This is a genomic window from Vogesella sp. EB (assembly GCF_001037925.1).
GTDB lineage: Bacteria > Pseudomonadota > Gammaproteobacteria > Burkholderiales > Chromobacteriaceae > Vogesella > Vogesella indigofera.
This window is the reverse complement of sequence record NZ_LFDT01000002.1, coordinates 224757-280863: the sequence shown is the minus strand read 5'-3', so window position 1 is coordinate 280863 and position 56107 is coordinate 224757. Positions and strand designations below refer to the sequence as shown.

Genomic DNA, 56107 nt, shown 5'->3' with positions numbered 1-56107 from the left:
CGCCACGATGGTGTAGCCGGCGCGCTCGACCTTGCCGATCAGGCGGCTGATCTGTTCCTGCTTCAGCAGCAGCTTGCGGTCGCGGATCGGATCGGGCTTGATGTGGGTCGACGCGGATTGCAGTGCGGTAATATGGCAGCCAACGAGGTAGAATGCGCCATTGCGGTAAATGACGTAGCTTTCTTTCAGCTGCACGCGACCGGCGCGGATGGCTTTGACTTCCCAGCCTTCCAGTACCAGGCCGGCCTCGATGTTTTCTTCGATGAAGTAATCGTGAAACGCTTTGCGGTTGTCGATGATGCTCATGGCGGCGTGGCGGAAAGACGAAGCAGTAAACCCGATATTCTACCAGAACAAAGCGCATCGCCAAAGTATCGAAAATTCATGGGCTTGCTGCGGCCAACCTTGGTGTTGCTGCCGCGCCGGCCTTTTACGGACTCCCACACAGTTTTCATCATGCAAGTTGTCGAGAAAAATGTCCTGGTCGCCCACACCCCGGAGCAGATGTTCCGCCTGGTGGACGACGTGGCGCACTACCCGCGCTTTTTACCGTGGTGCAGCAAGGGGGAAGAGCACTCCCGCGACGGCGACCAGCTGGTCGCCAGCCTGCACATCGACTACCTCAAGGTGCGGCAGCACTTCACCACCCGCAATATCAACGAGCCGTACAGCAGCATCCTGATGGAGCTGGTGGACGGGCCGTTCAAGCACCTGCAGGGGCGCTGGCACTTTCTGCCGCTGGGCGATGTCGGCTGCAAGGTGGAATTCCGCCTCAGCTACGAGTTCTCCAGCAAGATCCTGGAAAAGCTGATCGGACCGGTATTCGGCCACATCTCCGGCACGCTAGTCGATGCTTTCATCAAGGAAGCGGACAAGGTGTACGGCGATGACTGACAGGCTGCAGCTGGAGGTCGCCTATGCGCGGCCGGAGCGGCAACTGATCGTCAAACTGTCACTGCCGGCTGGCACCACTGCGCGCGAGGCGGTGCTGCAGTCCGGCATCGCCAGCGAATTTGCGGACATCGACCCCGCGCAGCTGAAGCTGGGCATCTTCGGCAAGGCGGTGCCGGCGGAGCACGTGCTGCGTGATCGTGACCGCGTGGAAATCTACCGCCCGCTGCAGGCCGATCCGAAGGAGGTACGCCGCCGTCGCGCCGAGGCCGGCAAGGCGGAGTAGCGATGCACCGCCGCCGGTGCTTGCGGCCAACCTTGATCACGCCAGCGGCTTGCCGCTGGCGTTGTCGTTCTGGGCTGCCCGGCATGGTGGCGTTCCCCGGTGCCTGTCGAAGTGGGGCTGGTGTTTGGCGGCGGAAAAGCAAACCGCCCGCAACGGGGTTGCAGGCGGTTTGGGTGCCCCGCGCACGAGCACTGCGTGCAGTGTCAGGCGGGGCTGTTTGACGCAGACGGCAGGGTCGAGGTGCCGTAATGTCGAACGCTTAGTGGAACTGTTCTTCTTCGGTGGAGCCGGTCAGCGCGGTCACCGAGGACTTGCCGCCCTGGATCACGGTGGTCACGTCGTCGAAGTAACCGGTGCCGACTTCCTGCTGGTGCGATACGAAGGTGTAGCCGCGGTCGCGGGCCGCGAATTCCGGCTCTTGCACCTTCTCCACGTAGGCGGACATGCCGCGTGCCACGTAGTCCTGCGCCAGATCGAACATGTTGTACCACATGGAGTGGATGCCGGCCAGGGTGATGAACTGGTACTTGTAGCCCATGGCGCCCAGTTCGCGCTGGAACTTGGCGATGGTGGCATCGTCCAGGTTTTTCTTCCAGTTGAACGATGGCGAGCAGTTGTAGGCCAGCAGTTTGCCTGGATGCTTGGCGTGCACGGCTTCGGCAAATCGGCGGGCAAACTCCAGATCAGGGGTGCCGGTTTCGCACCATACCAGGTCGGCGTACTCGGCGTAGGCCACGGCGCGGCTGATGGCTTGCTCCAGACCTTTCTTGGTCTTGTAGAAGCCTTCGGCGGTGCGCTCGCCGGTCAGGAACGGCTTGTCGTTCTCGTCGTAGTCGCTGGTCAGTAGGTCGGCTGCTTCGGCGTCGGTACGGGCGATCACCAGGGTTGGCACGCCGTAAACGTCGGCAGCCATACGGGCGGCGATCAGTTTCTGTACCGCTTCCTGGGTCGGAACCAGTACCTTGCCGCCCATGTGGCCGCATTTTTTTACGGAAGCCAGCTGGTCTTCGAAGTGCACGCCACCGGCGCCGGCGCGGATCATCGCCTTCATCAGCTCGTAGGCGTTCAGCACGCCGCCGAAACCGGCTTCGGCATCGGCCACGATCGGTGCGTAGTAGTCGACATAACCGGCATCGCCTTGTTCCACGCCCTTGGAGTGCTGGATTTCGTCGGCACGGGTGAAAGCGTTGTTGATGCGCTCGACCACCTTCGGCACCGAGTCAACCGGATACAGCGACTGGTCCGGGTACATGGCGGAGTATTCGTTGTTGTCGGCGGCAACCTGCCAGCCGGATAGGTAGATCGCCTTGATGCCGGCTTTCACCTGCTGCATCGCCTGACCGCCGGTCAGTGCGCCCAGACAGTTGATGTACGGCTCGTTGTTCACCAGATTCCACAGCTTCTCGGCACCGTTGCGGGCCAGGGTGTGCTCTACCTGCACGGAGCCGCGCAGGCGCTCAACGTCAGCAGCGGTGTAGCCACGTTTGATGCCTTTCCAGCGCGGGTTGGTGTCCCAGTCGTGCTGGATGGCGGCGATGCGTTGTTCGCGAGTAGTCATGGTAAACCCTTCACTTGATAGTTTCGTTTTGCCGGATAAACCGGCGCTCCCAGTTTCTCTTGCTGCAGGCCGGTGATGCCGGTCTTTGGTGCGTTGCTAACCCGCCTGTTCTGGTGGCGGGCCTGACTGCCGGAAACCGCCCCGGATCCAGTGCTGGCGGGCCGTGCAGTAGCGCTGTTGTGGAATCATTTAAGCATAAAAAAATTGCGTTGTGTGCACTGCAGCACAAAAAAATCCTTTGTTTTCAAAAGCTAACAAAGGTGCACAAAAATGAATCACCGGCGTGCGCCGATCCTGATCGTTAACGAAAATAAAAGTAACTAAATGACCATTTACTTATTGTGGAGAAGATCTTGAAAACGGCGGGCTTGGCCTTATTTACCTGAGGTCTTTGTGAATTCAGCCAAACGGAAGCGATCATGCAGGAAAATCAAAATCCCCAAGCGGAAGAAGTGCTTGAACAAGTTGCCAACCCGGCCGAAGGCGCCGTCGTCAGTGACGCGGAGCGTGTCGCCCAGCTGGAAGTTGAACTAGCAGAAATGAAAGAGCAGTTTTTGCGCGCCAAGGCCGAAACTGAAAACCAGCGTCGCCGTGGCGTGGAAGAAGTGGCCAAGGCACAAAAGTTTGCCATCGAAAAATTCGCCTCCGAACTCATCGCGGTCAAGGACAGCCTGGAAATGGCGCTTCAGGACCAGTCCGGTCAGTTCGAAAACCTCAAATTCGGCGTCGACCTGACGCTGAAGCAGCTGCTGGCCGCCTTCGAGAAGGGCCAGATCAGCGAAATCAACCCGCTGGGCGAGAAGCTGGACCCGCACCGCCACCAGGCTATCAGCACCGAAGAGTCCGACGCCGAGCCGAATTCGGTGGTGCGTGTGATGCAAAAAGGGTATCTGATCGCCGATCGCGTGCTGCGTCCGGCAATGGTGGTGGTCGCCAAGGCCAAGAGCTGAGATTGCGACGACTAACCCTCTTGAAAACGCGGAAATAGCCAATATCTGGCAAGACAACCCCCCGGCGCACCACCGGCTGCGACGGGCAAGCAAACAGATTAAATCGAGATCAAATCGAAAGGATTCAGCACTATGGGCAAAATTATCGGTATTGACCTGGGTACCACCAACTCCTGCGTGGCAGTCGTTGAAAACGGCAACCCACTGGTGATCGAGAACGCCGAAGGCGCACGCACCACCCCGTCCATCATCGCCTACATGGAAGACGGCGAGATCCTGGTCGGCGCCCCGGCCAAGCGCCAGGCGGTAACCAACCCGAAGAACACCCTGTACGCAGTGAAGCGCCTGATCGGCCGCCGTTTCGAAGACAAGGAAGTACAGAAAGACATCGACCTGATGCCTTTCCAGATCAAGAAGGCCGGTAACGGCGATGCGTGGGTTCAGGTGCGCGACAAGGAAATGGCGCCGCCGCAGATCTCCGCCGAAGTGCTGCGCAAGATGAAGAAGGCCGCCGAAGACTACCTGGGCGAAGAAGTGACCGAAGCGGTCATCACCGTACCGGCCTACTTCAACGACAGCCAGCGCCAGGCGACCAAGGATGCCGGCCGCATCGCCGGTCTGGACGTGAAGCGCATCATCAACGAACCGACCGCTGCTGCGCTGGCCTTTGGCCTGGCCAAGCAGGAAGGCGACCGCAAGATTGCCGTCTATGACCTCGGCGGCGGTACCTTCGACGTGTCGATCATCGAAATCGCCGACGTTGACGGCGAGCACCAGTTCGAAGTGCTGTCCACCAACGGCGACACCTTCCTCGGCGGCGAAGACTTCGACCAGCGCGTGATCGACTACATCGTGACCGAGTTCAAGAAGGACCAGGGCGTTGATCTGAAGAACGACGTGATGGCACTGCAGCGCCTGAAGGAAGCCGCGGAAAAGGCCAAGATCGAACTGTCGTCCGCCACCCAGACCGAAGTGAACCTGCCGTACATCACCATGGATGCGACCGGTCCGAAGCACCTGGCGATGAAGATCACCCGCGCCAAGTTCGAAAGCCTGGTCGACGACCTGGTACAGCGCTCCATCGAGCCGTGCAAGGTCGCGCTGAAAGACGCCGGCGTATCGCTGGCCGACATCACCGACGTGATCCTGGTCGGTGGTCAGACCCGCATGCCGAAAGTACAGGAAGCGGTGAAGGCCTTCTTCGGCAAGGAACCGCGCCGTGACGTGAACCCGGACGAAGCCGTGGCCGTGGGCGCCGCGATCCAGGGTTCGGTACTGTCCGGCGATCGCAAGGACGTGCTGCTGCTGGACGTGACCCCGCTGTCGCTGGGTATCGAGACCATGGGCGGCATCATGACCAAGCTGATCCAGAAGAACACCACCATCCCGACCAAGGCGTCGCAGGTGTTCTCCACCGCCGAAGACAACCAGACCGCGGTAACCATCCACGTGCTGCAGGGCGAGCGCGAGAAGGCTTCCGCCAACAAGTCGCTGGGCCAGTTCAACCTGGGTGACATTCCGGCTGCCGCCCGTGGCGTGCCGCAGATCGAGGTCGAGTTCAACATCGACGCCAACGGTATCCTGCACGTGTCCGCCAAGGATAAGGCCACCAGCAAGCAGGCCAACATCACCATCCAGGCCTCCAGCGGTCTGTCGGAAGACGAAATCCAGCAAATGGTGCGTGACGCCGAGCTGAACGCGGAAGAAGACAAGAAGCTGCACGAGCTGGTACAGGCCCGCAACCAGGGTGAAGGCCTGATCCACAGCGTGAAGAAATCGCTGGCCGAACACGGCGACAAGATCTCCGCCGAAGAAAAGACCACCATCGAAGCCGCGCTGAAGGATGCGGAAGAAGTGGTCAAGGGCGACGACAAGGAAGCCATTGACGCCAAGATCGAAGAGCTGATGAAGGCATCGCACAAACTGGCCGAGCAGATGTACGCGGCGCAGGGAGCGGAAGGTGCCGCCAACACCGAAGCGGATGCCGGCAAGCAGGACGACGGCAATGTCGTTGACGCCGAGTTCGAAGAAGTGAAGAAAGACAAGTAATCGGCTGACGGTCGACAAGGCACAGGGCTCGCGCGCGGGCGCTGTGCTTTTTCATTGGTAAAACTTGCGGCCAACCTTCGCGGTTGGACGCACTGGTGAGACAGCATGGCTAAAAAGGACTTTTACGAGGTACTGGGCGTCAATCGCGATGCGTCGGACGACGACATCAAGAAGGCCTATCGCAAGCTGGCGATGAAGTACCACCCGGACCGTAATCCGGACAGCAAGGACGCCGAAGAAAAGTTCAAGGAGGTCAAGGCCGCGTATGAAATCCTGTCCGATGGCCAGAAGCGTGCCGCCTACGACCAGTACGGCCACGCCGGGGTAGACCCGCAGGCCGGCATGGGCGGCGGCGGGGCCGGCTTTGGCGGCTTCGATTTCGGCGACATCTTCAGCGACATCTTCGGCGGCCAGCGCGGCGGTGGCGGTGGTGGTCGTTCCAATGTCTATCGCGGCTCCGACCTGCGCTACAACATGGAAATCACGCTGGAAGAAGCGGCACGCGGCTGCGAGAAGCAGATCCGCATCCCGTCGCACGAAAACTGCGACGTGTGCCACGGCTCCGGCGCCAAGCCGGGCACGCAGCCGAAGACCTGCACCACCTGCGGTGGTCATGGCCAGGTGCGCATGAGCCAGGGCTTCTTCTCCATCCAGCAGACCTGCCCGACCTGCCACGGCAGCGGCAAGCAGATCACCGATCCGTGCCACAAGTGCCACGGCGCCGGCCAGGTGAAGACGCACAAGACGCTGAACGTGAAGATCCCGGCTGGTGTCGACGAGGGCGACCGCATCCGCCTGTCCGGCGAGGGCGAACCGGGGCAGAACGGCGGCCCGGCCGGCGACCTGTTCGTGGTCACCCACATCAAGAAGCACAGCGTATTCGAGCGCGACGGCATGGATCTGCATTGCGAAATGCCGATCAGCTTCGCCACCGCGGCGCTGGGCGGCGAGGTGGAGATCCCGACCCTGGACGGCATGGTCAAGGTCAAGATCGCGTCGGAAACGCAGAGCGGCAAGGTATACCGCGTGCGCGGCAAGGGCGTGAAGTCGGTGCGGGGCCATGATGTCGGCGACCTGATGTGCCACGTCATCGTGGAAACCCCGGTCAGTCTCACCGAGCGGCAGAAGGAATTGCTGCGCGAATTCGAGGCCATCAGCCAGGGCGATGTTGCCACGCACAATCCGCGTGCCAACTCCTTCATGGACAAGCTGAAAGACTTTTTTGGCTGATTAGTGTTGTTTTCAGTTGTTTCAATGGCGCGCCGTCAAGCAAGTTTGACGGCGCGTTTTGTTTTTTGGTGCAACGATGTGCCGTTATTCTGCGGATTGTCGGACAAATAATGGCTAATGTATCCAGGCTACTATTCACGCGGAACTTGTTTCAGTAATGTTCTGCTCTCGCGAAACAGGCGCATGACCTGTGCGATAGCACGCTACAGCTTACTAGGCTGTGGCGGCCACAACACCGTCGGAGCGGGTACAGACCCTCCCTTGAAACTGAGGAGTAAACATGCAGGCAGCAGTTGATTTTCTGAATGGCTGGATCTGGAGCAAGGGATTGATCTTCCTTTGCCTGGGCGTTGGTTTGTTCTTTTCCATTCGCAGCCGTTTTGCCCAGGTGCGCCATTTCGGCGAAATGATCCGTTTGATGTTTGACGGCAAGTCCAGCGACAGCGGCGTGTCGTCGTTCCAGGCGCTGGCAATGACCCTGGCCGGTCGTGTCGGTACCGGCAACATCGCCGGTGTTGCTACCGCGATCACCTTCGGTGGCCCCGGTGCCGTGTTCTGGATGTGGATGGTTGCCTTCCTGGGCGCCAGCTCGGCCTTCGTCGAGTCCACCCTCGGCCAGATCTACAAGGAAAAGATCAACGGTGAATACCGTGGCGGTCCGGCCTTCTATATCGAGAAGGGCCTCGGCATGAAGCCGTTCGCGATCGTATTCGCCATCGCCACCATCTTCGCCTGCGGCGTGCTGCTGCCGGGTACCCAGTCCAACTCGATCGGTGCCGGCCTGCAGAACGCACTGGGCATTGACCCGAACGTGACGGCTGCCATTCTGGCGCTGATGCTGGGCTTCATCATCTTCGGTGGCGTGAAGCGTATCGCTTCCTTTGCCGAAATCGTGGTGCCGTTCATGGCGCTGGGTTACATCCTGGTGGCCTGCGTGATCGTGGCGCTGAACATTCACGAACTGCCGCACGTACTCAGCCTGATCTTCAAGAGCGCTTTCGGCTTCGATGCCGGCTTTGGTGCCATCCTGGGCATGGCGATCCAGTGGGGCGTGAAGCGTGGCGTGTACTCCAACGAAGCCGGTCAGGGTACCGGCCCGCACGCATCGTCCGCCGCTTCGGTATCGCATCCTGCCAAGCAGGGTCTGGTACAGGCGTTCTCGGTCTACATCGACACCCTGTTCGTGTGCTCCGCGACCGCCTTCATGCTGCTGATTACCGGCCAGTACAACGTACAGGGTCCGGATGGCAACGCGCTGCATACCGGTATCGCCGGTGTGGCTGCAGGCCCGGGCTATGTGCAGACCGCGATGGAAAACATCATGCCGGGCTTCGGTTCCATCTTCGTGGCCGTGGCACTGTTCTTCTTCGCTTTCACCACCATCATTGCCTACTACTACATCGCCGAAACCAACATCGCCTACCTGAGCCGCAAGGTAAACCGTCCTTGGCTGACGCTGGTGTTGAAGATCGGCATCATGGCGACCGTGGTATACGGCACCGTGAAGACCGCCGATCTGGCCTGGGGCCTGGGTGATATCGGTGTCGGCATGATGGCATGGATGAACATCGCCGCCATCCTGATGCTGCAGAAGCCGGCCTTTGTTGCGCTGCGCGACTACGAGGCGCAGCTGGCACAAGGTGTGGATCCGGTGTTCCACCCTGAAAAACTGGGTATCAAGGGCGCCGACTACTGGACCGGCCATCAGTCGGAAGACAATCTGGAAGAAGAGCGCAAGCACGGCGGTCAACCGGTCTACGACCGAGTTTGATAGACTTGCCGTCATCCGCATCATCATTGACGCCGGGGCAACCCGGCGTTTTTTCATTGGACCACCGACATGGATTTACTGCACAGCACCTGGTTCTGGATCGTGATCATCGGCGCACCGCTGGGCACCGTGCTCGGCACCCTGGCGCGGCTGTCGCAAAAACAGCCGCCGATCGAGCTGCCGCCGGGCGTGGCACCGGGCACCTACGCCCGCCGTGAACAGGCCGAGCAGGATGACGACGTCGCCTCGCGCTGACGCCGCGCGGCGTTGCGGCCAACCTTGCGCTGCCGCAAATGGCGCTGAACTTCTGCTGTGCCGGCTGTCCCAGTCTTGCTATCGTTAGCGCCTTCCTTCTGAACCGTTTGCCGCGAAAGACCCTCATGTTTGCCAACCGCTACTTCCCCGCGACCCGACTGCGTCGCATGCGCCGTGACGATTTCTCCCGCCGCCTGATGCGCGAGAACGTGCTGACCACCAACGACCTGATCTATCCGGTATTCGTGCTGGAAGGGCAGGGGCGCGAGCAGGCGGTGACGTCGATGCCGGGCGTGGTGCGCCAGAGCCTGGACAAGCTGCTGTTTACCGCCGAAGACGCGCTGCAGCTCGGCATTCCGATGCTGTCGATCTTCCCGGTGGTGGAAACCGGCAAGGACAATTCCGGCAAGGAAGCCTACAACCCGGACGGGCTGGTGCCGACCGTGGTGCGCGAGCTGAAGGCGCGTTTCCCCGAGCTTGGCATCATGACCGACCTCGCGCTTGATCCGTATACCATTCACGGTCAGGACGGCCTGCTCGACGACAGCGGCTACGTGCTGAACGACGAAACCACCGAAGTGCTGGTGCAGCAGGCGCTGTGCCACGCCGAAGCCGGCGCCGACGTACTCGGCCCGTCCGACATGATGGACGGCCGCATCGGCGCCATCCGCAGCGCGCTGGAAGAAGACGGCTACATCCACACCAGAATTCTGGCCTACAGCGCCAAGTACGCGTCCGCCTTCTACGGCCCGTTCCGCGACGCGGTCGGCTCTGCGGCCAACCTTGGCAAGGCTGACAAGTACACCTACCAGATGGACCCGGCCAACCTCGACGAGGCGATCCAGGAAGTGGCGATGGATCTGGAAGAGGGCGCCGACATGGTGATGATCAAGCCGGGCATGCCCTATCTGGACGTGATCCGCCGCATCAAGGACACCTTCAAGGTGCCGACCTACGCCTACCAGGTGTCCGGCGAATACGCGATGCTGAAAGCCGCCGCGCAGAACGGCTGGCTGGACGAAGAGAAGTGCATGATGGAAAGCCTGCTCGCCTTCAAGCGCGCCGGCGCCGACGGCATCCTCACCTACTTCGCGCTGGACGCGGCACGGCTGCTGCGTCGCTGATACACGCAGCACGCTCAGCAACAATGCGGCCAACGTTGGCCGCATTTTTCATGGGCGCAGCGTCAGGGCGCCAGCGTGCCGCTTTCCAGTTGCCGCCAGATTTGCGGCCACTGCGCCGCCCAGCAGCAGTGATGATCGAAGCCCGGAAACGAGACGATAAGCTGCTGTTGCGCCGGCGCCCGGCGGGCGAAGGACTGCGCGATGAGCGCGGGAATGACGCGATCCTGCTGGCCGAGCAGATGCCATTGCGGTATCTGCGCCAGCCGTTCGGCCGCATCCGCCGGGTTGAGCGAATGGCGCAGCGGGCTGATGCGGTGATGCTCGGTCCAGGCCTGGCTGTCCAGATTGCCGGCGACGCTGATCAGGCGGTCGACGTCCTGCCGTCTGGCGCCGACCAGCGCCGCCACCGCCGCACCGCCGGAGTAGCCGATCAGGCTTAGCTGCCTGGCGCCATAACGGTTTTTCAGCTGGCTGATCGCCTCGTCGGTGGCCTGGATCACGTCGGCGGAAAAACGGGCGTCCGTCCAGTAGCGTTGCGCGCAGCGCCGGTCTTGCGCCGCCAGATACTGACAGGGGCGGGCCAGGTACACCGCATTGCCATCGGGCTGGGCAAGGGCGAGGCGCAGCGCCAGCGGCTCGATGGGGGTCGGATCGCCGGACGCTTGCTCGCGGTTGAGCCAGGCAAAGCCGTCGCCTTCAATGTAGATGCTCAGCGGCTTGTCGGCCCGGATGTGTGCCGGGCCATAGCTGCGCAGCATGAAGGTGCTGCTGCTCAGGGTGCTCGCCTGCCAGTTGCCGGGCAGGGTCAGCGCCTGCACCGTGGTGGCGCGCTCGGCCGGCGTCGGCAGCGTGCTGCACGCGGCCAACCATAGCAGCGGCAGCAAGCGGTAGCGGAGGGCAAGGGGTCTGCTGTTGTCGGTTGTCGTCATCATGAAAAAGGCCACAACCCGGTGACGGGTTGTGGCCGGGTGAGCATGGGTTATTTAGAACGCCCAGCGTGCCTTGAGCGATGCGGTCTGGTTCAGGAAGGCTTCCCGGTGTTCGGCATCATAACGCAAGGTGATCTCGGTACCGTTGGCGGTGGTATGCGTCAGGCCGACGCCGGCTCGCGCCGACCATGGCTCCGCATCCAGGCCGTAGGTGGTAAAGGCGGCACCGGGAGCACCGGCAAAGGTGGCGGTGATGCTGGAGCGCTTAGCCATGGTGTCATAGCCGACACCCAGGTTGGCCGACAGGCTGGTGTTGTCACTCAGCTGGTGGCTGATCTTGCCGTCCAGACCCAGCACGAACTCTTCGCTGTCACGGCTGCCCACGTTCAGGTTCAGCAGGCCGGCGCCGCTTTCCTGGTAGGCCTTGTCCTTGATCCAGGTGTAGTCGGCGCGGATGGAGGGGGTGATGCTGGTGGCGGCGCTCAACTGGTAGGTGCGGCCAAGGCCGGCACCGGCGTGGGCGGTGTAGCTGGTGTACTCGGAAGTCGCGGTGCTGTTGGTAAAGGCGATGCTGCGACGGCCCTTGTTGCTGTTCTGGCCTACGTCCACCTGGAAGTTGACTTCGCTGTTGTTGCCCAGGCTGTAGCTGCCGTAGCCGACCAGCTGGAACACGTCCACATCGGCACTCTGCTTGGCCACGTTCGAGTTGCTGTCCACGTCGGCTTTGGCGTAGGCCATGGCCGTGCCAAGGCGCAGCTTGTCGTTCACGGCGCTGTCAACACCAAAGGCCACGCCGGTGGTGGTCGACTTGAAGCCGGACACGCCTTGCTGGTCATCCTGATCTGCCCACGAACCGAACGGCTTCACCCACACGTATTTGTCGCCGAAGAAACCGTCACCGGCAGACAGGCCGCGGTTGGATTCGATGCGGGCCTGGATCACCTTGTTGATGCCGGACAGCGCGTTGCCTGCTGCCGCCATGGAACCGCCGGTCAGCAGTGGCAGTGTCTGGCTGGCTGCCGCGGAGATTTCCTGGTCGGTACTCAGGTCATTGAACAGGGCTTGCAGGTTAGGGGTGGCATCAATGATGGTGGCGGCGTTCAGGGCCGGATTGTTGGACTGGTTGGTGGATGATTGCTGCACGTTGAGTGCCAAGCGACCCAGAGCATAATAAATGGCTACATCATCGGGGATTGGATCCTCGCCAGAATGGGTGTGGCTATTGTGCAGGAAGGTCCCCCACACGCTTCCTCCATCTTCCGTATAGGCGAAGACTGGCCCAGCATAGCTGCTCGTACAGCAGCCAATATCTGCAGAACCGGTATTGACGCCTGTTAGTTCTCCTGAAGCTGATGCAAGCGAGTCTGCCAAGGTGCTATTTCCCCACCAGGGTAGCGCACGCAGTTGTGTGGCGGAGGCACCAAATGAGGTTTGGGTATAGGTGATGACATAGCGCTTACCGTCCGACCCCGTGACAGTGACTTCCGTAATAGATGGCGTTGCGTAGACTGCATGACAGAGACCGGCCAACAGAAGGCTTGCTGTTATGTTTTTTACGGAAGATGTCGGGCGCATTTGTAATCCAATCTATAAAGTGTTGTTGGTATGACTGTGAGTATTGAGGGGGGTAATACAAAAAGTCAATATGACAGACACAATGTTTGATCTGGATGCAACGCCAATTGAATGGCTATGGCTTCGCGTTACTTTTAGAATGGTTGCAAGCTATTCGAGTGTGAGTGAGTCGGTGATTCTATTGGGGGCGAATAACGCGGCCAAGATTGCCAGAAGCCCTGGCTTGGAATAGCTGGCAGTCGCGCCCTGTCGCCTCGCGCACGTCCTGCAGCGGCAGGCGCTTGCTCTTGAAGTCCATGGCGCGGCAGCCGTAGGGGAAGCGGGCGTCGTGGGTGATGTAGTAGTGGACGCAAGCGCGGCAATGCGGCACGGGAGGGTTGGGGCGGTTCACGGTCGGTTCGGCGCGGGAATGGGAAACGGATTGTCGCACAGCCGAGGCTGCGGCTGCCGGGCGGGGGTAACACTCACCCGGTGAAAATCGTGCGCAACTGTCCCTGATAAAGTCGTTGGCGCGGGTCTAGAATGGTGACAGAACGATGCTTGCCGGCCCCGGCCAACGGCGCCGGCTTCCACGCTGAACAACAGGGACTCTCCCGCATGAACCACACCTATCTCGCTCATCTGCAAGCCACGCTGGCGCAAATCCGTGCCGACGGTTTCGAGAAACCGGAACGCGTGATCGCCACGCCGCAACGTGCCGGCATCACCCTGTCCGGCGGCCGCGAGGTGCTGAACTTCTGTGCCAACAACTACCTGGGCCTCGCCGACGACGCACGCCTGATCGCGGCGGCGAAACAGGGGCTGGACGACTACGGCTACGGCTGCGCCTCGGTGCGTTTCATCTGCGGCACGCAGCAGGTGCACAAGGACCTGGAGGCGGCGATCTCCGGCTTCCTCGGCACCGACGACACCATCCTCTATTCCAGCTGCTTCGATGCCAACGGCGGCGTGTTCGAGACCCTGCTCACCGAAGACGACGCGGTGATTTCCGACGAGCTGAACCACGCCTCCATCATCGACGGCGTGCGCCTGTGCAAGGCCAAGCGTTTCCGCTACAAAAACAATGACATGGCCGATCTGGAAACCCAGCTCAAGGCCGCCGAAGAGGCCGGCGCCCGCTTCAAGCTGATCGTTACCGACGGCGTGTTCTCGATGGACGGCATCATCGCCGACCTGAAAACGCTGTGCGACGTCGCCGAACGCTACGGCGCCATCGTGATGGTGGATGATTCGCACGCCGTCGGCTTCATGGGCGAGCACGGCGCCGGCACCCCGGAGCTGTGTGGCGTCAGCGACCGCGTCGACATCTACACCGGCACGCTGGGCAAGGCGCTCGGCGGCGCGTCCGGCGGTTATGTCTCCGGCCGCAAGCCGATCATCGACCTGCTGCGCCAGCGTTCGCGGCCGTACCTGTTCTCCAACACCCTGGCGCCGGCCATCGCCGCCGCCAGCCTGAAGGTGCTGCAGATCCTGGCCACGGAAGAGGGCGCTGAGCTGCGCGCCAACCTGAAGCGTAACGCCGACTACTTCCGCCAGGCGATGAGCGAGGCCGGTTTCAGCCTGGTGCCGGGCCAGCATCCGATCATTCCGGTGATGCTGGGCGACGCCAAGCTGGCCGGCGAGATGGCAGCGGCACTGCTGGCGGAAGGCGTGTTCGTCACCGGCTTCTCCTACCCGGTGGTGCCGAAAGGCAAGGCGCGCATCCGTACCCAGATGTCGGCCGGCCACAGCCTGGCGCAGGTGCAGCACACCGTGGCCGCCTTCATCAAGGTTGGCCGCGAGCTGGGCGTGATCTGATTCTTGCGGTGGCCACGGCGGCGCTGCCTGCCGCTTGGCCCGCGCGTTCCGTTTCACCGCGCCGCCGCCTGTCGCGGCGCACTACAGGATAAAACATGAAAGCTCTTGCCAAACTGCAGGCCGCTCCCGGCCTGTCGATGACCGATGTACCGCATCCGGAAGTCGGCCACAACGACCTGCTGATCAAGATCACCAAGACCGCGATCTGCGGCACCGACATCCACATCTGGAACTGGGACGACTGGGCGCAGAAGACCATTCCGGTGCCGATGCACGTCGGCCACGAGTATGTCGGCGTCGTTGCCGGCATGGGTTCGGAAGTACAGGGCTTCAAGATCGGTGACCGCGTCTCCGGCGAAGGCCACATCACCTGCGGTCACTGCCGCAACTGTCGCGCCGGCCGTCGCCACCTGTGCCGCAACACCACCGGTGTCGGCGTCAACCGCGAAGGCGCGTTTGCCGAATACCTGGTGATCCCGGCCTTCAACGCCTTCCCGATCCCGGACGACATCTCCGATGACCTGGCCTCCATCTTCGATCCGTTCGGCAACGCGGTGCACACCGCGCTGTCGTTCAACCTGGTCGGCGAGGACGTGCTGATTACCGGCGCCGGCCCGATCGGCATCATGGCGGTGGCGATTGCCAAGCACGTCGGCGCGCGCCATGTGGTGATCACCGACGTCAATGACTTCCGCCTCGATCTGGCGCGCAAGATGGGCGCCACCCGCGCGGTGAACGTGGCTAATGAAGACCTGAAAACGGTGATGCAGGAGCTGCACATGAGCGAAGGCTTCGATGTCGGCCTGGAAATGTCCGGCAACCCGCACGCCTTCCGTCAGATGCTGGAAACGATGAACCACGGTGGCAAGGTGGCGCTTTTGGGCATCCCGCCGGCCAATACTTCCATCGACTGGAACCAGGTGATCTTCAAGGGTCTGGAGATCAAGGGCATCTACGGTCGCGAGATGTTCGAGACCTGGTACAAGATGGTGGCGCTGATCCAGTCCGGGCTGGATATTTCGCCGATCATCACCCACCACTTCAAGGTCGACGATTTCGAAGCCGGCTTCGCCGCCATGCTGTCCGGACAGAGCGGCAAGGTGATTCTGGACTGGCAGTAAGCGCAATATGATGTTTGCGGCCAACCTTTGCCACAAGGTTGGCCGCAATGGATGGCAGAGCAAGGCACGATGCGGTTAGAATCGTGCCTTGTTTTTCATCTTTGAAACGCCGCGACATGCTCACTTTTCAGGAAATCATCCTCACCCTGCAGCACTACTGGAACCGTCAGGGCTGCGCCTTGCTCCAGCCGTACGATACCGAAGTGGGCGCAGGCACCTCGCATACCGCCACCTTCCTGCGCGCCCTCGGCCCGGAACCGTGGCACGCCGCCTACGTGCAGCCCAGCCGCCGTCCGAAAGACGGCCGCTACGGCGAGAACCCCAACCGCCTGTTCCAGCACCACCAGTTCCAGGTGGTACTGAAGCCGTCGCCACCGAATATCCAGGACCTGTACCTGGGCTCGCTGCGCGAGCTGGGCATCGATCCGACCGTGCACGACATCCGCTTTGTCGAGGACGACTGGGAAAACCCGACCCTAGGCGCCTGGGGGCTGGGCTGGGAAGTGTGGCTCAACGGCATGGAAGTGACGCAGTTCACCTACTTCCAGCAGGTCGGCGGCCTCGATTGCAAGCCGGTGCTGGGCGAGATCACCTACGGCCTGGAACGGCTGGCGATGTACCTGCAGGACATCGAGAACGTGTACGAGCTGGTGTGGACCTACCTGCCGGACGGCACGCCGGTGAGCTACGGCGACGTGTTCTTCCAGAACGAAGTCGAGCAGTCGCGCTTTGCCTTCGAGCACAGCAATGTCGAGCTGCTGTTCAAGCAGTTCGGCGACTACGAAGCCGAGGCCAAGCGCCTGCTGGACGCCGGGCTGCCGCTGCCCGGCTACGAGATGATTCTCAAGGCCGGCCACACCTTCAACTTGCTGGACGCGCGCGGCGCCATCTCGGTGACCGAACGTGCCGCCTACATCGGCCGCATCCGCAACCTGGCTCGTGGCGTGGCGCAAGCCTACTACGCCGCGCGCGAGGCGCTGGGCTTCCCGATGTGCAAGAAAGACTGATGCCATGAAGACGTGGGCAGCGCTGTTCTTTGTGCTGTTGGCCACGCTGGCCGCGCTCAGCTGGTATGTGCGCAGTCAGCAGGCGGAGCCGCAACCGGAAGGGCAGTTCCAGGTGTACCAGAGCGGTACCGGCCTGGAGCTGTCGCTGGAGCTGGCCACCATCGCCAACGTCAAGGACGGCCTTGTCCGTTTCGTCAACCAGGAGCGGTTCAGCGAGCGCAAGACCCAGAAAGAGCTGGGCATCCGCTATCACATCCGCCGCCTCGAAGGCCGTGCCGACTGCAACGCGCGCCAGTATGCGTTCATCAGCGCCTCGTACTGGACCGCCAGTGGCCAGCACGTGTACACGCAGATGTTCCCGTTGCAGCGTTTCAACTGGACCTTCGTGCCGGTGGTCGCCGATTCGACGGCCGATACCATGCTGCGCCTGGTGTGCCGACTCGCCCCCAATGCTCCTAGCTTGAAGATTGAATGACCATGACTGCTACCCTGTTGATCGAGCTGCTCACCGAAGAGCTGCCGCCGAAAGCACTGGAAAAGCTGGCCGCCAGCTTTGCCGATACCATTACCGACGAACTGAAAAAACTGCAGTTCGTGGCCAGCAACGTGCAGTCGCACGTGTTTGCCAGCCCGCGCCGTCTGGCGGTGCAGATCCCGGCCGTCGCCGCCATCCAGCCCGAGCAGCACAGCGTGCGCCGCGGCCCGGCGGTCGCCAGCGGCATGAAGGACGGCCAGCCGACCCCGGCACTGGCCGGCTTCGCCCGCTCCTGCGGCGTGGAAGTGAGCCAGCTTTCCACCGTGCACGACGGCAAGCAGGACGTGTACGCCTATGAATCGACCAAGGCCGGCGAAAGCCTGTCCGCGGTACTGTCCGGCATCGTCGCCAGCGCGCTGAAAAAGCTGCCGGCGCCGAAGCTGATGCGCTGGGGCGACCTCGACGTGCAGTTCGTGCGCCCGGTACACGGCCTGGTGATGCTGCACGGCGAGCAAATCGTCGCCGGCGAAGTGCTGGGGCTGCAAAGCGGCAACGTCACCCGCGGCCACCGCTTCCTGTCCGCCGGTGAGGTGACCATCCCGAGCGCCGACGCCTACCCGCGCACGCTGGCGGAAGAGGGCAAGGTGATCGCCAGCTTCCTCGCCCGCCGCGAGCTGGTGCGCCAGCGCCTGTCGCACGCCGCCGCCAAGCTGAACGCCACCATCGCCGCACCGGACGCGCTGTTCGATGAAGTGACCGGGCTGGTGGAGTGGCCAGTGGTGCTGGAAGCCGGTTTCGAGGCCGAGTTCCTGAACGTGCCGCAGGAATGCCTGATCCTGACCATGCAGCAGAACCAGAAGTACTTCCCGCTGCTCGATAGCAACGGCAAGCTGATGAACCGCTTCCTGCTGGTGTCCAACCTGGAAACCGACGACCCGCGCTTCATCATCGGCGGTAACGAGCGCGTGCTGCGCGCGCGCCTGTCCGACGCCAAGTTCTTCTACGAGCAGGACCAGAAGCACCGCCTCGACAGCCGCCTGCCACGCCTGGAACACGTGGTCTACCACAACAAGATCGGCAACCAGCTGGAACGCATTACCCGCCTGACCAGCATCGCGTCCGCGATTGCCGCCAAGCTCGGCGCCGACAGCTCGCTGGCCGGTCGCGCCGCGTATCTGGCCAAGGCCGATCTGGTGTCCGACATGGTCGGTGAATTCCCGGAACTGCAGGGCATCATGGGCCGCTACTACGCGCGCCTGGACGGTGAAGACGAGGTGGTGGCCGACGCCATCGAAGGCCACTACCACCCGCGCTTTGCCGGTGACAGCCTGCCGCAGGGTGCCATCGCCACCGCGGTGGCCCTGGCCGACAAGCTGGAAACCATCGTCGGCATCTGGGGCATCGGCCTGATCCCGACCGGCGACAAGGACCCGTTCGCACTGCGCCGTGCCGCACTGGGCGTGCTGCGCATGGTGCTGGAACATCCGCTGGACCTGAAGGCGCTGATCAGCGATGCCGCCGACGCCTTCCCGGCCGGCCTGTTGTCCGCCACCGTGGTGGACGAGGTGTACGCCTTCTGCCTGGAGCGCCTGAAGAACTACCTCGCCAATGACTACAAGGGCGACGAGATCGACGCCGTGCTGGCGCTGGCACCGACGCAGCTGAACGAAGTGGGCGCCATCCTGGCCGCCGTCGCGCAGTTCAAGGCGCTGCCGGAAGCCGCAACGTTGGCCGCAGCCAACAAGCGCGTGAAGAACATCCTGAAGAAGACCGAGGGCGACATCGCCGCGGTGAACCCGGCGCTGTTTGCCGAGGACGCCGAGCGCGCGTTGTTTGCGGCGGTGGAAGCGCTGGCTCCTGCGGTGGACGCCAAGTTTGCCGCCCACGACTTCGCCGGCGCGCTGACCCAGCTGGCCTCGCTGCGTGCGCCGGTGGATGCCTTCTTCGACGGCGTGATGGTGATGGCCGACGATCTGGCGGTACGCGCCAACCGCATCGCGCTGTTGGCAAGGTTGGCCGCACTGTTCAACCGCGTGGCCGACATCTCGCTGTTGGCCGAGTAAGGCGCGGCGCCGCTGGCGCCAGTACCCGCCTGACCGGCTCCCCGCAAACCGGGGCATCGCACGATGCTCCGGTTTGTGTTGCCGGGGCGGCGGGCACGATGGCCGGCAGTACGCTGCCGGTTTTGTGGGGCTTGCGGTCGTGACCGTGGCCAGAACTAGGAGTGTTGCTTGAAACTCGTCATCCTCGATCGTGACGGCGTGATCAACGAAGATCGCGACGATTTCGTCAAAAACACCATGGAATGGCAGCCGCTGCCGAAGAGCTGCGACGCCATCGCCAACCTGACCCAGGCTGGCTGGCACGTGGTGGTCGCCACCAACCAGTCCGGCATCGGCCGCGGCCTGTTCGACATGCACGCGCTCAATGCGATGCACGAGAAGATGCACCGGCTGGTGGGGCAGGCCGGTGGCCGCATCGATGCGGTGGTGTTCTGTCCGCACACCGCCGACGACCAGTGCCGCTGCCGCAAGCCGCAGCCTGGCATGGTCGAAGACATCATGGCGCGCTTCAATGTGCGCGGCGAAGGCCTGCCGATGGTCGGCGACAGCCTGCGCGACCTGCAGGCGATTGACGCGGTCGGTGGCCGGCCACTGTTGGTGAAGACCGGCAAGGGCCTGCGTACGCTGGAAAAAGGCGGCCTGCCGGAGGGCACGCAGGTGTTCGACAACCTGTTTTCCGCCGCCGACTACCTGATTAACCTGGAAAACTGAACTGCCCATGTTGCTGATTCGTAACCTGATCTACTGGCTGCTGGTGGCCATCGTCACGCCGCTGTTCTTCCTCGGCCTGTTCATCGGCGCGCCGTTGCCGCGCCGCACCCGTCACGTGATCGGCGAGAGCTGGGCACGGCTGTTGACCTGGCTGCTGTGGCACGTGATCGGCCTGCGCTACCGCGTGATCGGTGCCGAGAACATCGTCAAGGAGCCGGCGATCATCTGCGCCAAGCACCAGTCCGGCTGGGAAACGCTGGCGCTGCAGGAGATCTTTCCGTCGCAGGTGTTCGTTGCCAAGAAGGAGCTGCTGTGGATTCCGTTCTTCGGCTGGGGGCTGGCGCTGACCAACCCGATCACCATCAACCGTTCCGATCGCGCCAATGCCAACCGCCGCATGCTGGAGCAGGGCACCAACCGCAAACAGCACGGCTTCTGGATCAGCGTGTTTCCGGAAGGCACCCGCACCCGCCCCGGTGAGGCCGGCAAGTACAAGCTGGGCGCGGCGCGGATGGCGAAGCAGCTGGCCATGCCGCTGGTGCCGGTGGCGCACAATGCCGGCGAATTCTGGCCGCGCAACGCCTTCCTCAAGCATCCGGGCGAGATCACGCTGGTGATCGGCCCGGCGATCTATCCGCGCGACGATGTCGGCCCGGAAGCGATGACGCGGCAGGCGGAAGCCTGGATCGAGGCGCGCCAGCGCGAGATCGGCGGCGTCGGCCCGTTTGCCCACCCCGATGAACGCAAAGCACGCGCCGCTTAATCTGCAGCTGCCGCACGGCGCGGTGACGGTGCGCCTGATCCGGCGCGCGCGGCAGAGCGTCGGCATTCGCATCAAGCACGGCGAGGTGGAGCTGATCGCGCCGCCGGCGGTGCCGCTGGCCTACCTGCAAGAGGTGCTGGCCAGCAAGCACGACTGGATCGCCCGCCATCTGGCGCGCCACCACGCCGAGCAGGGCGAGCGCGCGCTGACGCAGGGCCAGGTGCTGCTGGGTGGCGAGAGCTACCGCCTGCACTGCGTCGCCGCCAGCCGCCACCAGGCGCAGTTGGTCGGCGACACCCTGCACCTGGCCGGGCCGATGCTGGAACAACCGGCGCGGCTGGCCGCCAGCGTGGTCGGTTATTTGCAGCAGCAGGCGCGGCAGCGTTTTGCCGCACGGCTGGCACTGTGGCAGCCGCGTGCTGCGCGACCGCTGTCCGGCTGGGGCCTGTCCTCGGCGCGCACGCGCTGGGGCAGCTGCACCGGCCGCGGCGTGGTGCGCCTCAACTGGCGGCTGGTGCAGGCGCCGGAATCGGTGCTCGACTACGTGATCGCCCACGAGCTGGCGCATCTGCTGCACATGAACCATTCGCCGGCGTTCTGGGCCGAAGTCGGCCGCCTCTATCCCGGCTGGCACGGCGCACGGCAGTGGCTGAAGCAGCATGGCGACAGCCTGTTCCGCTACGGCTGAGCGCAAACACACTGTTCTGGCCGGTGCGGGCTTTGCTTTCGCCGGCGCCATCCCCATCTGATCTGCCTCGCTGCCTGTTGCGGCCAACCTTTTCCGGAGTACACCATGCGCCTGCTGCATACCATGATCCGCGTCGGCAACCTTGACCGCGCCATCGCCTTCTACACCGAGGTGCTGGGCATGAGCCTGCTGCGCCGCCACGACTACCCCGATGGCCGTTTCACCCTGGCCTTTGTCGGCTACGGCGACGAGGACAGCAACAGTGTGATCGAGCTGACCCACAACTGGGACACCGACAGCTACGAGCTGGGCAACGCCTTCGGCCATCTGGCGGTGGAAGTGGCCGACGCCTACGCCGCCTGTGACGCGGTGCGTGCGAAGGGCGGCAAGGTGGTGCGAGAGGCGGGGCCGATGAAGCACGGCACGACTGTGATCGCCTTTGTGGAAGACCCGGACGGCTACAAAATCGAATTCATCCAGCGCGGCACGCACTAAGCGCCTGTTCACGATCTGCTATGACTGATTTCAACGGGGCGATACCGCGTTGAAAACGGCTTTGGAATGCTCATTGACCCCAAGTCAATTCCGCGTCCTCAGCCGTTTTCGCCTTGTCTCGCGTGAGCTCGCGAGATCGTGAATACGTGTTAACTATCCACCGCCACACGGCCAGCCGCAGCTCTGCGGCTGGCCGTTGTGCTGCCTGCGCGCCGGTGGCGTGGATGTGGCGGCAGTGACGGCGGCGACTCGGTTACAATGAACGCCATTCGGATAAGGGAAGTGCCGCTTGCATGCTGATCCTCAATCAACGTCAGAAAGACCTGCTGGCCTGGGTTAACCGCGAGGGTTATGTCGCGGTCGAGAAAATGGCCGCCCATTTCGCCGTCACCCACCAGACCATCCGCCGCGACATCACGCTGCTGGCGGAGAACAAGCTGCTGCAGCGCTACCACGGCGGCGCCAGCGTGCTGTCCAGCGTCGAGAACGTCGCCTACGACGCGCGCCAGGTGCTGATGATCGACGAAAAGCGGCGTATCGCGCGCGCACTGGCGGCGGAAATCCCCGACAACGCCTCGCTGTTCATCAACCTCGGCACCACCACCGAGGAGGTGGCCAAGGCGCTCTCCCAGCATCGCGGCCTGCGCGTGATCACCAACAACTTCCACATCGCCAACCTGATGTGCGACTACCCCGACTGCGAGGTGCTGGTCGCCGGCGGCGCGCTGCGCAAGCGCGACCGCGGCCTGACCGGCGAGGCGACGGTGCAGTTCATCCGCCAGTTCAAGGTCGACTACGGCATCATCGGCGTGTCCTGTATCGAGCATGGCGGCGTGCTGCGCGACTACGACTACCGCGAGGTGCTGACCACGCAGGCGATCATGCAGCAGTCGCGCCAGGTGTGGCTGGCGGCCGACCATTCCAAGTTCGATCGTCCGGCGCTGGTGGAGCTGGGGCATCTGGCACAGGTGGACGCGCTGTTTACCGACCAGCCGGTAAGCGCGGAAATGGCCGAGGTGCTGGCCGCCGGTGATACCCGGCTGGTGGTGGCGGGCTGATGCTGATCGGCGAGCTGGCGGCGCTGACCGGCGCCACGCGCAAGGCGATCCGCCTCTACGAGGCGCAGGGCTTGCTGCCGGTGCCGCAGCGCCGCGGCAACTACCGCGTCTATAAGCCGCTGGACGTGCACCTGGTCAGCATGATCCGTCGCGCGCAGACGGTGGGCTTCAGCCTGGCGGAGCTGAAAGAGCTGGCGGTACTGAAGGCCGCCTCCGGCAGTTTCCCGCTGGTGGTGGCACAGCAGCTGATCCGGCAGAAGCAGCGGCATTTCCAGCAGGAATTGCAACGGCTGCAGGCCTTGCAGCAGCAGCTGGCGCAGCTGGAGGCCGAGCTGGCGCTGAACTACGGCGCATCCCCCGTCACCTGCACTTGACCTTGCCCTGTAGGGCAAGCTTTACGCTGATGCTTCCTTATCCCATCAGGAGCATTTGCGATGACATCCCTGCCTTTTGAACGCATGACCGCGCTGGTCAGCGGCGCCTCTTCCGGTATCGGCCGCTGTTTTGCCGAGGCGCTGGCGCAGCGTGGCTGCCACCTCATTCTCACCGCCCGTTCCGGCGACGCGCTGCAACAGCTGGCCGCGCAGCTGCGGGCACAGTACGGCATCCGGGTGCTGGTCATCGTCGCCGATCTGGCGCAAGCCGGTGCCGTGGCGGCGCTGTACGCCGAGGTCACGGCCGCGGGCTGGACGGTGGATCTGCTGGTCAACAATGCCGGCTTCGGCAAATGGCGCCATTTTCTCGACGAAAGCGCCGACACCTACCAGCGCATGCTGATGCTGAATATTGTGGCGCTGACCGAGCTGACGCGGCTGTTGCTGCCGGCGATGCAGGCGCGCCGGCTGGGCGCCGTCATCAACGTTGCCTCGACGGCGGCGTTCCAGCCCTTGCCGTATATCGCGGTCTACGGCGCCTCCAAGGCCTATGTGTTGCACCTGACCGAGGCGCTGGCCGCCGAGTACGAGGACAGCGGCGTGCGCTTTCTGGCGCTGTGTCCGGGCAATACCCAAACCCGCTTTACCGAGGTGGCCAACGCCGATGTGTCGGGCATGGCGGCGGCCTCTCCGGAATCGGTGGTGGCATCGGCACTGCGGGCGCTGGATGCGGGGCGACACTACCACGTGCCGGGCCGGATGAATTACCTGACGGCGCAGCTGCCGCGCTGGCTGACGCGGCGCCAGGTGACGCGACTGGTCGCGACGCTGTTTGCCAAACGCATTATGCCAAAGGTATCGTGAGGGGCGGCGGGCGCGCGGCCCGCTGGGCGACGGATGTGCTTACCTGAAAGGAAACAAGATGGCGACTTCACCCCAGTGGTGGCTGTTTGCCGGAGCGGCGCTGCTGATGGTGCTGACCCCCGGCCCCAATATGCTTTACCTGCTGTCACGCAGCCTGTGCCAGGGACGCCGTGCCGGCATGATCTCGCTGCTGGGCGTGGTGGCCGGTTTCCTGCTGCACATGCTGGCCGCCGCGCTGGGGCTGACGGCGCTGTTTCTGGCCGTGCCGCTGGCCTATGCGCTGCTGAAATGGGGTGGTGCCGCCTATCTGATGTGGCTGGCCTGGCAGGCGCTGCGCCCCGGTGCGCGCTCGCCGTTTGCCACGCGCAGCCTGACGGCCGATTCGCCACGGCGCCTGTTCATGATGGGCTTCCTCACCAATGTGCTGAACCCCAAGATCGCGGTGTTTTACCTGTCCATCCTGCCGCAGTTCATCGTGCCGGGAGCGGGCAGCGTGTTCCGGCAAAGCCTGCTGCTGGGGCTGACCCAGATTGCCATCAGTTTTGCGGTCAACCTGCTGATCGTGCTGTTTGCCGCCCGCCTGGCCGCGGGCTTTGCCACCAGGCCGCGTTGGCTGGCGACGCAGCGCTATGTGATGGGGAGCGTGCTGGCCGCGCTGGCCGTACGCATGGCACTGCAACCGCAGCGCGCCGGTTAAGCGCCGGTTCACGATCTGCTGCGGCTTGATCTCAATGGGGCGATACGGCGTTGAAAACGGCCTCGGCTGCCTGTTTATCGCCAGCTAAACGCCGCATCCTCAGCCGTTTTCGCCTTGTCTCGCGTGAGCGCGCGGGATCGTGAACACGCTCCAGCACGCTGCGGCCAAGCTCTTACCCTTGGTGTGCTTGCGTCTCGCGCATACTGCCTGCCGGCTGGCTGCTGCGGTACGCCGCCAGCCAGCGTTCTACTGCGGCCTCGGCGCCGGCCGGCAGGTGCAGGCGCAGCTTGCTGCGCCGCCACAGCACGTCGTCGGCGCAGGTCGCCCATTCCTTGTCCACCAGATAGCGCAGCTCGGCCTCGTACAGCCCGGGCTGGATTTCCGCGCCCAGTGCCGCAAGGTTGGCCGCAGTGCCCAGCAGCGCGTCCACGCGGCTGCCGTAGGCGCGCGCCAGCCGCGTGGCCAGCGCCGGCGGCAGCCACGGCCTGGCCTGCTGCAGGCTGCGCACGAAGGTGTCGAAGTTGCTGCCGGGCAGGTCGCCGCCGGGCAGATGCTGGCCGGCGGTCCAGCTTGGGCGCGTGTTGCCCAGCAGTGGCGCCAGCTGGTCGACCGCCTGTTCCGCCAGCTTGCGGTAGGTGGTGATCTTGCCGCCGAACACCGACAGCAGCGGCGCGCCGTCACTGTCCAGCTCCAGCGCGTAGTCGCGGGTGACGCCGCTGGCGTTGTCGTGCTCGTCGTCCAGCAGCGGCCGCACCCCGGAGTAGGTGGCCACCACGTCGGCCGGACCGATCTGGCGTTCGAAGTAGCGGTTGCTCATCGCGCACAGGTAGGCGATCTCGTCGCGGTCGATGGCGACCTTGGCGGCATCGTCGTGGTATTCGACATCGGTGGTGCCGATCAGGGTGAAGTCCTGCTCGTAGGGAATGGCGAAGATGATGCGCTTGTCCGGGTTCTGGAAGATGTAGGCAAAGTCGTGATCGAACAGCTTTTTCACGATGATGTGGCTGCCCTTCACCAGCCGGATCGCCTTGCGCGCCGGCGCGTGGATCACGCCGCCCAAGAGCTGCTGCACCCACGGCCCGCCGGCGTTGACCAGCGCGCGGGCGCGCACCTGCTGCTGGCCGTGTTCGCCGTGCAGCGTGCACAGCCAGCCGTCGCCGTCGCGCTGCGCGGCGACACAGGCGGTGCGGGTGCGGATGCTGGCGCCGCGTTCGGCGGCGTCCATCGCGTTGAGCACCACCAGCCGCGCGTCGTTGACCCAGCCGTCGGAATAGACGAAGCCCTGATGGTAGCGCGGTTGCAGCGGGCTACCGGCCGGGTGGCGCTCGAAGCGGATGCGCTCGCTGCCGGGCAGGCGGCGACGACGGGCCAGGTGGTCGTACAGGAACAGGCCGCAGCGGATCAGCCACGCCGGGCGCTGTTCGGCGTCGTGCGGCATCACGAAGCGCAGCGGCCACATGATGTGCGGCGCGGCGTCGAGCAGCCCTTCGCGCTCCTGCAGCGCCTTGCGCACCAGCGAGAATTCGTAATATTCCAGATAGCGCAGCCCGCCGTGGATCAGCTTGGTGCTGGCCGACGAGGTGTGCGCCGCCAGATCGTCCTTTTCACAGAGCAGCACTTTCAGGCCGCGACCGGCGGCGTCACGGGCGATGCCGGCACCGTTGATGCCACCACCGATCACGAGCAGATCATAACTTTCCACGAGCTTTCCTTTGCACGGCGCGCCGCCCTGACGGCGTGGCGCTTGTTGTCTCTTGATAATAGAAGATAGATAAAAACGAACACAAAAGCAACATTAAACGATCAAAAATGTTTGTTTTGTGTTTTTGTAGGGCGCAAAAAAAGACGCCCGAAGGCGTCGAGGGAGAGTGCAATCTGTGGCGCGGGCCGCCAGCGCCGGGCTCAGGCCACGCTGTGCGCCACTGCGGCCAACGTTGCGCCCAGCAGCGAGCCGATCACCGGCACCCAGCTGTAGCGCCAGTCGCTGTCGCGCTTGCCCTTGATCGGCAGGATGGCGTGCATGATGCGCGGCGCCAGATCGCGCGCCGGGCTCATCGCGTAGCCGGTGGTGCCGCCCAGCGATACGCCGATGCCCAGTACCAGCAAGGCCACCGGCAGCGCGTCCATCGCGCCCAGCGACACCTTGGGCGACACCATGCTGAGGATGGCGAACACCAGCACGAAGGTGGCCAGCACTTCCGACAGCAGGTTGCCGCCGGTGCTGCGGATCGCCGGGCCGGTGCAGAACACCGCCAGCTTGGTGTCGGCGCAGTCGGTATGGTCGAAGTGGTCGCGGTAGATCAGCCACATCAACAGCGCGCCGGCCATGCCGCCCAGCATCTGCGCCGCGATATAACCGGGGGCGTCGGCCCAGGCAAACTTGCCGGCCACCGCCAGCGCCACGGTGACCGCCGGGTTGAGGTGGGCGCCGCTGATGGCGGCGACACTGAACACGCCGACAAACACCGCCATCGCCCAGCCGAAGGCGATCACGATCAGGCCGCTGTTATGGCCCTTGGTCCCTTTCAGGATTACGTTGGCAACCACGCCGTTGCCGAGCAGCACCAGCAGCGCGGTGCCGATGAATTCGCCGAATAGTGGATTCATGTTGAAACTCCGTAGCGAACGCGGGGCAGCACGCTGCCGCCGCGGTAAAACAGGATGGGGAAGGTGCCGGCCGCACCGCTAGCGCATGGCTATCCGGCGCGGCGGTCGTTTTAGGCCGCGTCGTTGGCCCAGCTGATCGCGGCGCGGGTGGCGCGCTGCCAGCCGGCGACGTAGCGATCGACGGTGGCGGCATCCAGCTGCGGCGAGAAGCGGGTGTCCAGCTGCCACTGCCCCTGGATGTCGTCGGTGCCCTGCCAGTAGCCGACGGCGAGGCCGGCGAGATACGCCGCCCCCAGCGCGGTGGTCTCGGTGATCTTCGGTCGCGCGACCTGGGTGCCGAGGATGTCGCTCTGGAACTGCATCAGCACGTTGTTGACGCAGGCGCCGCCGTCCACGCGCAGCTCGGCGATGGTGATGCCGGAGTCGGCCTGCATCGCGCCCAGCACATCCATGGTCTGGAACGCGATGCTGTCCAGCGCGGCACGGGCGATGTGGGCGGCGCCGGTGCCTTGCGTCATGCCGACGATGGTGCCGCGCGCGTCGGAGTTCCAGTGCGGCGCACCCAGCCCGGCGAAGGCCGGCACCAGGTACACGCCGTCGCTGTCCTTCACCTCGGCCGCCAGCGGGCCGACATCGTGCGAGTGCTTGATGATGCCAAGGCCGTCGCGCAGCCATTTCACCACCGAGCCGCCGATGAAGATGCTGCCTTCCAGCGCGTACTGCACCTTGTCGCCGACCTGCCAGGCGATGGTGGTCAGCAGCTGGTTGTGCGACGCGATCGGGGTGTCGCCGGTATTCATCATCATGAAGCAGCCGGTGCCGTAGGTGTTCTTCACCATGCCCGGCGTGGTGCACTGCTGGCCGAACAGCGCCGCCTGCTGGTCACCGGCGACGCCGGCGATCGGGATCGCCACCCCCAGATGCGCGGCGTGGGTGTGACCGTAGACTTCGCTGGAGCTTTTCACCTGCGGCAGCATGCTGGCCGGGATACCCATGATGTCGAGCAGCTCGTCGTCCCACTGCAGGCGGTGGATGTCGTACAGCATGGTGCGCGAGGCGTTGGACACGTCGGTGACGTGCACCGCGCCGTGGGTCAGCTGCCAGATCAGCCAGCTGTCGATGGTGCCGAAGGCCAGCTTGCCGGCGTTGGCGCGCTCGCGGGCGCCGGGCACGTTTTCCAGGATCCAGCGCACCTTGGTGGCGGAGAAGTAGGAGTCGACCAGCAGCCCGGTCTTGTTGCGGATGGTGTCGGCCAGGCCGCGCTCGCGGATCTCGTCGCAGAACGGCGCGGTGCGGCGGTCCTGCCACACGATGGCGTTGTACACCGGCTGGCCGGTGTCGCGGTCCCACACCACCGTGGTTTCACGCTGGTTGGTGATGCCGACCGCGGCGATCTTGCTGCCGGGGATGCCGGCGCGCGCCAGCGCCTCGGCGGCCACGCCGACCTGGCCGGCCCAGATTTCCATCGCGTCGTGCTCGACCCAGCCCGGTTGCGGGTAGATCTGGCGGAATTCCTTCTGTGCCGAGGCGACGATGTCGCCACTGCGGTTGAATACAATTGCCCGGGAGCTGGTCGTGCCCTGATCCAGCGCCAGAATGAATTGATCTTGCATTTGAGAAGTCTCCTCGGCCGCGGGCCGTGTTGTGAGTTGTTTCTTTGTTGTTTGTTTTTGTGTTTATTTTGTTGTTTTTGCTTTCGTTCGAATTGTAGTGCCACCAAAGCGGCTGTCAATTCGCGCCGTCAAAAAGTTGACACAAAGCCCGGATGTTGCAGTGCGGAGTGTGGTGTAGTCGTGCGGCTACAAGTTGTTGCGATGCAAGGCAAAAATGCCGTTTCCCGGCCGGGAAAACGGCATTGTGCGCGCAGGGTGCCCGTTGCGCGGATGTTGCAGTGCAAAAGTTGGCCGCAAGGCCTCGGCAGCGGTTCAAGGTCTGTCGCGCTCACGCGAGACAAGGCAAAACCGGCGGGGGCAGCGACGTTTAGCTGGAGATAAACAGGCTGCCGAAGGCGTGCTTAACGCCGCATCGCCCCATCGAGATCCGATGCCGCAGACACTGAACAGGTTCTCAGCCGGGCGGCTGCATCAGGCAGCGCAAGGCGGCGGGCACCAGTTCGAAGCTGACCGGCGCGCTGCCGCACAGCTCGCCGTCCAGCTCCAGCGGGCAGTCCGCCGCCGCGCCGTCCACCTGCAGCTGGCGGCCGCGCAGGTAGCGCACCCGCGCATCACGCAGCGGCTGCGCCGCGCGCAGTTGCGGCAGCAGGCGCAGGAAGTCCAGGCCATTGCCGTCGCGGATCAGCACCAGCTCGAACAGACCGTCGTTGACGCTGGCCTGCGGCGCAATGCCCAGCCCGCTGCCGAAGTAGCGGCCGTTGGCCACCGACAGGCACAGGAAACGGCCGCTGATGGTTTCGCCGTCCAGCGTCAGCCGCATCGGCCGCGGCCGGAAGCGCAGCAGCGCCGCCAGCACCGCACTGCAGAAGGCGGCGCTGGCCGGCAGCCACGCCGGCAGGCGCTTCACCCGCCGCACGATGTCGCTGCTGATGCCGAGCGAGGCGATGTTGTTGCACCAGCGCACCTGCGGCTGGCCGTCGCTGCCGCGGGTGGTGACGCGGATCAGGTCCAGCGGGTAGGCGTGGCCGGCGGCGATCAGCGCCAGCAAGTCGTCGCTGTGGCGACCGCTGCCGAGCGTGCGCACGAAGTCGTTGCCGGTGCCACTGGGCAGTACCCCCAGCACCAGCTGCTGCCGCTGCGCCGCCGGCACGCTCATCAGGCCGTTGACCACCTCGTGCACGGTGCCGTCGCCACCGACGGCGATCACCCAGCGCGCGCCGGACAGCGCCGCCTCGCGCGCGAGGCGGGTGGCGCTGCTGGCGGAGGTGGTCAGCAGCACGTCGACGCTGAACCGGTCGCGGAACGGTTGCAGCAGCTGCTGCGGCAGGCCGTCGGGGCAGTGGCGGCCGTGGATGATGAATACGATGCGGGAGATGGGCGTAGACGGAGACATGGTGAGGATCGCGAGGCAGATCGCGCCATTATGCCGCCATCGCGCGTTCGCGCAATGGCGCAAGGTTGGCCGCAAGCGTTGCGGCCAACCCTGGCGCAGGGTTCAGCGCGTGTCCACAATCGCGCACGCGCACGCGAGACAAGGCGAAAACGGCTGAGAGCGGCGTTGAGCCGGATATCAACCAGCAGCCGAAACCGTTTTCAACGCGGTATCACCCCTACTGAGACCAAGCCGCAGCAGATCGTGAACAGGGGCTCAGGCGTTCAGCCGAGCCAGCAGCACGTGGGCGACCGCTTCGGACGAGGCCGGGTTCTGGCCGGTGATCAGCAGGCCGTCCTCGACGATAAACGGCGCCCAGTCGGGGCCTTTCTCGTAACGGGCGCCGCGCGCCTGCAGCGCGTCTTCCAGCAGCAGCGGCACGATGCTGGTGAGCTGCACCGCCTCTTCCTCACTGTTGCTGAAACCGGTGACGCGCTTGCCGGCGACCAGCGCCTTGCCGTCGGTGCCGGTGACATTGACCAGCACCGCCGGCGCGTGGCACACCGCGGCTACCGGTTTGCCGGCGGCGAGGGTGGCGGCGATCAGCCGTTGCGAGTCGGCGTTGTCGACCAGATCCCACAGCGGGCCGTGGCCGCCGGGGTAGAACACCGCGTCGTAGTGGCTGGCGTCGATGCTGTCCAGCGGCAGCGTTTCTGCCAGCCGCGCCTGCAGCGTGGCGTCGGCATTGAAGCGCTCGGTGGCCGGGGTGCTGAACGCCGGGTCGGCGCTTTTCGGGTCGATCGGCGGCTGCCCGCCGCGTGGCGAGGCGAGGGTGATGGCAACGCCCTGATCGGCCAATGCGTAGTAGGGCGCGGCGAATTCCTCGATCCAGAAGCCGGTCTTGTGGCCGCTGTTGCCGAGCCGGTCGTGGCTGGTGAGCACAAACAGTACGTGTTTCATGGGCGTCTCCATCTATAGCAGGCAGGGTTGGCCGCAAGCGTTGCGGCCAACCCTGGGTTGCGGCGCGCTGCCGCGGATGGCAGCGTCAGCGCATTACAGCGCCGGGTAGTCGGTGTAGCCTTCGGCGCCGCCGCCGTAGAAGGTTTCCGGCTGTGGCGGGTTCAGTTCCGCGCCGCGGGCGAAGCGCGCTGGCAGATCCGGGTTGGCGATGAACGAGCGGCCGAAGGCAACCGCGTCGATCAGTCCGGCGCCGATCAGGCGCTCGGCCTTGTCTACGGTATAGCCGCCGGCGGCGATAATCGGGTGCGGATAGATGGCGCGGACCTTGGCGCGGAAGTCATCCGGCCACGCGGGGCCGCCGGCCCAGTCCGGTTCCGACAGGTGCAGGAAGGCGATGTTGCGCTTGGCGATCTCGCCGATCAGGTACAGCGCCATCTCCTGCTGGTCGGTCTCCGACAGGCCGTTGAACACCCCCAGCGGCGACAGGCGGATGCCGACGTGGGCGGCATCCCACTCGGCGATCACCGCGTCCAGCACTTCCAGCACGATGCGGGCGCGGTTCTCGACGCTGCCGCCGTACTGGTCGGTGCGAACGTTGGCCGCCGGCGACAGGAACTGGTCCAGCAGGTAGCCGTGGGCGCCGTGGATCTCGACCAGGTCGAAGCCGGCGCGGCGCGCGTTATCGGTGGCGCGGCGGTAGTCCTCGATCAGGTCGGCGATTTCGGCGGTTTCCAGCGCGCGCGGGGTGGAGGTCGGGCTGCGTACCAGCTGGCCCATTTCGTCGCGGATATTGGTGTTGCTGTCGGCGCGGATCGCCGACGGAGCCAGCGGCGCGTCGCCGTTCGGCTGCAGGCTGCTGTGCGAGATGCGGCCGGTGTGCCACAGCTGGATGGCGATCTTGCCGCCGGCGGCGTGCACCGCGTCGTTGACCTCGCGCCAGGCGCGCACCTGTTCCTCGCTGTAGATACCCGGCGCGCCGGCGTAGCCCTTGGCGGTCGGCGAGATGTGGGTGCCTTCGTTGATGATCAGGCCGGCACCGGCACGCTGGCGGTAGTAGTCGATCGCCAGTGCGGTCGGCACGTCGCCCGGCTCGGTATTGCGCAGGCGGGTCAGCGGTGCCATCAGCACGCGGTTGGCGAGGGTAACGGCACCGAGGTGCAGCGGGGTCAGCAGTTTGTCGGCTTGCATGGGGCGTGGTCCTTTTTCGGTAAAGAGGCGGCGATACGGGTGCTACTCACGTCCTGCGGGCAGGCAGGGCGCTCGGGTAAAACGGGTGCGGCCAACGTTGGCCGCGCGCTGCGCCGGCGGCTGTCGGGCGGCAGGCAGGCAATTTTCTTGCTACTTACTAATAGACCGGTCGTCTATTTTTGTGCCATAAAAAACCGCTCGCCCGCGGCGAACGGTACTGCGTGTCTCAGGCGGCGTTGCAGGGCAACAGCAGGCCTTGGGTGTGGGTCATCGCCGCTTGCAGCGGCGCCAGACTGTGCTGGGTCTTGTACATCAGCGCCGCGCCCAGCCACAGGCTGTACAGCGCATAGGCGGTGTCATCGGCCGGCAGCTGCGGTTTGATCGAGCCATCCTGCTGTCCGCTGCGGATACAGGCCGCCAGCTTGCGCACGATGGCATCCATGCCGTCGCTCAGCGCCACGCGCATCGGCTCCGACATGTCGGACACCTCGGCCGCCAGCTTCACCGCCAGGCAGCTTTGCGATTCGCAGCTGGCGTGGTTGTCCAGCCATTGCTGGAAGTAGGCCAGCAGCCGTTCGCGGCCGTTACCCTGCTGGCTGTCGGTCAGCAGATCGCCGACCCGCTCGCGGTAACCGGAGAAATAGCGCGCCAGCAACGCCACACCAAAGTCTTCCTTCGACTTGAAGTAGTGATAGAACGACCCCTTCGGTACCTTGGCCTCGGACAACAGCTCGGAGAGCCCCATCGCGGTAAAACTACGGCCGTGGATCAGCACCTCGCCGACGGCAAGGATGTGTTCGCGGGTATCAGGGTATAGGCTTTGACGTGACATGGTTTAAATATATTAGACCGGTCGTCTTGGTGTCAAGCACTGTGTTGGGGCCGGGTGGTTGTGTTGTGCAAATAATGCCAAAAACAAGACAGTAACGTCTAAAACCAGTACCGGCAGCTGTCCGTGGCCACTGGTCTTTATCTAGTCTTGGTGCTCAACCTTGATCACTGGGAGAGAGTCTGAAGTTCGGCCGAAGCCGTGCTTCGCAGGCGAGATGAAAGGTGGCTGCTTTCGAATCGGAAACAACCACAAAAGTATCCAGCAAACGAGGGGCGCTTCACTCAGTAGCAGCGTCAGCAAAGTAGCTGCGGATTGCTGACTGTGGTGGAGCTTGCTGCACCAAGGCTTGTGGTCACCATCGGCGAATACGCAGCGCCACCATTGGTTGTTCAAATCTCCTGTCAGCTTTCGTCCGGCGTGACCATGCGCATGGGGCGAGTTCCTATCTTCGCCCCGGTGACCTCATCCACGGCGATTGCTTTAATTTCCGTGCCGGTTTCCGCGTCGAAGAAACGGGTCAGCTTGCCGCCGCCCCTGTATTGGCGCCCCCACGCGCCAATCATGAACAGCACCGGCAAAAAATTGCGACCGGCGGCGGTCAGCAGATATTCCTCGCGCGGCGGGTGTTCCGAGTAGCGCCGCTTCTCCAGCAAGCCTTCCTCAGTCAGTGTCGCCAGCCGGCGGGTCAGCATCGTCGGTGCAATGCCCAGGCTTTTCCGGAATTGGTCAAAGCGCGAGAGGCCGGCGTGGGCGTCCCGCAGGATCAATATGCTCCACGCGTCACCGGCGACAGCCAGGCTGCGCGCGATTGGGCATGGGTTATCACAACTATTTTCGGTGTCCATACTATTTTGATAGTGACTTGTTTTGAGATTGGTAGTATTGTTCATATCAATTCGATACTAACATCTCGACGACAAGCAATCCACCGTCACGGAGATTTCATTAATGGGCACGAACAATACAGGTATCGCTCCGGTAACCGGGGCACCCTCAAGCATCGGCGGAGCCGCCGCCGCGAGGGGAGCGATGGGCAATGTGAAATGGAAGGATGTACCGACCCGCACGATAGCCGTTGGCGGAGTAGCTTTCGCCTACCGGGCGCTTGGCCCGGATTCCGGCGTGCCGGTGATCTTCTTGCACCACCTGATGGCCGTGCTCGACGACTGGGATCCACGTGTCATCGACGGCATCGCCGCACAGCGCCGGGTCATCGCCTTCGACAATCGCGGGGTCGGGGCTTCCGGAGGCGTGGTCCCGCACACCATCGAGGAGATGGGGCGCGATGCCATCGCCTTCATCCGCGCCCTGGGCTTCAAGAAGGTCGACCTGCTCGGCTTCTCAATGGGCGGTGGCGTGGCACAGACGGTGGCTCTGCAGGCGCCTGACCTCGTACGGAGGATGATCCTCGCAGGAACGGGCCCACGGAGTGGCGGAGGCATCGACGAGGTCACCAAAGTCGCGGTTCTTGCCTACATCAAGGCGGCGTTGACTTGGAGCGACGCGAGGAATTTCCTGTTCTTCCCCCGTACCTCGGAAGGCAAGCGTGCCGCGCGGGATTACTTCGCCGCACTGAACGAGCGCACCCAAGGCCGTGACAAGCCCATTTCCCTGCAGGCCCGACGTGCGCAACTGCAGGCGATTCGTCACTGGGGCTTGAACACCCCCCATGATCTCTCCGCCATCAAACAACCTGTGTTCGTGGCTAACGGCGACAACGACCTCATGGTCGACAGCGGCCATTCGGCCGACATGGCCCGCCGGCTGCCGAATGCCCGACTCACGATCTACCCCGATTCCGGTCACGGCGGCGTGTTCCAGCACTACCGGGCCTTTGTCCCCGCCGTGCTGGACTTCCTCGCCGACTGATCCGCTCCGACCAGAATGAAAAACCAGGGATGAAACATCACACCATGAAAGCGCTCACCTTCAAACGCTACGGCAAGTCGCCTGAGATCGGGCTCACCGACGTACCCCGCCCCACGCTCAAGGACGACGAACTGCTGGTACAGGTTCACGCTGCCGGCCTGAACCCGATCGACTACGTCGTTCCGACAGGGATGTTCAAACCGGTTCTGCATTTCCAGCTTCCGGCCACATTGGGCAGCGATCTGGCCGGCGTGGTGACCGAGGTTGGCCGCAACGTGACTCGCTTCAAGCCAGGCGATGCCGTCTTCGCCAGCATCTTCGACCTTGGCACGGGGGCCATTGCCGAATTCGCGGTGGTACCGGAGCGCGCTGCCGCGCTGAAACCGGCCAATCTGGACTTCGTGCAGGCTGCCTCGATCCCGATGGTCGGCCTCACCTCGTGGCAAGCGTTGAAGGAGCGCGCCAATCTTCAGGCCGGCCAGAAGGTGTTCATTCCGGCCGGCTCCGGCGGGATCGGTACCTTTGCCATCCAGCTGGCCAAGCACCTTGGTGCCAGGGTGGGCACCACCACCAGTACCGGCAACGTCGAACTGGTGCGCGGTCTGGGCGCAGACGAGGTGGTTGACTACAAGCAGCAGGCATTCGAAAACCTGCTGCATGGCTACGACGCGGTGTTGGGTACCGTGCGGGGAGACACCATTGAAAAATCCCTCACCATCCTCAAGCCGGGAAGCAAGGTCGTCTCGCTCATCGGCCCGCTGGATGCCGCCTTCGCGCGCGCCAGAGGCTTGAACGTCGTGCTGCGCTTTGTGTTCGGGCTGATGAGCCGCAAGATCATGCGCCTTGCCAGGCAGCGGGGCATTAGCTACTCGTTTCTGTTCGTGCGCCCGGACGGCGGCCAACTTGGCCACATTGGCCAGCTCCTCGAGACGGAACGCATCCGGCCCGTGATCGACAAGGTGTTTCCGTTCGAGCAGGCCAAGGAGGCGCTTGAGTACCTTGCCCAAGGACGATCCAAGGGCAAAGTAGTCGTCAAGATGCGGTGAACCGTCGCCATTAAGCACCCAGTTTTTACCCACCAGACCAACAGAAGAAAACCATGAACGCTTCCAGAAAAATCGCGGTTGTCACCGGCGCTTCATCCGGCATTGGCGCCATCTATGCCGATCGTCTGGCCCGGCGCGGCTATGACCTGCTGCTCGTCGCCCGACGCGGTGAGCGCCTGCAGACGCTCGCCACAAGGCTGGAGCAGGCTTACGACGTCAAGGCCGAAACGCTGGTGGCCGACCTTGAGCAAGAAGCTGATCTCACGCGGCTGGAAACCGTGCTCGCCACCAACCCTGCCATCCGGGTGCTGGTGAACAACGCCGGCATTGCCAGGCTGAGCCAGGTTGCCGACGCATCGCCGCAAGACTCGCTGTCGCAGATCGCGTTGAACATCACCGCGCTGACGCGCTTGACGCATGCGGTGCTGCCTGCATTCAAGGCACGCAACGGATGGGGTCATCATCAATATTGCCTCGGCGCTGGTGCTGCATGCGCTGCCGGTAAGCGCCGTTTACAGCGGCACCAAGGGCTTCGTGCTCCATTTCAGCCGCGGCCTGCAGCAGGAACTGGCGAATACCGGCATCCGGGTCCAGGTGGTGCTGCCTGCCGCCACTGCCACCGATCTTTGGGATATCTCCGGCGTGCCGCTGGCGGCACTGGCGCCAGACACGGTGATGTCTGCCGAGCATCTGGTCGACGCCGCATTGGCCGGTTTCGACCAGGGTGAGTCGGTCACTTTGCCATCCATGGCGGATACCGCGCTCTGGGAGCGATACGACACGGCACGCGCCGAGCTGTTCGCCGCGATGCAGACCGGCCAGCCTGCGCCGCGACTGCTTGCCCTCTGAGCGCAATCAGGTTCCGCACCCTTGTTGCCATCCGGCTTGACCCAACCCCGACACCCTGGAAACGTTTATGAGCAGCCCACTCTTCACCCCCACCCGACTCGGCAGCCTGTCGCTGAAGAACCGCATCGTCATGGCGCCGCTGACGCGCAGCCGCGCGATCGGCAACCTGCCCAATGAACTGATGGAACAGTATTACCGTCTGCGGGCGGAGGCCGGACTGATCATTACCGAAGGCACCTCGCCGTCACCCAACGGCCTGGGTTACGCACGCATCCCCGGACTGTTCAACGCAGAACAGGTGCAGGGCTGGCGACGGGTGACCGATGGCGTCCATCAGGCCGGCGGCAGGATTTTTGTGCAGCTGATGCACACCGGGCGGGTGAGCCATCCCGCGAACATGCCGGCCGGCGCCCGTGTTCTGGCGCCCTCGGCGCTCGCCGTTCCCGGCGAGATGTGGACCGACAGCGACGGCATGCAGCCGCATCCCGTACCACGCGAAATGAGCGAGGCGGACATTGCGCACAGCATCGCCGAATATGCCGCGTCGGCCAGACTGGCGATAGAGGCCGGTTTCGATGGCGTCGAACTGCATGCGGCCAACGGCTACCTGATCGACCAGTTCCTCAATACCGCTTCCAATCAGCGTCAAGATCGCTGGGGCGGCTCGGTCGAAAACCGCATCCGCTTCGCGGTCGAAGTCGCCAGGGCAACCGTTGCCGCCATTGGCGCCGAGCGCGTTTGCATGCGGATCTCGCCGTATGGCGTCTTCAATGCCCAGCTGCCGGATGCCGAGATGGATGAGGTGTACCTGCGCCTGATCGACGAGTTGAATGCGCTCGGCCTGCTCTATATCCACATCGTGGATCACAGCGCCATGGGGGCGCCGGAAGTCAGCCCCGAATTGAAAGCCAAGCTCCGTGCCGCGTTCGACGGGCAATACATTCTTTCCGGTGGCTACGATGTCGCCCGCGCCGATGCCGATCTCGACGCGCAGCGTGGCGACCTGGTGGCATTCGGTCGTCCGTTTATCTCGAATCCGGATCTGGTCGCCAAGCTGAAGTCGGAACAGCAACTGGTGGCGCCTGATTTCGCTACCTTCTACACGCCTGGAGCAGAGGGCTACACCGATTATTGAGGCCTGACTCAGGTCACATGGCTGCCATTGAGGCGACGGGTGTGAAACTGGCCGCGTTAGAGGCAGAAGCGGACATCTCGCCTCTCTGGGGAAGTTGACCGCTTCGGCCGACAAACGGCTTGCCGCAGGCTTGGTCGAGCCACAGGCCGGGCAAAGTGGGCGCTCAGGCTCAGTGCGGAGTTGTCCGCTACCACTGTTATTCATCTCTGTGGCGCCCAACGGCCACAGCCAGCGCAGCACCGCCCGGCCACCTCAGGACGCGATTTGCAGTGTCTCGATCCGGTTGCGACCGTTTTGCTTGGCGACATACAGCTGCCGGTCGACGGCCTGGATGAAGTCGGTGGTGGTCAGCCTGTCGCCTGGCATCACGGTGCCGACGCCAATGCTGACGGTGACGCGCTGGCCGTGCGGCGATTGTGAATGGGCGATTGCCAGTTTCTCGATCAGGCGCTGGCAGCGCTCGGCGACGCGCTGCGCGCCATTGGCGTCGGTTTCCGGCAGCATGATGATGAATTCCTCACCGCCGTAACGCGCGACCAGATCGCGCGGGCCGGCCAAGGCCAGATTCAGCGTTTGCGCGATGCGGGTCAGGCACTGGTCACCGGCGATGTGCCCGTACAGGTCGTTGAACTGCTTGAAGAAGTCGACATCGAACAGGATCAGCGACAGCGGCAGACGGCTGCTGCGCGTGTTTTGCCACTCCAGGTCCAGGCTGGTGTCGAAGCGGCGCCGGTTGGCAATGCCGGTCAGCCCGTCCTTGAACGACAGCGCTTCCAGCTCTTTTTGCAGCACCAGCAGTTTTTCTTCCGTCTTCTTGCGCTCGCTGATATCGAACATGAAGCCGATCAGCGACTCGACCTCGCCCTGCGCATTGCGCACCACGTGGACGACATCGCGTATCCACACGTAGCCGTTTTCCTTGGTCAGCGCCCGGTAGTCGGCTTCGTGGTCGACCCCGGCCTTGGATTGCGCAACGCAGAAATTCACCACGTTGTCGCGATCCTCCGGATGGATGCGCTGCGCCCAGTCGTTGGCGGACGCCCAGCTTTCCTGGCTCCAGCCCAGCAAGGGCTCGATTTGCGGGCCGATGTAGGCAAATTGCATGGTGGCCCAGTCGATTTTCCACGGGATGGCCTTGGTCGACTCCAGAAGGGTTTTATAAACCGCGTTGTCGCTGCTGAGTTCGCTTACGTCGGACATGCCTCACGTCTCCTTGAACGGTGTCGGGGTAGGGGCGGCCGGGCGCATGGTGTCGGGACTCATCACCGCGGCCTGCCCATGGCGCTGGCAACAGTATGCCATTGCCACCGATGGCCGGGCTTGCATGGCCGCCGTGCGGCGGCCGTGGCTCACAGTGTCGTCTGCAATTGATGCAGTTCGGCGACAGTCATGGTGAAAACCAGCTTGTCGGCGCTCTCGTTCGCATAGCAATGCGGCATGTCGGTCCTGGCGACGGCAGAGCAGCCCTCAGCGATGATCAGTTCGGTGTTGTCCACCGTCAGCTTCAGCTGCCCTTGCTCGACATGAAAAAGCTCGAAGGTGCCGGCCGGGTGTCCGGCGGACTCGAAGCGCTCGCCCGGGTGCAGCTGCCAGCGCCACAGTTCGATCATGTTGGGGCCGCTGGTTCCGGCCAGCAGGCGGGCGCAGCCGCCAGCGGGGCCGCTCCACAGCGTCGGGATGTCCTTGCTGTCGATGAGATGGGCAGAGGGGGCGCTGGCCACGTTCACGATGTCGGCCACCGACACGCCCAGCGCCGCCGCGAGCTTGCACAGGATGGCGATGCTGGGATTGGCGATGCACTTCTCGATTTCGACCAGCATGCCCTTGCTGACGCCAGCGCGGCGGGACAGCTCGTCCAGCGAGAGCTTCTGCTGCTTTCTGTGCTGTTTGAGCTTGCCGGCAACCGCCGCGCTGACGAACTGCACATCGGCACCGGAGTCGGTCGATATATTGACTTTTTTGGTCATTGGTCACTAACATGGGATAAATAAGTCACCATAGGATTCTCCAGTGCGCGCCATCCTGCCGTCAATCGCACCAGCTATCGTTGAGCTGGCCCCCGATTTCCGGGCGCTCAGCATCAGCGTCGACGCTGCCGCCATCGTCAATCCGGGCATTGCCACCGCCGCACTCAGCCGGGCCTGCCAGTCGCTGTCCGCCGGCGAGGCCGTGTGGGCGGATGCCCACCTGCTGGCGTGGGCAGAGGTGTTCCGCAAGTTTGGCGCCAAGCCGCAGCGCACGCCTTGCTCGGCCGAAGCCCTGCGCAAGCGCGTGCTGCGCGACGGCAGCCTGCCGAGCATTGACCCGATCGTGGACCTCTACAACGCCATCAGCATCGAATACGCCGTCCCGGTCGGCGGTGAAAACTTTGCGGCATACGTCGGCGCGCCAAGGCTGGTCATCGCCGACGGCACCGAGCGCTTCGACACCATGAAGGACGGCGTGCTGGCCCACGAGTCGCCAGACGCCGGAGAAGTTGTGTGGCGTGACGATGTCGGCGTCACCTGCCGGCGCTGGAACTGGCGGCAAGGCGTCCGGACCCGGCTGAGTGCCGAGGCACAGCAGATGTGGTTCATCCTGGAAAGCCTGCCGGCCATGCCGCTGGCGGCGCTGCATGCCGCCGGTGAGCGGCTGGCGCAGGACCTGCAATACATGATGCCCGGTGCCCGCATCGATTCGCAGCTCATCGGCTGCGGGCCACAGTAAAGAAAGGCAAGGTCCGGCCATGCTTCCCTCCATTACCTTCCTGCTGGCCGCCGCGCTGCTGGCGATCACCCCCGGCCCCGGCATTGCCTATGTCGTCGCGCGCACGGTGGCCGGCGGCAAAGCCGAAGGCGTCGCCTCGTCGCTGGGAACCGCGCTCGGCGGCATGGCGCATGTCCTCGCCGCCGCGCTCGGCTTGTCGTTGCTGATTGCGCAGTCGGCGCTGGCTTACGCGCTGGTGCAATACCTCGGCGCGGCGTATCTGGTGTACCTCGGCATCCGGCTGCTGGCATCGCGCGCCGGGTCTGCGGCACTGCCGACGCTGCCGCGTGCCGGCGCCGGCAAGGCACTGCGCGACGGCGCCATCGTCGAAGTGCTGAACGTGAAGACGGCCATGTTCTTCCTTGCCTTCATCCCGCAATTTGTGTCCACGCAGCAGGCGCTGGCGCCGCAGTTCATCCTGCTCGGCAGCATCTGCGTGCTGCTGAATACCGCGGTTGACTTGATCGCGGTGGCGGCGGCCAGCTGCTTTGTCGCCTCCGGCGCCAGCAGGGCGGGCAGGGCGCGCTGGCTGTCGCGGCTATCCGGCACCATCATGCTGGCACTCGGCGTCATGGTCGCGCTGGCCCAGCGCTAGCGTTCACCCCCCCGGCGGCGGTCCGCAGCCGCCGCCATCACTCAGGCAGCCGGACGGCCGCCTGGCCAGCGCCACGATCCGGCCATCGAACCGCGCGGCCGCCGTCGAGACGATCCGGTCCTCCCCCTGGAGCCAGCATGTACCTACCCGCTCATTTCAACGAATCCCGCACCGAGATCCTGCAGCAATGCATCGCCCGGCATCCGTTTGGCACCCTGATTACGCACGGCAAGGGCGGGCTGGATGCCAATCACTTGCCGTTCGAGCTGGCGGCGCACGAAGGCACGCTCGGTGTCCTACGCGCCCACGTGGCCCGCGCCAATCCGCTATGGCAGCAGGTGGCGAATGGCGACGAAGTGCTGGTCGTCTTTCGTGCCGGCGATGGCTATGTCTCCCCGAACTGGTACCCGAGCAAACACGAGTCGCACCGGCAGGTGCCGACCTGGAACGACATCGTGGTCCATGCCTATGGCCGGATTCACGTTCACGATGACGAGCGCTTCGTGCGGGGCGTGGTCGCCCGCCTGACCCGCAGCCACGAGGCCGCGCAGGCCGAGCCGTGGCAGATGAGCGATGCCCCCAGCGACTATCTGGACGCCGCGCTCAAGTCTATCGTCGGCCTGCAGATTGAGATCACCCGCCTGCTTGGCAAGAGCAAGCTGGGACAGAACGAAATCGCCGGCGACATCCTCGGCGCCGGCCATGCGCTCAAGGGCTGCGGCAACCATCAAATCGGCGACGCCATGCTCGCCCACTGCGCCGCAAAGCCGGATTAGCCGCCCCCAAAGCAGAAAAGCCGGCCCTTGGGCAGGGGCCGGCCAGGATCGGCAATGAAAAGGCCGCGCGGCAACACGCTAGCCGGCGATAAAGTCGGCGAGCTGCTGCCACATGAACAGCGGGTTGGAATACATCGGAAAGTGGCCGCAATGTGGCACTTCGCAAAGCCGTACCCCGTACCGCTCGATATGCGCCAGGTAGCTGAGGCCGACATTCTGCGCGCCGTACATGAACATCTTGCTGCATGGCAAGGCGAGGAATTTCTCCATCAACTGGCCATGATCCGACAACGCCACCATGGAGCTGAAAATGCCGCGCACCGCGCCGGCGCGCACCTTGTGACGCAGGCTGGCGGCGTACAGCGCGCTGGCGTAGGCCGGCGCGTGGCGGGTGCGTTCAATGAAGTCATCGAAAAACGCCTCGGCGTCGGCATTCGGGTAATCGACGATCTGGCGGCTCAGAAAGCAGTCTTCCGGCGCGATATTGCCTTCGATATCGGTAAAGCTGAGCACGCGTTCGCCCAGCTGGCTGGCCAGCAGCAAGGCGGTGAGGCCGCCCATCGAGTGGCCGACCAGATGGAAGCGATCCACCCGGTAGTGCGCCAGCACCCGTAGCGCGGTGTGCAGCTGCAGGCTGATCGATACCTGCGCCAGATCGGCGCAAACCGTGTCGCCGCAGCCGGGCGCGTCATAGGCGATGAACGGGTGCCCGTCGAAGGCGGCGTGCCGCACGATGTCGGCGTAGTCCTCCTTGCTCGAGCCGAAGCCGTGCAGAAACAGGATCGGCGCCTTGTCGCCGCCACGGTGGAGGGCGGCGATGTCGACGGCCACGCCATCGATGTCGAACGCCAGCCGCTGGCTGGCAAATTGTTGGCTTGTCATGCTGTGTTCCAATAAGCAGCTGCGCTTGCGGCCAAGCTTGTGCACAAGGTTGGCCGCAAGCGCCGGGTTGCAGTTAACGGGGGCCCATCACCGCGGTGCAGAACTCGCCGATCGCCGAGCACGCCTGCTGCAGCGCGGCGTCGTCCAGCGCGTAGGCGATGCGGATATACGGCGCCAGGCCAAAGGCGCTGCCCTGTACCACGGCGACGCCGGCTTCATTCAGCAGCGCCATCGCCACGTCTTCGTCGCTGGCCAGCAATTTGCCGGCCGGGCTGGTCTTGCCCAGCAGTTCCTCGCAGCAGGCAAACACGTAGAACGCGCCGCCGGGCTGGGCGCAGGACAGCCCCGGCGTGGCGTTGAGCTGCCGCACCATGCGGTCGCGGCGGGTTTCGAAGACCTCGCGCGAGCGGCTGATGAAATCCTGTGGCCCGGTCAGCGCGGCCAGTGCCGCCTGCTGCGAGATGGCGCAGGCGCCGGAGGTCTGCTGCCCCTGCAGTTTTTCCATCGCCTGCAGCAGCCAGCGCGGGCCGGTGGCGTAGCCGATGCGCCAGCCGGTCATCGCGTAGGCCTTGGACACCCCGTTCATGGTCAGGGTGCGCGGCTGCAGCCGCGGTTCGACCTGCGCCAGGGTAAAGAACGGCTGGCCGTCGAACAGCAGGTGTTCGTAGATGTCGTCGGCCAGTACCAGCACGTGCGGGTGATCCAGCAGCACCTGCGCCAGCGCCTGCAGCTCGTCGCGGCCATATACCGCGCCGGTGGGGTTGGATGGCGAGTTCAGGATCAGCCAGCGCGTCTGCGGGGTGATGGCGGCGGCCAGCGTTGCCGCCGTCAGCTTGAAGCCGCTGTCGTGGCCGCAGGGCACCACCACCGGTCGCGCGCCGCACAGCTGCACGATTTCCGGGTAGCTCACCCAGTACGGCGCCGGCACGATCACCTCGTCGCCCTCATTCAGGGTGGCAGCCAGCGCGTTGAAAATCACCTGCTTGCCGCCGGAGCAGACAATGGTGTCCTGCCACTGCACGTCCAGCCCGTTTTCGCGGCGGAACTTGCTGGCCACCGCCTCGCGCAGCGCACGGGTGCCGGCCACCTGGGTGTAGCGGGTGTGGCCGCCGTTGATGGCGGCGATGGCGGCGGCGCGGATGTGTTCCGGGGTGTCGAAATCCGGTTCGCCGGCACACAGCGAGATGATGTGGATGCCGGCGGCGCGCAGCGCGGCCACGCGGTCCATCACCTTGTAGGTGGCGGAAGGTTTGGCCGTGGCCAGGTGTTTGTTCAGGTATTGGGTCGTCATGGTCATGCCCTCTCGCGGCAGTGGTCCAGCCCCATCAGCTGCAGGGTGGTCGCACCCTGGCTCAGCTGGCGCATCATCACGCTTTCCTTGGCGGCGCGTGCTTCGCCGGCCTGCATCGTGCCGGCCACCGCGGCGGCGGGCACGATGATCACGCCGTCATCGTCGGCCACCACCAGATCGCCGGCGGCCACCGGCACCCCGCCAAAAATCATCGGCAGGCCGACGGCCGGCGCGCTGGCCTTCACCGTGCCGCGCACCGATACGCCGCGGGCAAACACCGGAAAGCGGCGCTTGCCGATGGCGGCGACATCGCGCACGCCGCCATTGATCACCAGCCCGACGATGCCGGCGGCCTCGGCGGCGACGGTCAGCACCTCGCCCCAGTAGCCGGCGATGAAGTCGCCGGTGTCCACCACCAGCACGCTGCCACGCGGCGCGCGCTCCAGCGCGATGTGGATGGCCAGGTTGTCGCCGGGGGAGCAGACCAGCGGGTAGGCCGGCGCGGCGATGAAGGCGCCAGGCCAGAGGCTGCGAATCTGCGGGTCTACCGCGCAAGGTTGGCCGCAGGCCTCGTACAGCGTGGCGCTGCCTAGCACGGCGCAGCGTGCGGCCAACGTTGGCTTGTGTTCAGCGGTGTTCATCACGCTTTCCTTTGCAGTGTGTGGTAACCCAGCGCGGCGCGCGCGGCGGCCAGGGTGCTGCCCTGCGCCAGCTGCTGGCGGATCGCGGCTTCCACCGTCTCGATCTGCTGCGCCAGTGCCGCCACTTCGGCGGCGCGCTCGCGCGGCACCACCACCACGCCGTTGGCGTCGGCCACCACGATGTCGCGGGCGGCGACGCGGGCACTGCCGATCGACACCGTGCCGCCCACCGCCTCCACCTGCACCCGGTCCTTGCCGGTGCGCATGAAGCGGCCACGAGTGAACAGCGGATAGCCTTCGCCCAGCGCCTTGTTGACGTCGCGGCACACGCCGTCGATCACGGTGCCGGCGATCTGCCGCAGCCCGGCGTACTGGGTCATGATGTCGCCCCACACCGTGCAGTCGCTGCGGCCGTCGTTGTCGATCACCACCACGTCGCCGGCGGCAACCTCGTCGATGAAATCGCCGACGCTGCCGGCCGGGCTGCTGGCGGCCACGTACTTGACGGTAAACGCCGGCCCCACCACCACCTGGCGGTAATTATCCAGCGGCATAATGCCCAGGCACTGCCCCGGCAAGCCCAGCTTGTCCATGGCATCGGACACGCCGGCGGTATCCAGCCCGGCGAACAGGGCCACCAGTTCACGATCTGCTGCGTTCATTTGCCGGCCTCCTGCTGGATGGCGTCGAATTGCCGGTCGTGCATCACCTCTGCCACCGAACGGCCGCTGCGCACCGCCGCCACCATGCCGTGCTGGCGCCGTGCGATGCGCTCGGCCAGGTTCAGCACCGCCTCGATCTGTGCCGCCGGTACAAACACCGTGCCGCAGCGGTCGGCCAGCACGTAGTCGCCTTCCGCTACAGTCACGCCGGCCATGTTCACCGGCTGGCCGGACGACAGCTGGATCACGCGGTTGCGCGCGCTGATCATGGTGACGCCGCGGCCATACAGCGGGTAGCCGATGTCGGCGCTGCCGTCGATGTCGCGGCTGAGGCCGTCGATCACCGTGCCGCGCACGCCCTTCACCTGCGCGGCATTGGCCAGGATGTCGCCCCAGCAGGAAATGCCGTCCACGCCGCCGGCGATCACCAGCACGCGCTCCGTGCTGTCGATGGCGGCGATCACCGGCGAGATCAGGTGCACCGTCGGCGCGGCATCGCTCTTGCGGCCCAGCTGCACGGTACTGGCGCGGCCAACCAGCTTGGGGCAGTCCCACAGCGGGCGCAGGCCATAGGTGGCGCCGGGCAGATTGAGAAAATCGAGCGCATCGGACAGCGTGTTGCTGTCCTGCTGCTGCAAACGCGCGAGTAAAGAAGGCTGGCTCATCGGACTCTCCTGTTGGGGGCTTGTGTGCCGCTACTTTCCGCCCTACAGTTCGATAGGTAAATTCCGAAATTTGTAACGTTTACATACGCCAAACCTATCAAAAATCATGATCAACTTTCGTCTCATCCGCCACCTGTGGCTATTCCTGGCCGTGGCAGAGGAACAGCACTTCGGCCGCGCCGCCAAGCGCCTCGGCATGTCGCAACCGCCGCTGACCGAGCAGATCCAGATCCTGGAGCAGGCACTGAAGGTGAAGCTGTTCGAGCGTTCGCGCCGTGGCGCGCAGCTGACGGCGGTGGGACAGGCGATCCTGCCGGCGATGAAGAAATTCGCCGAACAGCTGGAAAGCCTGGAGCTGGCGGTACGCGAGGCGGCCGCCGGACAGATCGGCACCATCACCATCGGCGCGATCACCTCGGCGATTCTGGACGTGCTGCCGGGCCTGATCGAACAGATCAAGCAACAGCACCCGGGGCTGACGGTGGCGGTAAAGGAAATCGACAGCTACGAGGCGTTGCCGGCGCTGCACAGCGGCGATATCGACCTGGCGTTTGCGCGGCTGGAAGGCGATCTGGGCGAGCACATCAGTGCGCTGCCGCTACGCGCGGACCGGCTGGCGGTGGCGCTGCCGGCGACGCACCCGCTGTGCGGCCAGGCGCAGCTGGCGCTGCACGATCTGGCCGGCGAGGATTTCATCATGTTCGCGCGCAAGGTCAGCCCGATCTCGTTCGACCGGCTGACCGCGGCCTGCCACAGCAGCGGCTTTTCGCCGCGCATCCTGCACGAGGTGCGCTCGGTGACGTCACAGATCGCCTTTGTCGGCTGCAATCAGGGGGTGGCGCTGGTGCCGGCGTCGGTGCAGGGCATGGCGCCGGCCAGCGTGGTGATCCGGCCGCTGGCGGACGAGTTGCACGTGGTCACCACCGCCATGGCCTGGAACACGCAGCGGCAGAACCACCTGCTTGCCGCGGTGCTGGAGACGGTGCACAGCTACCGCGCGGCCAACGGCTGAGGCGCCGCGTTTGCGGCCAACCCTGGACGGCGAACGCTTAGCGGCGGCTGGCCAGCAGCACCCCGCTAATCACCAGCACCGTGCCGGCCAGCTGCGACAGCGACACCGCCTCGTGCAGCAGCCACCAGCCAAAAAAGATCGTCAGCACCGGCCCCAGCATGCCGATCAGCACCGCGCGGGCGGCGCCAATATGGCGGATCGCCAGCGACTGCCAGACGATGGGCAGGATGGTGGAAAACAGGGCCATGCCCAGGCCGTAGCCATAGACCGGCGCCGGCAGCAGCAACTGCTGCCACGGCCGGCTGAGCAGGAAGTGCAGCGCCACGGCCGCGGTCGCCACCAGGATGGACAGCAGCGAAAAGCGCATCGCCCCCAGCCGCTTGATGGCCACCTCCGAGCCGGCACTGTACAGCGCGTACAGCACCGCGCAGCCAAACACAAAACCGGCGCCGAGCGCCACGCTATGCACATCATTGCTCTGGCTGGCGTCATGCACGAAGGCAATCGCAATCCCGGCATAGGACAGCATCGCGGCCAGCATGATGCTGCGCTCCGCGGGTTTGCCCAGGAACAGCACGCCGATCAGGATGGTGAGGGTGGGGTAGGTGAACAGGATCAGCCGTTCCAGCCCGGCCGAGATGTATTGCAGGCCATAGAAATCGAGCATGCTGGAGCCGTAATAGCCGATGCCACCCAGCAACAGCAGCATGCCGACATCGCGTCGCGTCAGCCGCGGCATGCCCCGCAACACCGGCACACAGGCCACCATGACAAAGGGCAGGCAAAACACCATTCTCAGCGTCAGCAGGGTGACGGCATCCACCGGCGCGGTGGCGTAGGCAAGCTTGACGAAGATGGCCTTGAAGGAAAAGCCGAAGGCGGCCAGAAAGGCAAACATCACCCCCAGCCGGTCGGGCTTGCTCAGGATATTTCTCACTGGTGCGATCTCGAAAGCGGTCAGCCCCCATGCTCGTTGCTGACGCCGGCGCTGTGAAATACCTTTTGCCTAAGCTTGTGATAGGCGGAACAGATCAGACGGTGCCGCCCGCGCTGCGGCGGTAACCGGCCTTGCTAGTCATTAACCGTGGGCTGGAATATTACCGGTTAACGTCAACAGGCTGCTTCCAGAATGGAAGCAGCTTTTTTATTGGGCAAAAAACACAATATGCCAATGATTAACCTGCTGATCAAATGGGTATTTGATGATGCTATTTAATTGGTGAGTTGATTTTTTATTGGTGTTGGTTTTTTTGCTGTCGTGCTTTATTAATTCGCTGCCGGGTGTTTGTTTTCAATATTACCAGGGTATTTATTAAATACCTCGCGGGTATGGAATTGTTGGTAATTTGCTTTTGAACCTAGGTTCAACCGTCAGGAGGGGGCACACCCTCCATCCATACCAACCGGTTCGTCGGCTTGCGACGGACACACGACACATCTGCATCCCGCAGCGGATGACGCGAGAGAGAGCATGATAGACAAGACTGTATCTTCCCTTGAGGAGGCCGTGGCCGGCATCTTCGACGGGGCCACGGTGATGATCGGTGGCTTCGGCATCGCCGGCCAGCCGGCCGAGCTGATCGATGCGCTGATCGCCCACGGCGCCCGCGACCTCACCATCGTCAACAACAATGCCGGCAACGGCGAGATCGGCCTCGCGGCGCTGCTCAAGGCGCGGCGCGTGAAGAAGATCATCTGTTCCTTCCCGCGGCAGGCGGATTCCCAGGTGTTCGATGCGCTGTACCACGCCGGCGAGATCGAGCTGGAGCTGGTGCCGCAGGGCAATCTGGCGGCGCGCATCCAGGCCGCCGGCGCCGGCCTTGGCGCCATCTACACGCCGACCGGCTACGGCACCCTGCTGGCCGAGGGCAAGGAGGCGCGCGAGATCGACGGCAAACACTATGTGCTGGAGTACCCGATCCGGGCGGACTTTGCGCTGATCAAGGCCTTCCGTGGCGACCGCTGGGGCAACCTGGTGTACCGCAAAGCGGCGCGCAACTTCGGCCCCATCATGGCCGCCGCCGCGACCGTGACCATCGCCCAGGTGGGCGAGGTGGTGCCGCTGGGCGCGCTGGACCCGGAGTCCATCGTCACCCCCGGCATTTTCGTACAACGCGTCGTGGCAGTGCCGGGCCTCGCCCAGGCGCGTGTCGCCTGAGGGAGCAAGCGCATGAACAGACTGAACCGTAACCAGATGGCCGCCCGCGTGGCGCAGGACATTCCGGAAGGGGCCTACGTCAACCTCGGCATCGGCCTGCCGACCAAGGTGGCCAACTACCTGCCCGCCGACCGCGAGATTTTCCTGCACAGCGAAAACGGCCTGCTCGGGATGGGGCCGGCGCCGGCGCCGGGCATGGAAGACCCGGAGCTGATGAATGCCGGCAAGGAGCCGGTGACGCTGCTGCAAGGCGGCGCCTTTTTCCATCACGGTGATTCCTTCGCCATGATGCGCGGCGGCCATCTCGACATCTGCGTGCTGGGCGCCTTCCAGGTGTCGGCCGGCGGCGATCTGGCCAACTGGCACACCGGCGCCGCTGACGCCATCCCGGCGGTGGGCGGGGCGATGGATCTGGCCATCGGCGCCAAGCAGGTGTTCGTGATGATGGAGCACCTGAGCAAGAGCGGCGAATGCAAGATCGTGCCGTTCTGCACTTACCCGGTGACCGGCATCGGCTGCGTCGACCGCATCTACACCGACCTGGCGGTGATCGACATCACTGCGCACGGCCTGCTGGTGCGCGAAATGGTCGACGGCCTCGACTTTGCCGAGCTGCAGCGCCTGACGCCGGTGCCGCTGACGTTGGCCGCAACGGCCGCCACGGCCGTGGCCGCGTGAGGGGGATGACCATGCAACAGGCTTATATCTGCGATGCCATCCGCACCCCGTTCGGCCGCTACGGCGGCACCCTGTCCGGCATGCGCGCCGACGACCTGGGCGCCTTGCCGCTCAAGGCGCTGATGGCGCGCAACCCCAATGTCGACTGGGGCGCCATCGACGACGTGATCTACGGCTGCGCCAACCAGGCCGGCGAGGACAACCGCAACGTGGCGCGCATGTCCAGCTTGCTGGCCGGCCTGCCGCCGGAAGTGGCGGGCACCACGGTCAACCGCCTGTGCGGCTCCAGCCTCGACGCCGTCGGTATCGCCGCGCGCGCCATCAAGAGTGGCGAGACCGGGCTGCTGATCGCCGGCGGCGTGGAGAGCATGAGCCGCGCGCCGTTCGTGATGGGCAAGGCCGACACGGCGTTCTCGCGCAATATGAAGATCGAGGACACCACCATCGGCTGGCGTCTGGTCAACCCGCTGATGAAGGCGCAGTACGGCGTCGATTCGATGCCGGAAACCGCCGAGAACGTGGCGACCGATTTCAACATCAGCCGTGCCGACCAGGACGCTTTCGCGCTGCGCAGCCAGCAGCGCTACGCCGCCGCCCACGAGTGCGGCCGCTTCGCCGACGAGCTGATCCCGGTCAGCATTGCGCAGAAGAAAGGCGATCCGGTCATGTTCATCAAGGACGAGCATCCGCGAGCCACCACGCTGGAGGCGCTGGCCAGGCTCAAGGGCGTGGTGCGTGCCGATGGTACGGTGACCGCCGGTAATGCCTCCGGCGTCAACGACGGCGCCTGCGCGCTGCTACTGGCCAATGCCGCGACGGCGGCGCGCTACGGGCTGACGCCGCGCGCGCGCATCGTGGCGATGGCGACCGCCGGCGTGGCGCCGCGCATCATGGGCTTCGGCCCGGCGCCGGCGGTGCGCAAGGTGCTGGCCGTGGCCGGGCTGCGTCTGGACCAGATCGACCTGATCGAGCTGAACGAGGCCTTTGCCGCGCAGGCGCTGGCGGTCACACGCGATCTCGGTCTCGCCGACGACGACGCGCGCGTCAATCCCAACGGCGGCGCCATCGCCATCGGCCACCCGCTGGGCGCTTCCGGCGCGCGGCTGGTGACCACCGCCGCCTATCAGCTGGCGCGCAGCGGCGGCCGTTACGCGCTGTGTACCATGTGCATCGGCGTGGGGCAGGGCATCGCGCTGATCATCGAACGCGTTTAATCCACCGGCCCCACCGGCCTGCGGCCAACCTTGGTACGCCAGGGTTGGCCGCAGGCCGGCAGGGCCGCTATCCGGAGCATCATCTTGCCTTATCTCGATCTTGACGGACGGCGCCTGCACTACCGCCTCAACGGCGCGGCCGGCGCACCGGTACTGCTGCTGTCCAACTCGCTGGGCACCACCCTGGACATGTGGCAGCCGCAGCTGGCGGCGCTGGGCCAGCACTTCCGCCTGCTGCGCTACGACACCCGTGGCCACGGCGGCTCCACGCTGGGCAGCGGGCCCTGCAACATCCCGCAGCTGGGCGGCGACGTGCTGGCGCTGCTGGACGCGCTGGACATCGAGCGCGTGCATTTTTGTGGCATCTCGATGGGCGGGCTGACCGGGCAGTGGCTGGCCGTGCACGCGCAGCAGCGCCTGCACAAGCTGGTGTTGTGCAATACCGCGGCGCGCATCGGCAGTGCCGAAGGCTGGCACCGCCGCGCGGCGCTGGTGCGGCAGAGCGGCATGGCCGAGGTCGCCGCCGGCGCCGCCGCGCGCTGGTTCACCGCCGACTACCTCGCTACCGAGGCGACGGCGGTGGCCGGCCTGATCCGGCAGCTGGCCGATTGCGACGCGGCGGGTTACGCCGCCTGTTGCGACGCGCTGGCGACGGCCGACCTGCGCGACACCATCGCCGGCATCACGCTGCCGACGCTGGTGATCGCCGGCCTGCAGGACCCGGTGACGACGCCGGCCGACGCCGACTTCATCGCCGGCCGGATAGCAGGTGCGCAGCGCGTCGACCTGCTGGCCTCGCACCTGTCCTCCATCGAGGCTGCGGCGGCATTCAACAACGTACTGCTGCGCTTCCTGAACGCCTGACCCTGAGCCGGCGGCCGGCCGGTCCCCCCGCCCGTTAACCGTTCCGTGTTTATTCGCCATTCTTATTTATTCAAATAAAAGTGGCGAATAAACACGTCTGTTGTTTTCATTTTGTTTTATTGGCGGCCGCGTTTGCGTGAATACTGCGCGGGTATTATCGGATACTAAATCAGTATTAGACGCCGTTTTTATTTGACCGCAGCATGATTTCCTATATCGGGCACCGCTTTGGTGTGCCGGTTATTCAAGTGGCGGAGAAATCCGGCAAGAGATTTTCCGGCCACGTCAGTCTGGTGTCATTACACGCGGAGAGAGTCATGAGTCAGGAACGCATCAAGAAAACGGTCAATGTGCAGACATTGATCAACGAGCAGGGATTGTCCGGCTATCAGAAGCTGGTTTTGTTTTTCTGTTTTTCCATCCTCGCACTGGACGGGCTGGATACCGCCGCCGTCGGCTATATCGCACCGCTGCTGGTGGCCGAGTGGGGCATCGAGCGTTCCGCACTGGCGCCGGCGTTGAGCGCCGCGCTGTTCGGGCTGGCGTTTGGCGCGCTGGCCGCCGGCCCCTGTGCCGACCGCTTTGGCCGCAAGGTGACGCTGATCGTGGCGACCGTGTTTTTTGCGCTGTTCAGCCTGCTGACCGCGCTGGCCTATGACATCCCCAGCCTGGCCCTGATCCGCTTCCTGACCGGGCTGGGACTCGGCGCGGCGATGCCCAATGCGGTGACGCTGATGGCGGAGCTGGCGCCGGCGCGCTGCCGCTCGTTGGTGATCAATACCGTCTATGTCGGCTTTCCGCTGGGGGCGGCGGCGGGCGGTTTCGTGGCGGCGTGGCTGATCCCGCACTACGGCTGGCAGGGCATCTTCATCCTCGGCGGTGTGCTGCCCCTGCTGCTGTTGCCGTTCCTGATCCGCTCGCTGCCGGAGTCGGTGTCCTACATGACCGCGCGCGGCTATCCGCTGCCCCGCATCCGTGCGGTGCTGGAGCGCATCTGCCGCTGCGATCTGGGCCATGTCGAGCGCTTCGTGCTGGCCGAGGCGCCGGCAAAATCCGGCGACTCCTCGCTGCGCCTGATCCTGTCGCGCTCCTATGTGCTGGGCACGCTGATGCTGTGGATCACCTACTTCATGGGGCTGCTGATTTTCTATCTGCTGACCAGCTGGATGCCGCTGATGATGAAGGATGCCGGTTTTTCGATCGAAAAAGCGGCGCTGCTGACCGCGATCTTCCCGCTGGGCGGCGGCATCGGCACCCTGGTGAGCGGGGTGCTGATGGACAGGTTCAACCCGGGGCGGGTGCTGAGTGTTGTCTACGTGCTGGCGGCGCTGTTGCTGATCGCGGTCGGGCAGAGCATGGATAACGTGGCCGTGTTTGCGGTGCTGATCTTCCTGGCCGGGGTGATGGTGACCGGTGCCCAGGCCTCGCTGCCGGCACTGGCGGCGCCGATCTATCCGACCGCCGCGCGCGCCACCGGCATGGCGTGGATGCTGGGCATCGGCCGCTTTGGCGGTATCGCCGGGGCGTTGCTGGGCGGCGTGCTGCTGTCGATGAAGCTGCCGTTCAGCCAGATCGTGGTGCTGCTGGCGATCCCGGCGGCGCTGGCGATGCTGGCACTGTGGCTGCTGTCGCTCAGGATGGCGCGGCCGGCGGCGGATGCCACCGGGACGCTGGCGCGTTCCGCCAGCTGAGTCATCGCCGCGGCTGGCGCGAACCGCCGCCGGCTGGATGCTTCCACGTGCTCGCGGCCAACGTTGGCCGCGAGCGCGCGGTTTTCCCGGCTGGCGCCCGCCGCCGCGGCTTCGCAATCGACAGGCAAGGGAGTGATCACGATGGAAAGATGGAGCGCGACTTATCTGCGCGTATGGCCGGCGCTGCAGTTGCTGCTGTGCGGGGTGGCGCAATTCTGGGTCGGGGATGGCATCGCGCGCGGCGCGCTGCTGCTGGCCGGCGCGCTGGCGCTGGCGCAATGGCTGCACGGGGGCTGGCAGCGGCGTGAAGAACGGCGGCAGCAGGCGGCCGAGGGGGCAGCACCGCCGGTAGCGATGGCCTTGCCGGCGCTGCGCTTCCGGACGGAGGCGCAGCCGCCTGCCGTCGCGCCCGATTGTCCCGCGCCGCCTCCGGTCGTGCTGCCGGACGAGACGGCCGGCAAGCTGGCCGACGATGCGGCGCAGCTGTCCGCGCTGCAAGAACAGTCCTGGCACGACATGGCGCGGGCGAGCAGCGTGGCCAGCTCGTCCGGCAGTCTGGTCGCTGGCAGCGCGCGGGCGCTGGCCGAGGCGACGCAGCAGATCGATGCGCTGGCGGCGCACACCGAACACAGTGCCGAGGTGTTTCAGCAGTTGTCGGCGCAGTCGCAGCGCATCGGCCGCATCGTGGGCAGCATCCAGGACATTGCCAAGCAGACCAATCTGCTGGCGCTGAACGCGGCGATCGAGGCGGCGCGCGCCGGCGAGTACGGGCGCGGTTTTGCCGTGGTGGCGGACGAGGTGCGCCGCCTGTCCGAACGCGCCGCCGCGGCCAGCGACGAGATCGGCAACATCGCCGGCAACCTCAGTCAGGCGGCGGGGGCGGCCGAGGCCGGCGTGGCGCTGGCGCGCGGCCATGCCCAGGCCGGGCGCAGTCTTGCCGACGAGGCGCAGGCGGCGATGCAGCAGCTCATCCGCGACGCGGCGCTGCGGGTCGAGATCGTGCAGGGCATCATCGCCTCATTGCAGCAGCAGCGCCGCCTGGGCGAGGCGTTGCAGGGTGGGGTGGCGGCGTGGCAGCAGCAGTCCGCGCAGATACACGCCCGGCTGCAGCCGGCCGCGGCAAGCAGCGCCGTGGCTCAGTAGCGGATGTAGTCGATTTTCTCTTCTTCGTAGATGCGGATGATCATCTCGATCAGCAGCTTGATCTCGCGTGACTCATCCAGCAGTCGGGTGCTGAGGATGATGGGGGAGACCATGTTGTGGTCCTGCAGCGGCAGGTAGCACACGTCCTCGCGCTTCAGCCCCTGCACGCTGGCGGGCACGATGGCGACGCCTTCGCCGGCGGCCACCAGGCCGATGGCGACCTGCAGTTCGCGGGCCTCGTAGATCTTTTTCGGCTCCAGGCCGCGGTCGTGGAACGAGGCCAGTATCTGGTCGGCGAAGCTGGGCCGCGGTGCCTTCGGAAACACGATCAGCGTGTCGTCGACGAGATCCAGCAGGCTGATCACCGGCCTGTCGGTTAGCGCATGGCCCGACGGTAGCGCCGCGACTAGGCGCTCCTCGCGCAGCACGATGCGGCGCACATTGGGATCTTCATGGCGGATGCGGCCGAAGCCGACGTCGATCTTGCCTTCCTTCAGCGCGCTGATCTGCTCCATCGAGGTCATCTCGTGCAGCGTCAGCTCGGTGGTGTTCTGTTCGCTGCGGAAGCGGCGGATCACCTTGGGCAGCATGCCGTACAGGGTGGAGCCGACAAAACCGATCGACAGCTTGCGCTCGATGGTGCCGATGCGGCGCGTCATCGCCTCCAGCTCGCGGGTCTGCGACAGCAGCTGGCGGGCATGGGCATAGAAGAACTGGCCGGCCTCGGTCAGCGTCAGCGGCCGCGAGCCGCGCACCAGCAAGGGCACCCCCAGCTCCTCTTCCAGCTGCTGTATCTGCCGGCTCAGCGGCGGCTGCGCGATATGCAGGCGTTCGGCGGCGCGGGTGATGTTTCCCTCCTCCGCGACCACCACAAAATAGCGCAAATGG

56 protein-coding genes and 1 pseudogene (2 of these 57 only partly in view) are annotated in these 56107 nt (G+C 64.7%); 36 read left to right on the top strand and 21 right to left on the bottom strand.

Annotation, left to right across the window (positions count from 1 at the left end):
- On the bottom strand, positions 1–306 hold the 5' portion of the coding sequence (smpB, locus tag ACG97_RS02785) for an SsrA-binding protein SmpB (protein WP_047965770.1). The gene continues 141 nt to the left of window position 1, outside the view; 306 of the gene's 447 nt are visible here — the first part of the coding sequence; the start codon lies at positions 304–306; its stop codon lies off the left edge, out of view.
- A 150-nt stretch (positions 307–456) separates the two neighbouring features.
- On the opposite strand from smpB, the gene ACG97_RS02780 reads away from it, so the two are divergent.
- Both ACG97_RS02780 and ACG97_RS02775 read left to right on the top strand, forming a co-directional pair.
- On the top strand, positions 457–894 hold the full coding sequence (locus ACG97_RS02780) for a type II toxin-antitoxin system RatA family toxin (RefSeq protein ID WP_047965769.1): 438 nt from the start codon (positions 457–459) through the stop codon (positions 892–894).
- The gene (locus ACG97_RS02775) at positions 887–1177 is read left to right on the top strand and encodes an RnfH family protein (RefSeq protein WP_047965768.1); all 291 of its coding nucleotides are present in this window, start codon (positions 887–889) and stop codon (positions 1175–1177) included. Before ACG97_RS02780 ends, ACG97_RS02775 begins: the two co-directional genes overlap by 8 nt.
- Before the next feature lie 259 nt (positions 1178–1436).
- On the opposite strand, the gene aceA is transcribed toward ACG97_RS02775, so the two are convergent.
- Positions 1437–2735 (bottom strand): isocitrate lyase, encoded by a 1299-nt coding sequence (gene aceA / locus ACG97_RS02770; protein ID WP_047965767.1) that lies wholly within the window; start codon positions 2733–2735, stop codon positions 1437–1439.
- A 419-nt stretch (positions 2736–3154) separates the two neighbouring features.
- Here aceA and grpE point away from each other — a divergent pair, with 419 nt between their 5' ends.
- The 6 genes from grpE (at position 3155) to hemB (ending at position 10114) form a co-directional block, all read left to right on the top strand.
- Positions 3155–3685 (top strand): nucleotide exchange factor GrpE, encoded by a 531-nt coding sequence (gene grpE, locus ACG97_RS02765; RefSeq protein WP_047965766.1) that lies wholly within the window; start codon positions 3155–3157, stop codon positions 3683–3685.
- 132 nt (positions 3686–3817) lie between these two features.
- A complete protein-coding gene (dnaK, locus tag ACG97_RS02760) occupies positions 3818–5734 on the top strand; it encodes a molecular chaperone DnaK (RefSeq protein ID WP_047965765.1) in 1917 nt (638 codons plus the stop codon).
- A 105-nt stretch (positions 5735–5839) separates the two neighbouring features.
- Positions 5840–6964, top strand: a complete 1125-nt coding sequence (gene dnaJ, locus ACG97_RS02755; protein ID WP_047965764.1) for a molecular chaperone DnaJ — start codon at positions 5840–5842, stop codon at positions 6962–6964.
- Positions 6965–7244: 280 nt separating this feature from the next.
- The gene (locus ACG97_RS02750; RefSeq protein ID WP_047965763.1) at positions 7245–8735 is read left to right on the top strand and encodes a sodium:alanine symporter family protein; all 1491 of its coding nucleotides are present in this window, start codon (positions 7245–7247) and stop codon (positions 8733–8735) included.
- Positions 8736–8804: 69 nt separating this feature from the next.
- The gene (locus tag ACG97_RS02745) at positions 8805–8990 is read left to right on the top strand and encodes a hypothetical protein (protein ID WP_047965762.1); all 186 of its coding nucleotides are present in this window, start codon (positions 8805–8807) and stop codon (positions 8988–8990) included.
- A 125-nt stretch (positions 8991–9115) separates the two neighbouring features.
- On the top strand, positions 9116–10114 hold the full coding sequence (hemB, locus tag ACG97_RS02740; RefSeq protein ID WP_047965761.1) for a porphobilinogen synthase: 999 nt from the start codon (positions 9116–9118) through the stop codon (positions 10112–10114).
- Between the two features lie 62 nt (positions 10115–10176).
- Here the strand turns inward: hemB and ACG97_RS02735 are convergent, their stop codons facing one another.
- Positions 10177–11046 carry a hypothetical protein gene (locus ACG97_RS02735; protein ID WP_202902690.1) on the bottom strand — a complete coding sequence of 290 codons (870 nt, stop codon included), beginning with the start codon at positions 11044–11046 and terminating at the stop codon, positions 10177–10179.
- Positions 11047–11097: 51 nt separating this feature from the next.
- Entirely contained in the window at positions 11098–12618 is a 1521-nt protein-coding gene (locus tag ACG97_RS02730) for an autotransporter outer membrane beta-barrel domain-containing protein (RefSeq protein WP_082133624.1), read from the bottom strand.
- Between the two features lie 597 nt (positions 12619–13215).
- Here ACG97_RS02730 and ACG97_RS02725 point away from each other — a divergent pair.
- From ACG97_RS02725 to ACG97_RS02665, 13 genes are all read left to right on the top strand, one after another.
- A complete protein-coding gene (locus ACG97_RS02725) occupies positions 13216–14415 on the top strand; it encodes a glycine C-acetyltransferase (RefSeq protein ID WP_047965760.1) in 1200 nt (399 codons plus the stop codon).
- Between the two features lie 95 nt (positions 14416–14510).
- Positions 14511–15536 carry an L-threonine 3-dehydrogenase gene (gene tdh / locus ACG97_RS02720; protein ID WP_047965759.1) on the top strand — a complete coding sequence of 342 codons (1026 nt, stop codon included), beginning with the start codon at positions 14511–14513 and terminating at the stop codon, positions 15534–15536.
- Between the two features lie 116 nt (positions 15537–15652).
- The gene (gene glyQ, locus ACG97_RS02715; RefSeq protein ID WP_047965816.1) at positions 15653–16543 is read left to right on the top strand and encodes a glycine--tRNA ligase subunit alpha; all 891 of its coding nucleotides are present in this window, start codon (positions 15653–15655) and stop codon (positions 16541–16543) included.
- 4 nt (positions 16544–16547) lie between these two features.
- Positions 16548–17018: a surface-adhesin E family protein gene (locus ACG97_RS02710; RefSeq protein ID WP_047965758.1), complete on the top strand. Its 471-nt coding sequence runs from the start codon at positions 16548–16550 to the stop codon at positions 17016–17018.
- A 2-nt stretch (positions 17019–17020) separates the two neighbouring features.
- The gene (gene glyS, locus ACG97_RS02705) at positions 17021–19081 is read left to right on the top strand and encodes a glycine--tRNA ligase subunit beta (protein WP_047965815.1); all 2061 of its coding nucleotides are present in this window, start codon (positions 17021–17023) and stop codon (positions 19079–19081) included.
- Positions 19082–19249: 168 nt separating this feature from the next.
- Positions 19250–19792 carry a D-glycero-beta-D-manno-heptose 1,7-bisphosphate 7-phosphatase gene (gmhB, locus tag ACG97_RS02700; RefSeq protein WP_047965757.1) on the top strand — a complete coding sequence of 181 codons (543 nt, stop codon included), beginning with the start codon at positions 19250–19252 and terminating at the stop codon, positions 19790–19792.
- 7 nt (positions 19793–19799) lie between these two features.
- Positions 19800–20555 (top strand): 1-acyl-sn-glycerol-3-phosphate acyltransferase, encoded by a 756-nt coding sequence (locus ACG97_RS02695; protein WP_047965756.1) that lies wholly within the window; start codon positions 19800–19802, stop codon positions 20553–20555.
- The gene (locus ACG97_RS02690) at positions 20530–21243 is read left to right on the top strand and encodes a M48 family metallopeptidase (protein ID WP_047965755.1); all 714 of its coding nucleotides are present in this window, start codon (positions 20530–20532) and stop codon (positions 21241–21243) included. Before ACG97_RS02695 ends, ACG97_RS02690 begins: the two co-directional genes overlap by 26 nt.
- A 105-nt stretch (positions 21244–21348) precedes the next feature.
- Positions 21349–21738 carry a lactoylglutathione lyase gene (gene gloA, locus ACG97_RS02685; protein ID WP_047965754.1) on the top strand — a complete coding sequence of 130 codons (390 nt, stop codon included), beginning with the start codon at positions 21349–21351 and terminating at the stop codon, positions 21736–21738.
- Between the two features lie 296 nt (positions 21739–22034).
- A complete protein-coding gene (locus tag ACG97_RS02680; protein ID WP_202902693.1) occupies positions 22035–22796 on the top strand; it encodes a DeoR/GlpR family DNA-binding transcription regulator in 762 nt (253 codons plus the stop codon).
- The gene (locus ACG97_RS02675; protein ID WP_047965752.1) at positions 22796–23170 is read left to right on the top strand and encodes a MerR family transcriptional regulator; all 375 of its coding nucleotides are present in this window, start codon (positions 22796–22798) and stop codon (positions 23168–23170) included. The genes ACG97_RS02680 and ACG97_RS02675 overlap by 1 nt, the downstream gene beginning before the upstream one ends.
- A gap of 60 nt (positions 23171–23230) precedes the next feature.
- Positions 23231–24034 (top strand): SDR family oxidoreductase, encoded by an 804-nt coding sequence (locus ACG97_RS02670; protein WP_047965751.1) that lies wholly within the window; start codon positions 23231–23233, stop codon positions 24032–24034.
- 58 nt (positions 24035–24092) lie between these two features.
- Positions 24093–24731, top strand: a complete 639-nt coding sequence (locus ACG97_RS02665) for a LysE family translocator (RefSeq protein WP_047965750.1) — start codon at positions 24093–24095, stop codon at positions 24729–24731.
- A 172-nt stretch (positions 24732–24903) separates the two neighbouring features.
- Here ACG97_RS02665 and glpD read toward each other — a convergent pair whose 3' ends face one another.
- The 8 genes from glpD to ACG97_RS02625 all read right to left on the bottom strand — a co-directional run bounded on the left by glpD (position 24904) and on the right by ACG97_RS02625 (position 34193).
- On the bottom strand, positions 24904–26433 hold the full coding sequence (gene glpD, locus ACG97_RS02660; RefSeq protein WP_047965749.1) for a glycerol-3-phosphate dehydrogenase: 1530 nt from the start codon (positions 26431–26433) through the stop codon (positions 24904–24906).
- Positions 26434–26633: 200 nt separating this feature from the next.
- Complete coding sequence (locus ACG97_RS02655) at positions 26634–27338, bottom strand: MIP/aquaporin family protein (protein ID WP_047965748.1); 705 nt, start codon at positions 27336–27338, stop codon at positions 26634–26636.
- Positions 27339–27448: 110 nt separating this feature from the next.
- On the bottom strand, positions 27449–28951 hold the full coding sequence (gene glpK, locus ACG97_RS02650) for a glycerol kinase GlpK (RefSeq protein ID WP_047965747.1): 1503 nt from the start codon (positions 28949–28951) through the stop codon (positions 27449–27451).
- Between the two features lie 454 nt (positions 28952–29405).
- Positions 29406–30344 carry a diacylglycerol kinase family protein gene (locus tag ACG97_RS02645; RefSeq protein ID WP_053068037.1) on the bottom strand — a complete coding sequence of 313 codons (939 nt, stop codon included), beginning with the start codon at positions 30342–30344 and terminating at the stop codon, positions 29406–29408.
- 255 nt (positions 30345–30599) lie between these two features.
- Positions 30600–31283, bottom strand: coding sequence for a type 1 glutamine amidotransferase domain-containing protein (locus ACG97_RS02640; protein WP_047965746.1), 684 nt, complete (start codon positions 31281–31283; stop codon positions 30600–30602).
- Between the two features lie 93 nt (positions 31284–31376).
- Positions 31377–32471 carry an N-ethylmaleimide reductase gene (nemA, locus tag ACG97_RS02635; protein ID WP_047965745.1) on the bottom strand — a complete coding sequence of 365 codons (1095 nt, stop codon included), beginning with the start codon at positions 32469–32471 and terminating at the stop codon, positions 31377–31379.
- Positions 32472–32697: 226 nt separating this feature from the next.
- Positions 32698–33303 (bottom strand): TetR/AcrR family transcriptional regulator, encoded by a 606-nt coding sequence (locus ACG97_RS02630; protein WP_047965744.1) that lies wholly within the window; start codon positions 33301–33303, stop codon positions 32698–32700.
- A 401-nt stretch (positions 33304–33704) separates the two neighbouring features.
- A complete protein-coding gene (locus ACG97_RS02625; protein ID WP_238377239.1) occupies positions 33705–34193 on the bottom strand; it encodes a helix-turn-helix domain-containing protein in 489 nt (162 codons plus the stop codon).
- 58 nt (positions 34194–34251) lie between these two features.
- On the opposite strand from ACG97_RS02625, the gene ACG97_RS02620 reads away from it, so the two are divergent.
- The 5 genes and pseudogenes from ACG97_RS02620 (at position 34252) to ACG97_RS02605 (ending at position 38202) form a co-directional block, all read left to right on the top strand.
- Positions 34252–35172 (top strand): alpha/beta fold hydrolase, encoded by a 921-nt coding sequence (locus ACG97_RS02620; RefSeq protein WP_156167885.1) that lies wholly within the window; start codon positions 34252–34254, stop codon positions 35170–35172.
- Between the two features lie 44 nt (positions 35173–35216).
- A complete protein-coding gene (locus tag ACG97_RS02615) occupies positions 35217–36218 on the top strand; it encodes an NADP-dependent oxidoreductase (RefSeq protein WP_047965811.1) in 1002 nt (333 codons plus the stop codon).
- 53 nt (positions 36219–36271) lie between these two features.
- Positions 36272–36607, top strand: a pseudogene (locus ACG97_RS17945) (SDR family NAD(P)-dependent oxidoreductase); the annotation flags it as partial.
- A 28-nt stretch (positions 36608–36635) separates the two neighbouring features.
- Positions 36636–37067, top strand: a complete 432-nt coding sequence (locus ACG97_RS17940; RefSeq protein ID WP_238377238.1) for an SDR family NAD(P)-dependent oxidoreductase — start codon at positions 36636–36638, stop codon at positions 37065–37067.
- Positions 37068–37134: 67 nt separating this feature from the next.
- Positions 37135–38202, top strand: a complete 1068-nt coding sequence (locus tag ACG97_RS02605; RefSeq protein ID WP_047965743.1) for an alkene reductase — start codon at positions 37135–37137, stop codon at positions 38200–38202.
- 252 nt (positions 38203–38454) lie between these two features.
- On the opposite strand, the gene ACG97_RS02600 is transcribed toward ACG97_RS02605, so the two are convergent.
- The gene (locus tag ACG97_RS02600; protein WP_047965742.1) at positions 38455–39402 is read right to left on the bottom strand and encodes a sensor domain-containing diguanylate cyclase; all 948 of its coding nucleotides are present in this window, start codon (positions 39400–39402) and stop codon (positions 38455–38457) included.
- 149 nt (positions 39403–39551) lie between these two features.
- Positions 39552–40169 (bottom strand): helix-turn-helix domain-containing protein, encoded by a 618-nt coding sequence (locus ACG97_RS02595; RefSeq protein WP_047965741.1) that lies wholly within the window; start codon positions 40167–40169, stop codon positions 39552–39554.
- A 43-nt stretch (positions 40170–40212) separates the two neighbouring features.
- Between ACG97_RS02595 and ACG97_RS02590 the strand changes: the two genes are divergently transcribed.
- From ACG97_RS02590 to ACG97_RS02580, 3 genes are all read left to right on the top strand, one after another.
- Complete coding sequence (locus tag ACG97_RS02590; protein ID WP_047965740.1) at positions 40213–40908, top strand: B3/4 domain-containing protein; 696 nt, start codon at positions 40213–40215, stop codon at positions 40906–40908.
- A 19-nt stretch (positions 40909–40927) separates the two neighbouring features.
- On the top strand, positions 40928–41542 hold the full coding sequence (locus tag ACG97_RS02585; protein ID WP_047965739.1) for a LysE family translocator: 615 nt from the start codon (positions 40928–40930) through the stop codon (positions 41540–41542).
- 137 nt (positions 41543–41679) lie between these two features.
- Positions 41680–42318, top strand: coding sequence for an FMN-binding negative transcriptional regulator (locus ACG97_RS02580; RefSeq protein ID WP_047965738.1), 639 nt, complete (start codon positions 41680–41682; stop codon positions 42316–42318).
- 78 nt (positions 42319–42396) lie between these two features.
- On the opposite strand, the gene ACG97_RS02575 is transcribed toward ACG97_RS02580, so the two are convergent.
- From ACG97_RS02575 to ACG97_RS02555, 5 genes are all read right to left on the bottom strand, one after another.
- Positions 42397–43200 (bottom strand): alpha/beta fold hydrolase, encoded by an 804-nt coding sequence (locus ACG97_RS02575; protein WP_047965810.1) that lies wholly within the window; start codon positions 43198–43200, stop codon positions 42397–42399.
- Positions 43201–43273: 73 nt separating this feature from the next.
- Positions 43274–44491 carry a pyridoxal phosphate-dependent aminotransferase gene (locus ACG97_RS02570; protein WP_202902688.1) on the bottom strand — a complete coding sequence of 406 codons (1218 nt, stop codon included), beginning with the start codon at positions 44489–44491 and terminating at the stop codon, positions 43274–43276.
- Positions 44492–44493: 2 nt separating this feature from the next.
- Complete coding sequence (locus tag ACG97_RS02565; RefSeq protein WP_047965736.1) at positions 44494–45132, bottom strand: RraA family protein; 639 nt, start codon at positions 45130–45132, stop codon at positions 44494–44496.
- Positions 45132–45794, bottom strand: a complete 663-nt coding sequence (locus ACG97_RS02560) for an RraA family protein (RefSeq protein ID WP_047965735.1) — start codon at positions 45792–45794, stop codon at positions 45132–45134. Before ACG97_RS02560 ends, ACG97_RS02565 begins: the two co-directional genes overlap by 1 nt.
- Positions 45791–46459 carry an RraA family protein gene (locus tag ACG97_RS02555; RefSeq protein WP_047965734.1) on the bottom strand — a complete coding sequence of 223 codons (669 nt, stop codon included), beginning with the start codon at positions 46457–46459 and terminating at the stop codon, positions 45791–45793. The genes ACG97_RS02560 and ACG97_RS02555 overlap by 4 nt, the downstream gene beginning before the upstream one ends.
- A gap of 106 nt (positions 46460–46565) precedes the next feature.
- Between ACG97_RS02555 and ACG97_RS02550 the strand changes: the two genes are divergently transcribed.
- A complete protein-coding gene (locus tag ACG97_RS02550) occupies positions 46566–47471 on the top strand; it encodes a LysR family transcriptional regulator (protein WP_047965733.1) in 906 nt (301 codons plus the stop codon).
- A gap of 37 nt (positions 47472–47508) precedes the next feature.
- Here ACG97_RS02550 and ACG97_RS02545 read toward each other — a convergent pair whose 3' ends face one another.
- A complete protein-coding gene (locus ACG97_RS02545; protein ID WP_202902687.1) occupies positions 47509–48408 on the bottom strand; it encodes a DMT family transporter in 900 nt (299 codons plus the stop codon).
- A gap of 534 nt (positions 48409–48942) precedes the next feature.
- On the opposite strand from ACG97_RS02545, the gene ACG97_RS02540 reads away from it, so the two are divergent.
- The 6 genes from ACG97_RS02540 (at position 48943) to ACG97_RS18180 (ending at position 55219) form a co-directional block, all read left to right on the top strand.
- Positions 48943–49629 carry a 3-oxoacid CoA-transferase subunit A gene (locus tag ACG97_RS02540; protein ID WP_047965731.1) on the top strand — a complete coding sequence of 229 codons (687 nt, stop codon included), beginning with the start codon at positions 48943–48945 and terminating at the stop codon, positions 49627–49629.
- Between the two features lie 12 nt (positions 49630–49641).
- Positions 49642–50307: a 3-oxoacid CoA-transferase subunit B gene (locus ACG97_RS02535; protein ID WP_047965730.1), complete on the top strand. Its 666-nt coding sequence runs from the start codon at positions 49642–49644 to the stop codon at positions 50305–50307.
- 11 nt (positions 50308–50318) lie between these two features.
- Positions 50319–51521: a 3-oxoadipyl-CoA thiolase gene (gene pcaF / locus ACG97_RS02530; protein WP_047965809.1), complete on the top strand. Its 1203-nt coding sequence runs from the start codon at positions 50319–50321 to the stop codon at positions 51519–51521.
- 84 nt (positions 51522–51605) lie between these two features.
- On the top strand, positions 51606–52385 hold the full coding sequence (gene pcaD, locus ACG97_RS02525) for a 3-oxoadipate enol-lactonase (protein ID WP_047965808.1): 780 nt from the start codon (positions 51606–51608) through the stop codon (positions 52383–52385).
- Positions 52386–52702: 317 nt separating this feature from the next.
- Entirely contained in the window at positions 52703–54076 is a 1374-nt protein-coding gene (locus tag ACG97_RS02520; RefSeq protein WP_047965729.1) for an MFS transporter, read from the top strand.
- A 141-nt stretch (positions 54077–54217) separates the two neighbouring features.
- Entirely contained in the window at positions 54218–55219 is a 1002-nt protein-coding gene (locus ACG97_RS18180; RefSeq protein ID WP_053068036.1) for a methyl-accepting chemotaxis protein, read from the top strand.
- Here ACG97_RS18180 and ACG97_RS02510 read toward each other — a convergent pair.
- A protein-coding gene (locus ACG97_RS02510) for a LysR family transcriptional regulator (protein WP_047965806.1) crosses the window boundary here: on the bottom strand, positions 55213–56107 show its 3' portion. Its footprint extends 11 nt past the window's final position; the window shows 895 of its 906 coding nt (coding positions 12–906); its start codon lies off the right edge, out of view; it ends in the stop codon at positions 55213–55215. The genes ACG97_RS18180 and ACG97_RS02510 overlap by 7 nt on opposite strands.

Coding starts and splice junctions, on each gene's coding strand:
- ACG97_RS02780 (WP_047965769.1), top strand. CDS start 457: ATGCAAGTTGTCGAGAAAAATGTCCTGGTCGCCCACACCCCGGAGCAG.
- ACG97_RS02775 (WP_047965768.1), top strand. CDS start 887: ATGACTGACAGGCTGCAGCTGGAGGTCGCCTATGCGCGGCCGGAGCGG.
- aceA (WP_047965767.1), bottom strand. CDS start 2,735: ATGACTACTCGCGAACAACGCATCGCCGCCATCCAGCACGACTGGGAC.
- grpE (WP_047965766.1), top strand. CDS start 3,155: ATGCAGGAAAATCAAAATCCCCAAGCGGAAGAAGTGCTTGAACAAGTT.
- dnaK (WP_047965765.1), top strand. CDS start 3,818: ATGGGCAAAATTATCGGTATTGACCTGGGTACCACCAACTCCTGCGTG.
- dnaJ (WP_047965764.1), top strand. CDS start 5,840: ATGGCTAAAAAGGACTTTTACGAGGTACTGGGCGTCAATCGCGATGCG.
- ACG97_RS02750 (WP_047965763.1), top strand. CDS start 7,245: ATGCAGGCAGCAGTTGATTTTCTGAATGGCTGGATCTGGAGCAAGGGA.
- ACG97_RS02745 (WP_047965762.1), top strand. CDS start 8,805: ATGGATTTACTGCACAGCACCTGGTTCTGGATCGTGATCATCGGCGCA.
- hemB (WP_047965761.1), top strand. CDS start 9,116: ATGTTTGCCAACCGCTACTTCCCCGCGACCCGACTGCGTCGCATGCGC.
- ACG97_RS02735 (WP_202902690.1), bottom strand. CDS start 11,046: ATGATGACGACAACCGACAACAGCAGACCCCTTGCCCTCCGCTACCGC.
- ACG97_RS02730 (WP_082133624.1), bottom strand. CDS start 12,618: ATGCGCCCGACATCTTCCGTAAAAAACATAACAGCAAGCCTTCTGTTG.
- ACG97_RS02725 (WP_047965760.1), top strand. CDS start 13,216: ATGAACCACACCTATCTCGCTCATCTGCAAGCCACGCTGGCGCAAATC.
- tdh (WP_047965759.1), top strand. CDS start 14,511: ATGAAAGCTCTTGCCAAACTGCAGGCCGCTCCCGGCCTGTCGATGACC.
- glyQ (WP_047965816.1), top strand. CDS start 15,653: ATGCTCACTTTTCAGGAAATCATCCTCACCCTGCAGCACTACTGGAAC.
- ACG97_RS02710 (WP_047965758.1), top strand. CDS start 16,548: ATGAAGACGTGGGCAGCGCTGTTCTTTGTGCTGTTGGCCACGCTGGCC.
- glyS (WP_047965815.1), top strand. CDS start 17,021: ATGACTGCTACCCTGTTGATCGAGCTGCTCACCGAAGAGCTGCCGCCG.
- ACG97_RS02695 (WP_047965756.1), top strand. CDS start 19,800: ATGTTGCTGATTCGTAACCTGATCTACTGGCTGCTGGTGGCCATCGTC.
- ACG97_RS02690 (WP_047965755.1), top strand. CDS start 20,530: ATGAACGCAAAGCACGCGCCGCTTAATCTGCAGCTGCCGCACGGCGCG.
- gloA (WP_047965754.1), top strand. CDS start 21,349: ATGCGCCTGCTGCATACCATGATCCGCGTCGGCAACCTTGACCGCGCC.
- ACG97_RS02675 (WP_047965752.1), top strand. CDS start 22,796: ATGCTGATCGGCGAGCTGGCGGCGCTGACCGGCGCCACGCGCAAGGCG.
- ACG97_RS02670 (WP_047965751.1), top strand. CDS start 23,231: ATGACATCCCTGCCTTTTGAACGCATGACCGCGCTGGTCAGCGGCGCC.
- ACG97_RS02665 (WP_047965750.1), top strand. CDS start 24,093: ATGGCGACTTCACCCCAGTGGTGGCTGTTTGCCGGAGCGGCGCTGCTG.
- ACG97_RS02655 (WP_047965748.1), bottom strand. CDS start 27,338: ATGAATCCACTATTCGGCGAATTCATCGGCACCGCGCTGCTGGTGCTG.
- glpK (WP_047965747.1), bottom strand. CDS start 28,951: ATGCAAGATCAATTCATTCTGGCGCTGGATCAGGGCACGACCAGCTCC.
- ACG97_RS02645 (WP_053068037.1), bottom strand. CDS start 30,344: ATGTCTCCGTCTACGCCCATCTCCCGCATCGTATTCATCATCCACGGC.
- ACG97_RS02640 (WP_047965746.1), bottom strand. CDS start 31,283: ATGAAACACGTACTGTTTGTGCTCACCAGCCACGACCGGCTCGGCAAC.
- nemA (WP_047965745.1), bottom strand. CDS start 32,471: ATGCAAGCCGACAAACTGCTGACCCCGCTGCACCTCGGTGCCGTTACC.
- ACG97_RS02630 (WP_047965744.1), bottom strand. CDS start 33,303: ATGTCACGTCAAAGCCTATACCCTGATACCCGCGAACACATCCTTGCC.
- ACG97_RS02625 (WP_238377239.1), bottom strand. CDS start 34,193: ATGAACAATACTACCAATCTCAAAACAAGTCACTATCAAAATAGTATG.
- ACG97_RS02620 (WP_156167885.1), top strand. CDS start 34,252: ATGGGCACGAACAATACAGGTATCGCTCCGGTAACCGGGGCACCCTCA.
- ACG97_RS02615 (WP_047965811.1), top strand. CDS start 35,217: ATGAAAGCGCTCACCTTCAAACGCTACGGCAAGTCGCCTGAGATCGGG.
- ACG97_RS17940 (WP_238377238.1), top strand. CDS start 36,636: ATGCGGTGCTGCCTGCATTCAAGGCACGCAACGGATGGGGTCATCATC.
- ACG97_RS02605 (WP_047965743.1), top strand. CDS start 37,135: ATGAGCAGCCCACTCTTCACCCCCACCCGACTCGGCAGCCTGTCGCTG.
- ACG97_RS02600 (WP_047965742.1), bottom strand. CDS start 39,402: ATGTCCGACGTAAGCGAACTCAGCAGCGACAACGCGGTTTATAAAACC.
- ACG97_RS02595 (WP_047965741.1), bottom strand. CDS start 40,169: ATGACCAAAAAAGTCAATATATCGACCGACTCCGGTGCCGATGTGCAG.
- ACG97_RS02585 (WP_047965739.1), top strand. CDS start 40,928: ATGCTTCCCTCCATTACCTTCCTGCTGGCCGCCGCGCTGCTGGCGATC.
- ACG97_RS02580 (WP_047965738.1), top strand. CDS start 41,680: ATGTACCTACCCGCTCATTTCAACGAATCCCGCACCGAGATCCTGCAG.
- ACG97_RS02575 (WP_047965810.1), bottom strand. CDS start 43,200: ATGACAAGCCAACAATTTGCCAGCCAGCGGCTGGCGTTCGACATCGAT.
- ACG97_RS02570 (WP_202902688.1), bottom strand. CDS start 44,491: ATGACGACCCAATACCTGAACAAACACCTGGCCACGGCCAAACCTTCC.
- ACG97_RS02565 (WP_047965736.1), bottom strand. CDS start 45,132: ATGAACACCGCTGAACACAAGCCAACGTTGGCCGCACGCTGCGCCGTG.
- ACG97_RS02560 (WP_047965735.1), bottom strand. CDS start 45,794: ATGAACGCAGCAGATCGTGAACTGGTGGCCCTGTTCGCCGGGCTGGAT.
- ACG97_RS02555 (WP_047965734.1), bottom strand. CDS start 46,459: ATGAGCCAGCCTTCTTTACTCGCGCGTTTGCAGCAGCAGGACAGCAAC.
- ACG97_RS02550 (WP_047965733.1), top strand. CDS start 46,566: ATGATCAACTTTCGTCTCATCCGCCACCTGTGGCTATTCCTGGCCGTG.
- ACG97_RS02540 (WP_047965731.1), top strand. CDS start 48,943: ATGATAGACAAGACTGTATCTTCCCTTGAGGAGGCCGTGGCCGGCATC.
- ACG97_RS02535 (WP_047965730.1), top strand. CDS start 49,642: ATGAACAGACTGAACCGTAACCAGATGGCCGCCCGCGTGGCGCAGGAC.
- pcaF (WP_047965809.1), top strand. CDS start 50,319: ATGCAACAGGCTTATATCTGCGATGCCATCCGCACCCCGTTCGGCCGC.
- ACG97_RS02520 (WP_047965729.1), top strand. CDS start 52,703: ATGAGTCAGGAACGCATCAAGAAAACGGTCAATGTGCAGACATTGATC.
- ACG97_RS18180 (WP_053068036.1), top strand. CDS start 54,218: ATGGAAAGATGGAGCGCGACTTATCTGCGCGTATGGCCGGCGCTGCAG.